This window comes from Paracoccus sp. L-17, from assembly GCF_056857655.1.
Map to the genome: position 1 here is coordinate 1 of NZ_JBSXNM010000040.1, position 55,041 is coordinate 55,041.

At 65.9% G+C, this 55,041-nt stretch carries 56 protein-coding genes and 2 pseudogenes; 35 read left to right on the top strand and 23 right to left on the bottom strand.

The annotated features are described in order from the left end of the window. From AC13CR_RS11375 to AC13CR_RS11385, 3 genes and pseudogenes are all read left to right on the top strand, one after another. Nucleotides 1-136, top strand: a pseudogene (locus AC13CR_RS11375) (IS110 family transposase); the annotation flags it as partial. 41 nt (nt 137-177) lie between these two features. Further along, a pseudogene (phnK, locus tag AC13CR_RS11380) lies at nt 178-276 on the top strand (phosphonate C-P lyase system protein PhnK); the annotation flags it as partial. A 326-nt stretch (nt 277-602) separates the two neighbouring features. After that, on the top strand, nt 603-1,736 hold the full coding sequence (locus AC13CR_RS11385) for an alpha-D-ribose 1-methylphosphonate 5-triphosphate diphosphatase (protein WP_292977985.1): 1,134 nt from the start codon (nt 603-605) through the stop codon (nt 1,734-1,736). A 3-nt stretch (nt 1,737-1,739) separates the two neighbouring features. Here the strand turns inward: AC13CR_RS11385 and AC13CR_RS11390 are convergent, their stop codons facing one another. The 3 genes from AC13CR_RS11390 to AC13CR_RS11400 are packed head-to-tail and all read right to left on the bottom strand — an operon-like array spanning nt 1,740 to nt 4,637. Next, nucleotides 1,740-2,657 (bottom strand): sugar kinase, encoded by a 918-nt coding sequence (locus AC13CR_RS11390; protein WP_292952245.1) that lies wholly within the window; start codon nt 2,655-2,657, stop codon nt 1,740-1,742. Further along, the gene (gene uxuA, locus AC13CR_RS11395) at nt 2,654-3,871 is read right to left on the bottom strand and encodes a mannonate dehydratase (protein ID WP_293014824.1); all 1,218 of its coding nucleotides are present in this window, start codon (nt 3,869-3,871) and stop codon (nt 2,654-2,656) included. The genes AC13CR_RS11390 and uxuA overlap by 4 nt, the downstream gene beginning before the upstream one ends. Nucleotides 3,872-3,929: 58 nt before the next feature. Then, nucleotides 3,930-4,637, bottom strand: a complete 708-nt coding sequence (locus tag AC13CR_RS11400; protein WP_292952249.1) for a GntR family transcriptional regulator — start codon at nt 4,635-4,637, stop codon at nt 3,930-3,932. Nucleotides 4,638-4,711: 74 nt separating this feature from the next. Here AC13CR_RS11400 and uxaC point away from each other — a divergent pair, with 74 nt between their 5' ends. The 9 genes from uxaC (at nt 4,712) to AC13CR_RS11445 (ending at nt 13,779) form a co-directional block, all read left to right on the top strand. Further along, on the top strand, nt 4,712-6,118 hold the full coding sequence (gene uxaC, locus AC13CR_RS11405) for a glucuronate isomerase (RefSeq protein WP_293767592.1): 1,407 nt from the start codon (nt 4,712-4,714) through the stop codon (nt 6,116-6,118). 23 nt (nt 6,119-6,141) lie between these two features. Continuing rightward, entirely contained in the window at nt 6,142-7,128 is a 987-nt protein-coding gene (locus AC13CR_RS11410) for a TRAP transporter substrate-binding protein (protein WP_292952251.1), read from the top strand. Nucleotides 7,129-7,196: 68 nt separating this feature from the next. Next, nucleotides 7,197-7,778 (top strand): TRAP transporter small permease, encoded by a 582-nt coding sequence (locus AC13CR_RS11415; RefSeq protein WP_446233593.1) that lies wholly within the window; start codon nt 7,197-7,199, stop codon nt 7,776-7,778. Then, entirely contained in the window at nt 7,778-9,058 is a 1,281-nt protein-coding gene (locus AC13CR_RS11420; RefSeq protein ID WP_292952257.1) for a TRAP transporter large permease, read from the top strand. The genes AC13CR_RS11415 and AC13CR_RS11420 overlap by 1 nt, the downstream gene beginning before the upstream one ends. After that, nucleotides 9,055-9,336 carry a cupin domain-containing protein gene (locus tag AC13CR_RS11425; RefSeq protein WP_292952260.1) on the top strand — a complete coding sequence of 94 codons (282 nt, stop codon included), beginning with the start codon at nt 9,055-9,057 and terminating at the stop codon, nt 9,334-9,336. The genes AC13CR_RS11420 and AC13CR_RS11425 overlap by 4 nt, the downstream gene beginning before the upstream one ends. A gap of 11 nt (nt 9,337-9,347) precedes the next feature. Continuing rightward, nucleotides 9,348-10,172, top strand: coding sequence for a 5-dehydro-4-deoxy-D-glucuronate isomerase (gene kduI, locus AC13CR_RS11430; RefSeq protein ID WP_292952262.1), 825 nt, complete (start codon nt 9,348-9,350; stop codon nt 10,170-10,172). After that, nucleotides 10,169-10,894 (top strand): 2-dehydro-3-deoxy-D-gluconate 5-dehydrogenase KduD, encoded by a 726-nt coding sequence (gene kduD, locus AC13CR_RS11435; protein WP_292952265.1) that lies wholly within the window; start codon nt 10,169-10,171, stop codon nt 10,892-10,894. Before kduI ends, kduD begins: the two co-directional genes overlap by 4 nt. After that, on the top strand, nt 10,884-12,308 hold the full coding sequence (locus AC13CR_RS11440) for a mannitol dehydrogenase family protein (RefSeq protein WP_335662210.1): 1,425 nt from the start codon (nt 10,884-10,886) through the stop codon (nt 12,306-12,308). Before kduD ends, AC13CR_RS11440 begins: the two co-directional genes overlap by 11 nt. Continuing rightward, the gene (locus AC13CR_RS11445; RefSeq protein WP_446236539.1) at nt 12,301-13,779 is read left to right on the top strand and encodes a UxaA family hydrolase; all 1,479 of its coding nucleotides are present in this window, start codon (nt 12,301-12,303) and stop codon (nt 13,777-13,779) included. The genes AC13CR_RS11440 and AC13CR_RS11445 overlap by 8 nt, the downstream gene beginning before the upstream one ends. Before the next feature lie 117 nt (nt 13,780-13,896). On the opposite strand, the gene AC13CR_RS11450 is transcribed toward AC13CR_RS11445, so the two are convergent. From AC13CR_RS11450 to AC13CR_RS11470, 5 genes are read right to left on the bottom strand one after another with little or no spacing between them, the layout of a single operon-like run. After that, a complete protein-coding gene (locus tag AC13CR_RS11450) occupies nt 13,897-15,219 on the bottom strand; it encodes an aspartate aminotransferase family protein (protein WP_292952274.1) in 1,323 nt (440 codons plus the stop codon). Then, a complete protein-coding gene (locus AC13CR_RS11455) occupies nt 15,216-16,310 on the bottom strand; it encodes a phosphotransferase (protein WP_292952277.1) in 1,095 nt (364 codons plus the stop codon). Before AC13CR_RS11455 ends, AC13CR_RS11450 begins: the two co-directional genes overlap by 4 nt. Next, the gene (locus AC13CR_RS11460) at nt 16,310-17,599 is read right to left on the bottom strand and encodes an ArgE/DapE family deacylase (protein ID WP_292952280.1); all 1,290 of its coding nucleotides are present in this window, start codon (nt 17,597-17,599) and stop codon (nt 16,310-16,312) included. Before AC13CR_RS11460 ends, AC13CR_RS11455 begins: the two co-directional genes overlap by 1 nt. A gap of 25 nt (nt 17,600-17,624) precedes the next feature. After that, nucleotides 17,625-19,187 carry an acetolactate synthase large subunit gene (locus tag AC13CR_RS11465; RefSeq protein WP_482900774.1) on the bottom strand — a complete coding sequence of 521 codons (1,563 nt, stop codon included), beginning with the start codon at nt 19,185-19,187 and terminating at the stop codon, nt 17,625-17,627. After that, on the bottom strand, nt 19,184-20,212 hold the full coding sequence (locus tag AC13CR_RS11470; RefSeq protein WP_293014814.1) for a histone deacetylase family protein: 1,029 nt from the start codon (nt 20,210-20,212) through the stop codon (nt 19,184-19,186). Before AC13CR_RS11470 ends, AC13CR_RS11465 begins: the two co-directional genes overlap by 4 nt. A gap of 170 nt (nt 20,213-20,382) precedes the next feature. Between AC13CR_RS11470 and AC13CR_RS11475 the strand changes: the two genes are divergently transcribed. The 21 genes from AC13CR_RS11475 to AC13CR_RS11575 all read left to right on the top strand — a co-directional run bounded on the left by AC13CR_RS11475 (nt 20,383) and on the right by AC13CR_RS11575 (nt 37,839). Next, nucleotides 20,383-21,039 (top strand): GntR family transcriptional regulator, encoded by a 657-nt coding sequence (locus AC13CR_RS11475; RefSeq protein WP_292952289.1) that lies wholly within the window; start codon nt 20,383-20,385, stop codon nt 21,037-21,039. A 110-nt stretch (nt 21,040-21,149) separates the two neighbouring features. Next, nucleotides 21,150-22,730, top strand: coding sequence for an ABC transporter substrate-binding protein (locus AC13CR_RS11480; RefSeq protein WP_292952292.1), 1,581 nt, complete (start codon nt 21,150-21,152; stop codon nt 22,728-22,730). A gap of 75 nt (nt 22,731-22,805) precedes the next feature. Then, nucleotides 22,806-23,777 carry an ABC transporter permease gene (locus AC13CR_RS11485; RefSeq protein ID WP_292952295.1) on the top strand — a complete coding sequence of 324 codons (972 nt, stop codon included), beginning with the start codon at nt 22,806-22,808 and terminating at the stop codon, nt 23,775-23,777. Then, complete coding sequence (locus AC13CR_RS11490) at nt 23,774-24,613, top strand: ABC transporter permease (protein WP_292952298.1); 840 nt, start codon at nt 23,774-23,776, stop codon at nt 24,611-24,613. Before AC13CR_RS11485 ends, AC13CR_RS11490 begins: the two co-directional genes overlap by 4 nt. After that, complete coding sequence (locus tag AC13CR_RS11495) at nt 24,610-26,238, top strand: ABC transporter ATP-binding protein (protein ID WP_292952301.1); 1,629 nt, start codon at nt 24,610-24,612, stop codon at nt 26,236-26,238. Before AC13CR_RS11490 ends, AC13CR_RS11495 begins: the two co-directional genes overlap by 4 nt. Nucleotides 26,239-26,658: 420 nt before the next feature. Beyond that, nucleotides 26,659-26,838, top strand: a complete 180-nt coding sequence (locus tag AC13CR_RS11500; RefSeq protein ID WP_292978771.1) for a hypothetical protein — start codon at nt 26,659-26,661, stop codon at nt 26,836-26,838. A gap of 15 nt (nt 26,839-26,853) precedes the next feature. Further along, a complete protein-coding gene (locus AC13CR_RS11505; RefSeq protein ID WP_482900775.1) occupies nt 26,854-29,406 on the top strand; it encodes an NAD-dependent epimerase/dehydratase family protein in 2,553 nt (850 codons plus the stop codon). A 460-nt stretch (nt 29,407-29,866) separates the two neighbouring features. After that, a complete protein-coding gene (locus AC13CR_RS11510; protein ID WP_292952310.1) occupies nt 29,867-30,211 on the top strand; it encodes a hypothetical protein in 345 nt (114 codons plus the stop codon). A gap of 136 nt (nt 30,212-30,347) precedes the next feature. Continuing rightward, nucleotides 30,348-31,331 carry a WD40/YVTN/BNR-like repeat-containing protein gene (locus tag AC13CR_RS11515; protein WP_292952313.1) on the top strand — a complete coding sequence of 328 codons (984 nt, stop codon included), beginning with the start codon at nt 30,348-30,350 and terminating at the stop codon, nt 31,329-31,331. Nucleotides 31,332-31,342: 11 nt separating this feature from the next. Continuing rightward, nucleotides 31,343-31,843 carry a DUF411 domain-containing protein gene (locus AC13CR_RS11520; RefSeq protein ID WP_292952316.1) on the top strand — a complete coding sequence of 167 codons (501 nt, stop codon included), beginning with the start codon at nt 31,343-31,345 and terminating at the stop codon, nt 31,841-31,843. Further along, nucleotides 31,836-31,979 carry a hypothetical protein gene (locus AC13CR_RS11525; RefSeq protein WP_292952319.1) on the top strand — a complete coding sequence of 48 codons (144 nt, stop codon included), beginning with the start codon at nt 31,836-31,838 and terminating at the stop codon, nt 31,977-31,979. Before AC13CR_RS11520 ends, AC13CR_RS11525 begins: the two co-directional genes overlap by 8 nt. Further along, nucleotides 31,976-32,458, top strand: a complete 483-nt coding sequence (locus AC13CR_RS11530; RefSeq protein ID WP_335662219.1) for a c-type cytochrome — start codon at nt 31,976-31,978, stop codon at nt 32,456-32,458. Before AC13CR_RS11525 ends, AC13CR_RS11530 begins: the two co-directional genes overlap by 4 nt. Further along, complete coding sequence (locus tag AC13CR_RS11535; protein WP_293014804.1) at nt 32,455-33,033, top strand: DsbE family thiol:disulfide interchange protein; 579 nt, start codon at nt 32,455-32,457, stop codon at nt 33,031-33,033. The genes AC13CR_RS11530 and AC13CR_RS11535 overlap by 4 nt, the downstream gene beginning before the upstream one ends. 157 nt (nt 33,034-33,190) lie before the next feature. Beyond that, complete coding sequence (locus tag AC13CR_RS11540) at nt 33,191-33,460, top strand: hypothetical protein (RefSeq protein WP_292952325.1); 270 nt, start codon at nt 33,191-33,193, stop codon at nt 33,458-33,460. A gap of 26 nt (nt 33,461-33,486) precedes the next feature. Beyond that, complete coding sequence (locus AC13CR_RS11545) at nt 33,487-33,810, top strand: hypothetical protein (protein ID WP_292952327.1); 324 nt, start codon at nt 33,487-33,489, stop codon at nt 33,808-33,810. Nucleotides 33,811-33,871: 61 nt separating this feature from the next. Beyond that, nucleotides 33,872-34,513: an SCO family protein gene (locus AC13CR_RS11550; RefSeq protein WP_482900776.1), complete on the top strand. Its 642-nt coding sequence runs from the start codon at nt 33,872-33,874 to the stop codon at nt 34,511-34,513. A 208-nt stretch (nt 34,514-34,721) separates the two neighbouring features. Further along, complete coding sequence (locus AC13CR_RS11555; protein WP_292978765.1) at nt 34,722-35,216, top strand: hypothetical protein; 495 nt, start codon at nt 34,722-34,724, stop codon at nt 35,214-35,216. After that, nucleotides 35,209-35,937 (top strand): cytochrome c biogenesis CcdA family protein, encoded by a 729-nt coding sequence (locus AC13CR_RS11560; protein WP_292952336.1) that lies wholly within the window; start codon nt 35,209-35,211, stop codon nt 35,935-35,937. Before AC13CR_RS11555 ends, AC13CR_RS11560 begins: the two co-directional genes overlap by 8 nt. A 211-nt stretch (nt 35,938-36,148) precedes the next feature. After that, nucleotides 36,149-36,448, top strand: a complete 300-nt coding sequence (locus tag AC13CR_RS11565) for a TFIIB-type zinc ribbon-containing protein (protein WP_292952444.1) — start codon at nt 36,149-36,151, stop codon at nt 36,446-36,448. 7 nt (nt 36,449-36,455) lie between these two features. Continuing rightward, the gene (locus AC13CR_RS11570) at nt 36,456-37,373 is read left to right on the top strand and encodes a cation diffusion facilitator family transporter (protein ID WP_292952339.1); all 918 of its coding nucleotides are present in this window, start codon (nt 36,456-36,458) and stop codon (nt 37,371-37,373) included. Nucleotides 37,374-37,386: 13 nt separating this feature from the next. After that, nucleotides 37,387-37,839, top strand: coding sequence for a hypothetical protein (locus AC13CR_RS11575; protein ID WP_292952342.1), 453 nt, complete (start codon nt 37,387-37,389; stop codon nt 37,837-37,839). Between the two features lie 79 nt (nt 37,840-37,918). Here the strand turns inward: AC13CR_RS11575 and AC13CR_RS11580 are convergent, their stop codons facing one another. From AC13CR_RS11580 to AC13CR_RS11590, 3 genes are all read right to left on the bottom strand, one after another. After that, entirely contained in the window at nt 37,919-38,956 is a 1,038-nt protein-coding gene (locus AC13CR_RS11580) for a cytochrome c oxidase assembly protein (RefSeq protein WP_446232243.1), read from the bottom strand. 87 nt (nt 38,957-39,043) lie between these two features. Then, on the bottom strand, nt 39,044-40,042 hold the full coding sequence (locus AC13CR_RS11585; RefSeq protein ID WP_292952348.1) for a cytochrome c oxidase assembly protein: 999 nt from the start codon (nt 40,040-40,042) through the stop codon (nt 39,044-39,046). 1,120 nt (nt 40,043-41,162) lie between these two features. After that, entirely contained in the window at nt 41,163-42,044 is an 882-nt protein-coding gene (locus AC13CR_RS11590; RefSeq protein ID WP_292952351.1) for a MurR/RpiR family transcriptional regulator, read from the bottom strand. An 86-nt stretch (nt 42,045-42,130) separates the two neighbouring features. Between AC13CR_RS11590 and AC13CR_RS11595 the strand changes: the two genes are divergently transcribed. Together AC13CR_RS11595 and AC13CR_RS11600 are read left to right on the top strand one after the other, a co-directional pair. Continuing rightward, on the top strand, nt 42,131-42,883 hold the full coding sequence (locus tag AC13CR_RS11595; protein WP_292952353.1) for a COG4280 domain-containing protein: 753 nt from the start codon (nt 42,131-42,133) through the stop codon (nt 42,881-42,883). Continuing rightward, a complete protein-coding gene (locus tag AC13CR_RS11600; RefSeq protein WP_292952356.1) occupies nt 42,880-43,092 on the top strand; it encodes a hypothetical protein in 213 nt (70 codons plus the stop codon). Before AC13CR_RS11595 ends, AC13CR_RS11600 begins: the two co-directional genes overlap by 4 nt. 104 nt (nt 43,093-43,196) lie before the next feature. Here AC13CR_RS11600 and AC13CR_RS11605 read toward each other — a convergent pair whose 3' ends face one another. The 12 genes from AC13CR_RS11605 to AC13CR_RS11660 form a co-directional block, all read right to left on the bottom strand. After that, entirely contained in the window at nt 43,197-44,663 is a 1,467-nt protein-coding gene (locus AC13CR_RS11605) for a mannitol dehydrogenase family protein (RefSeq protein ID WP_292952359.1), read from the bottom strand. A 72-nt stretch (nt 44,664-44,735) separates the two neighbouring features. Then, on the bottom strand, nt 44,736-45,509 hold the full coding sequence (locus AC13CR_RS11610; RefSeq protein WP_292952362.1) for an L-iditol 2-dehydrogenase: 774 nt from the start codon (nt 45,507-45,509) through the stop codon (nt 44,736-44,738). After that, complete coding sequence (locus AC13CR_RS11615) at nt 45,506-46,510, bottom strand: ABC transporter ATP-binding protein (RefSeq protein WP_292952365.1); 1,005 nt, start codon at nt 46,508-46,510, stop codon at nt 45,506-45,508. The genes AC13CR_RS11610 and AC13CR_RS11615 overlap by 4 nt, the downstream gene beginning before the upstream one ends. 9 nt (nt 46,511-46,519) lie before the next feature. Then, entirely contained in the window at nt 46,520-47,344 is an 825-nt protein-coding gene (locus AC13CR_RS11620; protein ID WP_482900777.1) for a carbohydrate ABC transporter permease, read from the bottom strand. Nucleotides 47,345-47,353: 9 nt separating this feature from the next. Further along, entirely contained in the window at nt 47,354-48,223 is an 870-nt protein-coding gene (locus tag AC13CR_RS11625; RefSeq protein ID WP_292952371.1) for a carbohydrate ABC transporter permease, read from the bottom strand. Between the two features lie 99 nt (nt 48,224-48,322). Continuing rightward, nucleotides 48,323-49,645 carry an ABC transporter substrate-binding protein gene (locus tag AC13CR_RS11630; protein ID WP_292952374.1) on the bottom strand — a complete coding sequence of 441 codons (1,323 nt, stop codon included), beginning with the start codon at nt 49,643-49,645 and terminating at the stop codon, nt 48,323-48,325. Nucleotides 49,646-49,788: 143 nt separating this feature from the next. Then, entirely contained in the window at nt 49,789-50,745 is a 957-nt protein-coding gene (locus AC13CR_RS11635) for a sugar-binding transcriptional regulator (RefSeq protein WP_292952377.1), read from the bottom strand. Next, entirely contained in the window at nt 50,742-51,443 is a 702-nt protein-coding gene (locus tag AC13CR_RS11640) for an HAD family hydrolase (RefSeq protein WP_482900778.1), read from the bottom strand. Before AC13CR_RS11640 ends, AC13CR_RS11635 begins: the two co-directional genes overlap by 4 nt. A 36-nt stretch (nt 51,444-51,479) precedes the next feature. Further along, the gene (gene recR / locus AC13CR_RS11645; RefSeq protein WP_292952383.1) at nt 51,480-52,079 is read right to left on the bottom strand and encodes a recombination mediator RecR; all 600 of its coding nucleotides are present in this window, start codon (nt 52,077-52,079) and stop codon (nt 51,480-51,482) included. A 13-nt stretch (nt 52,080-52,092) separates the two neighbouring features. Next, entirely contained in the window at nt 52,093-52,437 is a 345-nt protein-coding gene (locus tag AC13CR_RS11650) for a YbaB/EbfC family nucleoid-associated protein (protein WP_292952386.1), read from the bottom strand. 4 nt (nt 52,438-52,441) lie between these two features. Beyond that, nucleotides 52,442-54,226 (bottom strand): DNA polymerase III subunit gamma/tau, encoded by a 1,785-nt coding sequence (locus AC13CR_RS11655; RefSeq protein WP_292952389.1) that lies wholly within the window; start codon nt 54,224-54,226, stop codon nt 52,442-52,444. Nucleotides 54,227-54,283: 57 nt separating this feature from the next. Further along, the gene (locus tag AC13CR_RS11660; RefSeq protein WP_292952392.1) at nt 54,284-55,009 is read right to left on the bottom strand and encodes a molecular chaperone DjiA; all 726 of its coding nucleotides are present in this window, start codon (nt 55,007-55,009) and stop codon (nt 54,284-54,286) included. Nucleotides 55,010-55,041 lie beyond the last annotated feature (32 nt).

The following is a 55,041-nucleotide window of genomic DNA, read 5'->3' on the forward strand; positions in this document are numbered from 1 at the left end:
CGGCCAGACCTATCAGGCGCTCTGCAGCGCGGGAAAGCCGGCGAAAGTCGCGCTCACCGCCGTCATGCGCAAGCTCCTGATCCTCGCAAACGCCCTGATCAGGGATGACCGAAAATGGGCCGAAACCGCCCCTTGATCAAATCGGATAACCTGTCTGTTCGGATACCGATTATTGACAGCGTTCAGGCGCGGCTGCTGGATCTGCTGCGCGGGCTTGTGCGCGACATGGGATTGTCCGCGATCGTGGTGACGCATGATCTTGCCGTGGTGCGGCTGGCTTGGCAGGCGCATGGCCTGTGCTACGGTGTTTCCTGGCCGGAACCCGGTGGCGGGACGGTGCTGGTCGACCTGTCGCGGCGCTGCCTGGCCGATGCGGCGCGGGTCTTTCCGGGGCTGGGCGTGATCCATGTCGGCGCGGAACCGGCGCTTTGTGTCGCAAGGCTGGCTGCGCGCGGGCGCGAGGATCGGGCGCAGATCGCCGATCGCATCGCCCGCGAGGCGGTCTTCGATCCGGGGAACCTGCGCCTGATTCGTATCGACAATTCCGGCGATCCGGCGGTTTCGACGATCGCCTTTCTCGCTGCGCTGGACGAGGTTGTTCCATGATGATCCTTGCAAATGCCGAACTGATCCTGCCCGACCGCGTGATGCGCGGCGCCATCCATGTGGAGGACGGCGTGATCGTGGCCATCAGCGAGGGCGCCGCCGTTCCGCCCGGCGCGATGGATTGCGGCGGCGACCACGTCGCCCCCGGCCTGGTGGAGCTGCATACCGACAATCTGGAACGGCATATCCAGCCGCGTCCCGGCGTGGATTGGCCCCATGCTGCCGCGATCTTCGCCCATGACGGTGAACTGGCCTCGGCCGGGATCACCACGGTCCTCGACGCGGTAAGGGTCGGGTCGATCCCCGAAGACGGGGCGGGCTACGCGAAATATGCGCGCCCGCTGGTCAGCGAGATCAATGCTCTGCAGGCCGAGGGACGGACCCGGATCAGTCACTGGATCCATTTGCGGGCCGAGATTTGCAGCCGGACCCTGCTGGACGAACTGGCCGAATTCGGGCCGCAGGATCGCGTCCGGCTGGTCAGCCTGATGGATCACACGCCCGGCCAGCGTCAATTCCGTGACATCGCCAAGCTGGCCCGGTTTGTGCAGGGCAGGAAGGGGCTTACCGATGCGGCCTTCGCCGATCATGTCGCGCGCCTGACCGCGCTGCGCGACCGTTTCGGCGCCGCGCACGAGGCCGGCGCGGTCGCCGCCGCGCGCCGCCTGGGCGCGACGCTGGCCAGCCATGACGACACCACCGCCGATCAGGTCGCGACCAGCGCCGGCTATGGCATCCGCCTGGCCGAGTTCCCTACCACGGAAGAGGCCGCGCGCGCCTGCCACGACCACGGCATTGCGGTGATGATGGGCGGGCCGAACCTGATCCGGGGCGGATCCCATTCGGGCAATGTCGCGGCCGAGGCGATGGCGCGGGACGGATTGCTGGATATCATCTCGTCCGACTACGTGCCCTCCAGCCTGTTGCTGGGGGCGCAGCATCTGGCGCGTGTGTGGAAGGATCCGGCGCGCGCCTTCGCGACCGTCACCGACGCCCCGGCGCGCGCGACCGGCCTGACGGATCGCGGCCGGATCGGGACCGGCCTGCGCGCCGATCTGATCCGGCTGGCCGACATGGACCGGACGCTGCGGGTGGCCGGGGTCTGGGTCAAGGGCCGGCAGGTCGGCTGAGGATCAGTCCGGCGCCGCGACCGCCTCGCGGACCAGCGCGCCGGGATGGGCGATCACCTTGCGGCTCAGCGCGTGACCGGCGCGGATCGCATCCTCCGGACCCGCGCCGCCAAGGCTGGCGGCCAGATAGCCGGCGTTGAAGGCGTCGCCGGCCGAAGTCGTATCGATCGGCGTGGCGCGTTCCAGATCGCCGACCACGCCGACGCCCTGTGCGCCGCCGAACCGGATCGGCTCGCCGCCATTCTTGATGACCACCTCGCCCGCGCCCAGATCCAGATATCGCGCCAGAGTCGCCTTGTCATCCGTATCGCCGAAATGGGTCATCTCGTCCTCGAGGCTGGGCAGGACCAGATCGGCGCCCGAGGCCGCGGCCTCGATCCAGCGGCGCATCGCGGCGGCCCCGGTCCACAGCCGGGGTCGCAGGTTCGGGTCGAAGACGATCCGGCAGCCCGATGCCCGCGCCCGTTTCAGCGCCGCCAGCAGTCTGTCGCGCCCGGCGTCGGACAGGATCGCCAGCGTGATTCCCGACAGATAGGCGATGCGGCACCCTGCCAGCGCAGTGTCCAGCGTCTCCGGATCGTCGGCCAGATGCCGGGCGGCGGAATTGTCGCGCCAATAGGAAAAGCTGCGCTCGCCATCCTTCAGCGAAATCGCGTAAAGGCCGATCTCGCGGTCGGCGTCGCGGGTGACATGCGCGGTCTCGATCCCCTCGGCATCGAGGAAATCGACCATCTTCTGCGAGAACTCGCCCGTGCCGACGCGGCTGAGATAGCCCACGCGCCAGTCGGTCCCCAGGGTCCGGCGCAGATACCAGGCGGTATTCAGCGTATCGCCCGCGATCCCCAGACGCCACAATTCGCGCGTGTCCGACCGCGACAATTCCAGCATCGCCTCGCCGATGGACAGGATCAGGCCGCTCATGCCGGCACCTCCGTCAGCGGATGGCTCAGGGCCGCCTCGACCCCGCGCAGTTCGGCCAGACCCTTGAGGCGGCCGATGGCGGGATAGCCCGGCTGGCCGTCGCGTCCCAGATCATCGAGGATATCCTGACCGTGATCGGGCCGCATCGGAATCACCGCATCGGACCGCCCGGCCCGTCGCCGCCGCCTTTCCTCGCGCAGCACCGCGGCGATCAGCGCCACCATGTCGGTCTGGCCGGCCAGATGTTCGTCCTCGAAGAAAGAACCCCGGATCGCGTCGCCGTCGCGGCGCACATTGCGCAGGTGCAGGAAATGCACCCGGTCGCCCAGCCGGTCCATCATGCCGGGCAGGTCGTTGTCGGGCCGCGCGCCCAGCGATCCCGAACACAGGGTGATGCCATTGGCGGGAAGATCGACGGCGGCCATCCGTTCGGCATAATCGGCCTCGGTCGACATGATCCGGGGCAGACCCAGCAAGGCGAAAGGGGGATCGTCGGGATGGCAGCACAGCCGCATCCCGATCTCTTGCGCGACGGGGGCGACCTGTTCCAGGAAATCGTGGAAATTGCGGCGCAGGACCGCATCCGTCACCGGCGCATAGCTGTCAAGCAGGTCGCGGACATCCTGCAGGCTGAAACGTTCGGCTGCGCCCGGCAGGCCGAAGACGACGTTGCCCGCCAATTGCTGGCGTCGCGCCTCGTCCATGTCGGCAAAGCGGCGCGCGGCCTCGTCGCGGACATGCTCGGGGACATCGCGGGCCGCGCCCTGGCGTTGCAGGATGTGGATGTCGAAGACCGCGAAATCTGTGAAATCGAACCGCATGCAGCGCGCGCCCGAAGGCCGGGGCCAGGACAGGTCGGTCCGGGTCCAGTCCAGAACCGGCATGAAATTGTAGCACAGCACCTCGATTCCCGCGTCGCGGAGATGGCGCATCGAGGCGATCCAGTTCGTCACATGCGCCCGCCAGTCGCCGCTCTGGGTCTTGATGGCCTCGCTGACCGGCAGGCTTTCGACCACCTCCCAGGCCAGCCCCGACGGGGTGCCGTCGCGCATGGCGGCGATCTGGGCCTGGCGGCGCGCGATCTCGTCGGGCAACCATGTTTCGCCGGTGGGAATGTGGTGCAGGGCCGAGACCACGCCCCGCACCCCCGCCTGAAGCATGTCGTCGATGGAAACCCGGTCCTGCGGCCCGAACCAGCGCCATGTCTGTCGCATTCTGTCCCTCTTTTCCTTCAGCCGATCGCGGGCCGGTCGGTTGCGCCCTGTCTAGCTGTCATTGCCCCAGCATCTCGGGTTGTTCAATGCGCAGTCGCTCCAGCGTCTCGTTGATGCGTGACAGATGGTCGGTGACGGCGGCGGCGGCGGCATCGGGGTCGCGATCGCGCAGGGCGCGCAGGATCACGCGATGTTCCTGCATCGCGTTCTGCGCGTTGTAGGACAGCGACAGATAGCGGGCGCGGTCCATGTGGCCCTTGTTTTCCTTGATCAGGGTCCACACCACCTCGCGACCGATGAAGGCGCAGATGTCGTGGTGAAACCGGTCGTCCAGCGCATGAAAGCCGCTGCGGTCGTCGGCTGCGATGGCGGCGTCCTGCCGGGCGATCAGATCGTCCAGCGCCCGATGCTGATCCGGGGTCAGGCGCAACGCGGCCTCGCGCGCGGTGGCGATCTCCAGCGCGTTGCGGATGAAATGCGCCTGCCGGATGGCCTGCTCCGAGATCTGCGTGACCACCGTCGCGCGCTGCGGACGGATCAGGATGAAGCCCATCTGCGACAGCCGGTAGAAGGCATCGCGCACCGGTTGGCGCGACACCCCCATCTGCGTCGCTACCTCGGCCTCGGACAGCCGGGCGCCGGGCGGCAGGGTCAGGTCGATCACCCGCTCATAGAGGGCGTCATAAACCTGGTCGGTCACGCTGGGCGGTCTTGCCTCGTCCAGCGCCGGCAGGGCGACATTGGCGGGCGATGCGGGCGGGGTCATGGCGGCTCCGGTTGACATCTCATAATCTAGCATATTAGATGACTAGCACAGTGGCAAGGCGAATCGGGGGGATGATGGCGCTGCTTGACGACGACCGCCTGTTTCCGTCCGAACCGGTTCAGCGAGATCTGGCGCGCGATCTGTATGAAGGCGTGCGCGATCTGCCCATCATCAGTCCGCATGGCCATACCGACCCGCGCTGGTTCGCCGAGGATCAGCCCTTTCCCGATCCGGCGCAGCTTTTCGTGACGCCGGACCATTATGTCTTTCGCATGCTGGCCTCGCAGGGGGTGCCGCTGGCCGATCTGGGCGTGCCGCGGGTCGATGGCGGCCCGGTCGCATCCGACGGGCGCAGCATCTGGCGGATTTTCGCGCGCCACTACCATCTGTTTCGGGGCACGCCGTCACGGCTGTGGCTGGATCATTCCTTCCGGCATGTCTTCGGCATCGACCGCCGCCTGACGGCCGAAACGGCGGACTGGTATTACGATCACATCGCCGATTGCCTTGCGAAACCCGAATTCCGGCCCCGCGCCCTGTTCGACCGCTTCGGGATCGAGGCCATCGCCACGACCGAGGCCGCCACCGACGATCTTCGCTGGCACCGGATGATCCGCGAATCGGGTTGGCCGGGCCGCGTGGTGACGACCTATCGCCCCGATGGTGTGATCGACCCCGAGATGGCGGGCTTTGCCGATAATGTTGCGCTGATGGGTCAGCAGACGGGGTTCGACACGACGACCTGGGCGGGCTACCTGGACGCCCACCGCGCCCGCCGCGCGTATTTCAGGGATTTCGGCGCGACCGCGTCCGATCATGGCCATGCCAGCGCCCGGACCGAGGATCTGCCGCAGGCCGACGCGGCCGCGCTGTTCGGAAAGGCGCTGAACGGTCGGTGTTCCGCCGAGGAAGCCGATGCCTTCCGAGGCCACATGCTGACCGAGATGGCCCGAATGAGTCTTGATGACGGGCTGGTCCTGCAAATTCATCCCGGATCGCGGCGCAACCATTCGGACGCGGTCATGGCGACATTCGGCCGAGACAAGGGTTTCGACATTCCCGGCCCCACCGATTACGTCTCCGCCCTGCGCCCGCTGCTGAACGCGGTGGGGATGCGACCCGATCTGACGGTGATCCTGTTCACGCTGGACGAGGCGGCCTTTTCGCGCGAACTGGCGCCCCTGGCCGGGGCCTGGCCCTGCTTGCGGCTTGGTCCGGCCTGGTGGTTCCACGACAGCCCCGAGGGGATGCGCCGCTTTCGCGAGACGACGACCGAAACGGCAGGTTTCTACAACACGGTCGGTTTCAACGACGATACCCGTGCCTTCTGTTCGATCCCCGCCCGCCACGACGTCGCGCGGCGTGTGGATTGCGCCTATCTGGCCACGCTGGTCGCAACCGGCCGGCTGGACGGGGAGGAAGCGCCCGAAGTGGCGCGCGAGCTGGCCCACGGCCTCGCCAAACGGGCCTACAGACTTTGAGCTTCATCCAGGGAGGATTAAACATGAAGTTCCTGAATACGACACTGATCGGGCTGCTGGCTTCGGCCGCCTTCGCAACCGCGGGCGCGGCTGCGGAATGCGAAATCACGCTGCGGTCATCGGACACCCACCCCGACGGCTATCCGACCGTCGAGGGGGTCAAGTCGATGGCCAGCGAGGTCAAGGAGAAATCCGATGGCCGCATCTGCATCGAGGTCTTCCCGGCCGCGCAGTTGGGAGAGGAAAAGGACACGATCGAGCAGACCCAGTTCGGCGTGATCGACATGGTTCGTGCCAGCTTCGGCACGTTCAACGACATCGTGCCGGTCACTCAGCTTTTCTCGCTGCCCTACCTGTTCCGGTCGCAGGATCAGATGCACAACGTGCTTGATGGTCCGATCGGCGAAGAAATCGCGCAGAATTTCGCGGAAAAGGATCTGATCGTTCTTGGCTATTATGATGGCGGCGCGCGCAGCTTCTACAACAGCCAGAAACCCATCACCTCGATCGAGGATCTGAAGGGCATGAAGTTCCGCGTGATGCAGAACGACGTCTTCGTGGACATGATGTCGGCGCTTGGCGCGAACGCGACGCCGATGCCCTATGGCGAGGTCTATTCAGCCATCCAGACCGGCGTCATCGACGGGGCCGAGAACAACTTTCCCAGCTATGACAGTTCGGGCCATGCCGAGGTCGCCAAATACTATACCCTGGACGAACACCTGATGGTGCCGGAACTGGTGGCGATGTCGAAACTGTCCTGGGAAAAGCTGAGCCCCGAGGATCAGGAGATCATCAAGACCGCCGGCAAGAACTCGGTCGAGGTCGAGCGCAAGCTGTGGGCCGAGCAGGAAAAGGCGTCCGAGGAAAAGGTCGTCGCGGGCGGGGCGCAGATCATCAAGGATATCGACAAGACCGCCTTTCAGGAAGCGATGGCCCCGGTCTACGAGAAATACGTGACCACGCCCGAGGCCAGGGATCTGGTCCGGCGCATTCAGGAAACCAAGTGATCCCGTGACCTTCCGGCCGCCCGCGCATCCCGCGCGGGCGGCCCCTTGCCCTTGCAGGAGATCGCCCGATGCGCGGTGCAATCTTGAAACTGGCCGACGTGACCGGGCTGGTGGCCCGATTGGGATTGTGGCTGGCGGGGATCGGCCTGGTCCTGATGACGGCGGCGGTCTTCGCGCAGGTCTTCTATCGCTACATCATCGGCTACAGCCTTTTCTGGGCCGAGCCCGCCAGCGTCATGCTGATGGGATGGTTCATCTTCATCGGCGCGGCGGTCGGCGTGAAAGAGGGCTATCACCTGTCCTTCGACGTCGGCCTGATGGTCGTGCCGGAAGGCTGGCGGCCCTGGTTTCACAGCCTGTCGGACGTGGTCGTGGCAGCCTTCGGCTTCGGGATGTCGTGGTTCGGCTGGCAACTGGCCACAAAGGCCGCCAGCGGCGACATTCCGGGACTTGGCATTTCGCGCATCTGGGATTTCGCGCCGCTGATCGCGGGCGGGGTGCTGCTGCTGCTGTTCTCGGCCGAGCGTATCCTGCGCCGGCTGGTGGGGCTGCGCACCCGGCGCTTCGGCGACATGGATGACGCCGCCGATGGCGAGGTCGACGGCCATGCGGCGGGCGCGCGGGCCCGCGACATGCTGGAGACGAAGTGATGGAATACTGGATCCTGTTCGGAAGCTTCACGGGCCTGCTGCTGATCGGAACGCCGGTTGCCTTCTGCCTTGGCGCATCCAGCTTTTTCACCGTTCTCTATCTGGGACTGCCCCCGGTGGTGGTGTTCCAGAGGCTGAATTCCGGCATCTCGGTCTTTGCGCTGATGGCGATCCCCTTCTTCATCTATTCGGGCGATCTGATGGTGCGCGGCGACATCGCGCGGCGGCTGGTCGCACTGGCCGGGGCGATGGTCGGGCACCTGAAGGGCGGGTTGGGACAGGTCAACATCATGGCCTCGCTGATGTTCGGCGGCGTCTCTGGCTCGGCCGCGGCGGATGCCTCGGCGGTGGGCGGGCTGATGGTGCCGCAGATGAAGGCGCGGGGCTATGACGTGGATTATGCGGTCAACATAACCGTGGTCAGTTCGATCATCGCGCTGATGATCCCGCCCAGCCACAACATGATCATCTATTCCATTGCCGCCGGCGGCCGGCTGTCGATCGCGGATCTGTTCACTGCGGGGATCATTCCCGGCCTGCTGCTGGCGCTGATGCTGATGAGCGCGGCGTGGTACGTGGCCCGCAAGAAGGGCTATCCGACCGAGCCGTTTCCCGGGTTCCGGATGATGGGCGCGCTGTTCGTCTCGGCCGTGCCGGGGCTGATCCTGATCGCGATCATCTTCGGTGGCGTCCGGTCGGGCATCTTCACGGCCTCGGAATCCTCGAATGTCGCGGTGGTCTATGCACTGCTGATCACGGCGCTGGTCTATCGCAGCCTGCCATGGGGCGAATTCGTCGAAGCGACCAAGGGCGCGGTCCGCACCACTTCGATGGTGCTGCTGGTCATCGGCAGCGCGGCCTGTTTCGGCTGGCTTCTGGCCTATCTCCGCGTGCCGGCACAGCTGGTCCAGCTTTTGCAGAGCGTCTCCGACAACCCGCTGGTGATCCTGCTGCTGATGAACCTGATCCTGCTGATCCTGGGCACCTTCATGGACATGTCGCCGCTGATCGTGATCACCACACCGATCTTTCTGCCCGTTGCGCAGGCCTTCGGCGTGGACCCGGTGCATTTCGGGGTGATCCTGATCCTGAACCTGGGCATCGGATTGTGCACGCCGCCGGTCGGCGCGGTGCTGTTCGTGGGCTGCGCGGTGGGACGTATCAGCATCTGGCAGGCGATGCGCACCATCTGGCCGTTCTACGGCGCGGCCTTCCTGACGCTGATGCTGGTCACCTACATCCCGGCACTGTCGCTGTGGCTGCCCTCGGTGTTCAGATGAGCGATCCCGTCCGCACCGTGCTGGCCCACAGCCCCGAAATGATGGTCGTCCGCTTTGCCTTCGCGGCGGGCGACCGGGGGGCGCTGCACAGCCACCCGCATGTCCAGTCGACCTATGTCCGCTCGGGCCGCTACCGTTTCACGATGGAGGGCCGCGAATTCGAGATCGGGCCCGGCGACGCCTTCGTGATCCCCTCGGGGGCCGAACATGGCTGCCTGTGCCTGAAAGCGGGAGAGTTGATCGACAGCTTCACCCCGCGCCGCGACGATTTTCTGTGAAAGGATTCCTGATGACCCATGTCGAAACCCGCCACGCGATCCATCCCGACCACGCCAAGGGCATGGATACCGCCGAGCTGCGCCGTCACTTTCTGGCCGAGGGCGTGTTCGCGGACGGCCAGATCCGGCTGGTCTATGCCCATTACGACCGCTTCGTGATTGGCGGCGCGGTGCCTGCGGGCGGATCGCTGGTGCTGGACAGGATCGAGGAAACGAAGACCGACAGCTTTCTTGAGCGCCGCGAGATGGGGATCGTGAATATCGGCGAGACGGGCACGGTCGCCGCGGCCGGTCAGTCCTGGGACATGCAGAAGGGCGATGTGCTGTATCTGGGCATGGGTTCGGGCGCGGTGACCTTTTCGGGGCAGGGGCGGTTCTACCTCGCCTCGGCCCCCGCGCACCGCGGATTGCCCTGCCGGCTGGTCACGGTCGGCGAGGCGAAAGAGGTCAGGCTGGGCGCGGTCGAGACCAGCAACAAGCGCACCATCCGCCAGTTCATCCACCCGCTGGTGATGGAAAGCTGCCAGCTGGTCCTGGGCTATACGACGCTGGAGGACGGATCGGTCTGGAACACCATTCCCAGCCATGTTCACGACCGGCGGATGGAGGCCTATCTGTATCATGGCATGGCCCCCGAGGCCCGCGTCCTGCACCTGATGGGCGAGCCGCAGGAAACCCGGCACCTGTTCGTGGCCAATGAACAGGCGGTGATCTCGCCCACCTGGTCGATCCATTCCGGCGCGGGGATCGGCGGCTATACCTTCATCTGGGCGATGGCGGGCGACAATGTCGACTACACCGACATGGATTTCGTGCAGCCGGAGGATCTGCGGTGAACCCGTTTTCGCTGGAGGGCCGCACGGCGCTGGTGACCGGCGCGAATACGGGCATCGGGCAGGCGATCGCCGTGGCGATGGCGCAGGCCGGCGCGGAGGTGATCGCCGCAGCACGCCGCGATTGCGACGAGACGCTGGCGCTGATGGGGTCGGGTCGCGCGTTGCGCCTGGATTTCGCCGATCCGATGGCGGCGCGGGACCTCTTCGCATCGGAACGGATCGACATTCTGGTCAACAATGCGGGCATCATCCGCCGCGCCGATGCGGTGGATTTCACCGAGGCCGACTGGGATGCGGTGATGGATGTGAACATGAAGGCGCTGTTCTTCACCTGCCAGGCCTTCGCCCGCGCCGCGCTGCCGCGCGGGGCCGGCAAGATCGTCAACATCGCCTCGCTGCTGTCCTTTCAGGGCGGCATCCGGGTGCCGTCCTACACCGCCAGCAAGCATGGCGTGGCGGGTCTGACCAAGCTGATGGCCAATGAATGGGCCGCGCGTGGCCTGAACGTCAACGCCATCGCGCCCGGCTATATCGAGACCAACAACACCAGCGCCCTGCGCGCCGATCCCGACCGCTCGAAAGCCATTCTGGATCGCATCCCCGCGGGTCGTTGGGGCAAGCCGGAAGACATTGCGCAGACGGCGGTTTTCCTGTCGGCGCCGGCATCCGGTTACGTCAACGGCGCGGTCCTGAACGTGGACGGAGGCTGGCTTGCCCGATAGGCTTTTCCGGTCGCCGTCCGAGGCTCCGGCGGGCATCGTCCATCTGGGGCTCGGTGCGTTCTTCCGCGCCCATGGCGCGATCTATCTGGCCGAGGCGATGGCGGCCGGGGGCGGCGACTGGGGCGTCACCGGGGTTTCGCTGCAATCGCCGGGCACCCGCGACCGGCTGCGGCCGCAGGGCTGGGCCTATCAGGCGGTCGAACTGGGTCCGCAGGGCGAGGCGGCGCGGGTCGTGACGGTTCTGCGCGACGTGCTGGTCGCGCCCGAGGATCCTCAGGCGGTGCTGGATGCGATGGCGGCGGCCGCGATCCATATCGTCAGCCTGACGGTGACCGAAAAGGGCTATTGCCACGAACCTTCGACCGGGCGGCTGAACCGTGACCATCCCGACATCGCGCATGATCTGGCCCATCCGCTGCCGCGTTCCGCCCCCGGCTTTCTGGTCCGCGCCCTTCAGGCCCGCCGCAGGGCCGGCCTGCCGCCCTTCACCGTCCTGTGCTGCGACAACCTGCCCGAAAATGGCCGCGTCGTCCGCGGTGTCGTGCTGGAACTGGCGCGGCTGATCGACCCCGATCTGGCGACATGGATCGATGTCGAGGGCGCTTTCCCCTCGACCATGGTGGACCGCATCGTCCCTGCCACGACGGCGGCCGATCTGGACCGGCTGGAAGCCCGGACGGGCCAGCGCGACGAGGCCCCGGTCATGCACGAACCCTTTCGCCAATGGGTCGTCGAGGACCGTTTCTACGGCCCCCGTCCGGCGTTGGAACAGGTCGGCGTGCAGATCGTGGGCGACGTGACCGCGTTCGAACACATGAAGCTGCGGATGCTGAACGGCACCCATTCATCGCTGGCCTATCTGGGTTATCTGGCGGGACACGAGACGATTTCCGACACCGTGGCCGATCCGGTCTTCTCGGCATTCGTGCAGCGCCTTTGGCGCAACGAGATCATTCCTGCGCTGACCCCGCCTCCGGGCGAGGATCTGGCTGCCTATGCCGATGCCCTGCTGGATCGATACCGCAACCCGGCCATCCGGCACCGGACATGGCAGATCGCGATGGATGGCAGCCAGAAGCTGCCGCAGCGGATTCTGGGCACCATCGTCGAAGGCCGCGCAGCGGGGCGCGACGTGCCGGGGCTGATCCTCTCGGTGGCGGCGTGGATGCGCTATGCCTCCGGAACCGATGAGCAGGGCGGTCCGATCGAGGTCAAGGATCCGCTGGCGGCGAAGCTGGCCGCGCAATGGGCCCGTGACCCTGCCCGCACAGTCGCCAATTTCCTGTCGCTGGGCCAGGTTTTCCCGCCCGTCCTGCGCGAGGATGCGGCCTTTGTGCGCGATCTGACGGCGGCGCTGGCCGGGCTGGTGCAGAAGGGGGCGCGGGCCATGGCGGCAGAGCCGTCCGATGGCTGAGCCGATGATCCTGAACCCGTCCGACAATGTCGCGATCCTGACCGAGAGGGGGGTCGCGCCGGCGGGGCACAAGATCGCGCGCCGCGCCATCGCCACGGGCGAGCCTGTCTTCAAATATGGCCAGATCATCGGCTATGCGACCGCTGACATCAGCGCGGGCGATCACGTCCACAGCCATAATTGTGCATTCGGCGACCACGATCGCGCCCATCGCCCTGGCGCCGGCCTGCCTGCCGCGCGCGCCGCGCTGGACCGGTATCGTGGGCCGGCCCTGACGTTTCAGGGCTATCACCGCGAGGGCGGGCAGATCGGGACGCGGAACTTCATCGCGCTGGTCTCGACCGTGAATTGTTCGGCCACGGTGATCCGCCGCGCGGCCGAGGAATTGCGGATCGAGGGCGCGCTGGACGCCTTTCCGAATGTCGATGGCGTTGCGGCCTTCGCCCATGGCTCGGGTTGCGGCATGGCCGATGGCGGGCCGGGCTGGCGGGCGCTGCAACGGGTGCTGACCGGCCATGCGGGCCATCCCAATGTGGGCGCGGCGCTGTTCGTGGGGTTGGGCTGCGAGGTCATGCAGATCGCCCGGATGAAGCAGGAACTGGGCGCGGCCGCGCGCTTTCACGGCCTGACCATCCAGCAGAACGGCGGCACCCGCGCGACCATCGAGGCGATCAAGCTGCGCGTGCGCCAGATGCTGCCGCAGGTGAACGCCGCGCTGCGCGCGTCCGCCCCGGCCTCGGCGCTGAAGATCGGGCTGCAATGCGGCGGTTCGGACGGGTTTTCGGGCATCACAGCCAATCCCGCGCTTGGACTTGCCAGCGACATGCTGGCGGCGCAGGGGGCATCGGTGGTGCTGTCCGAGACGCCCGAAATCTATGGCGCGGAACGTCTGCTTCTGGACCGCGCCGCCTCGCCGGACATCGCGCAGCGGCTGCTGGACCGGATCGCCTGGTGGCAGGATTATACCGCCCGCAACGGCGCCTCGCTGGACAACAATCCAAGCCCCGGCAACAAGGCGGGCGGGCTGACGACGATCCTGGAAAAATCGCTGGGCGCCGTCGCCAAGGCGGGTGCTACGCCGCTGAACGCCGTTCTGGATTATGCCGAAACGATCACCCAGCCGGGGCTGAATTTCATGGATACGCCGGGCTATGACCCGGTATCTGCCACCGGCCAGATTGCGGGCGGGGCGCAGCTGATCGTCTTTACCACCGGGCGCGGCTCGGCCTTCGGGTCCAAGCCTGCGCCGACGATCAAGCTGGCCACGAATGACGCGCTGTTCCACGCGATGTGCGAAGACATGGACCTGAATTGCGGCGATATCCTGTCGGCGGCCGTGACGCTGGAGAACAAGGCCCACGAGATCGTCGCGCTGATCATCGCCAATGCCTCGGGCCAGCCCAGCAAGAGCGAGGAATTGGGCCTGGGCGACAACGAATTCGTCCCCTGGCAGATCGGCGCCGTGTTGTGAAAGTCCGGGCCCGGCGTGCCGGTCTTTCTTCACGCTACCGTCCTGCCCTGGAGATTGTCCCTGCGCCGACGGGCAAGCCCCGTTCCATGTCGCCTTCTGCCACGACCGCCGTGGCCATTACGGGACGGCCGCGGCGAAAGCGGTCTCCACGGCATCAAGCAGGATCTCTGCCTCGGGCTGCTGCAGCACCAGAGGCGGGCGGATCTTCAGGATATTCGCGCCGGGTCCGGTGGCGCTGATCAGCACCCCGTTCTGACGCAGATGGTTGACCACAAAGCCGGCCAGCGCCGCGTCGGGCGCGTTGGTTTCGCGCCGGGTCACGCATTCCACCGCCAGGAACAGCCCGGCGCCGCGCACATCGCCGATGGCCTCGTGCCGGGCGGCGATCCGGTCCAGCCCGGCCTTGAGAAAGGCACCTATTCGCAGCGCATTGTCCTGCAAGCCCTCGTCCCGGATCACGTCCAGCACCGCAAGGCCGGCGGCGGCCGCGACCGGGCTTCCGCCGAATGTATTGAAATAGCGGGATCGCGCGCCGAATTCCCGCACCAGTTCGGGGCGCATGGCGACCCCCGAAACCGGAAAGCCATTGCCCATCGGCTTGCCCATCGTGACCATGTCGGGCACCAGACCGTGCCGCGTGAAACCCCAGAACGCCTCGCCGGTGCGGGCGAAACCGGGCTGCACCTCGTCGGCGATGAAAACGCCGCCCTCGGCGCGGATCAGCTCGACGGCGGGGCGCAGGAAACCGGCCGGTTCCGGATGCAGACCGTCGCTGGAAAAGATCGTGTCGGCGATGAATGCCGCCGGTTCGATCCCCTCGGCGCGCATCCCGGCAATCGCGCGGGCCAGATCGGCGGCGAGCCTTGCGCCCTGATCCGCCGCAGGCACCCGCAGGCCGTCCGGCGCCTCGATCAGCCGGACGCGCGGGCCGCGCGGCACGAATTCGCCCAGCGACGGCGACAGTTCCGACACCGCTTCGGTCAGCCCGTGATAGGCCAGCCGGGTGACGACGACACCCTGCCGTCCGCCACGGCTGCGCGCGATGCGCAAGGCCAGGTCATTGGCTTCGGACCCGGTGCAGGTGAACATCACATGCCCCAATGCGTCAGGCATCGTGGCCAGCAGCCTTTCGGCATAGATGACCACATCCTCGTGCAGATAGCGGGTATGGGTGTTCAGCACCCCAAGCTGGGCCGAAACGGCCTCGATCACGCGCGGATGGCAATGGCCCAGCGAGGCGACGTTGTTATAGGCGTCCAGATATCTGCGGCCGCGCCTGTCCCACAGCCAGACGCCCTTGCCCCGCTGGATGTGCAGAGGCTCTTCGTAGAACAGCCGGTAGGCGGGCCCCAGAACGCTGGCGCGCCGGGCGATCAGCGCCTTGTCCTGGGGGTCGAGACGGGCCTCGCCGCTGCCGTCGAAGGCGTTGATCATGGTCATGGCATCCGCTCCGGCGGCAGGGCGCGTTTCAGAATGTCCAGGACGGCCGCGGTGCCGATCCGGTCCAGCACGGTCAGCCCGCGCAGCGATGCCGCGCCGTTGCGCCGCAGATAGGCCGCATTGGCGGGATAGCGCCGCGCCCGCCAGGCCCCGATCGTCAAGGTGGCGGCATGGCGCATGCGCATCAGGTCGGGCAGCAGATCCAGTTCGGCCCGTTCCAGCGGCAGGATCGGGGCATAGCCTGCCAGCAGCCGCCCGATCGCCTCGATCGGGCGCGGTCCGTCGCCGATCTGGTAGGAACAGGCCACCGCCAGATCGCAGACCAGAGGCGTGTGCACCATATCGCCGAAATCGATGATCCCGGTCAGGCGGGTGGCGCGGGGGGCATCGACCAGCAGGTTGTGCGGATTGAAATCGTTGTGCACGACCTGGGCGCGCAGGCCGCAAAGGCGCGGCGCGATTTCGGCGTCGAAGCGGTCGATCAGCCGCGTCAGCCGCCCTCGCAACCGGCCGTCCTCGACCGCCTCCAGCATCGGGCGCAGGTGGTGCGCGCGCTTGATGTCCCATTGCAGCATATGCCGGGCCGCGGGATGGTCGAACCCGCGCAACCCGATCGTCAGCCGGGCCAGCAGCGCGCCGATATCTTGGTGCAGGCCGGTGGCGGACAGGGCCTGCCCAAGCGTCGTCCCCTCCAGATAGGTCAGCAGGCGGACCATATGGCTTTGCCCGCCGGGGATCGACAGGATGTGGGCGGCCCGCCCGGTCAGGGTTGGCCGGATATGGGGCACGGGCAGCGTGGGATCGACCCTGCCCAGATGCATCAGGGCGGCGGTCTGCATCTCGGTCACGCCGCGGTCTTCGGCAGCGTTGGTGATTTTCAGCAGGACCGGCGGGCCTTTGGCGGGGGTGATGCGGAAATTGGCGTCCTTTTCGGCGCTGAGCCATTGCACATCGCCGCAGACACCAAAGATCTCCGCTGCCAGTTCCGCCGCCTGCGCGGACGTCACCGCAGGCGCCGCATGGTCCAGCAGGTCGGGCGCGACCGCCGTTCCGGACAGCCCGACCAAGGATCGGGGGCCCGTGTCACGCATCAGGTCTGCACCGGTTCGACGCCGCACCATTCGGCGACGAACAGCGCCATGGCCTGCGTGACCCGTCTGACCGAAGTCAGGCTGACGCATTCGTCGATGCCGTGGATATTGCGCGCGACCGGCCCATAGCAGAGCGCGGGGATCCGGTTGTAGAGTGCATGGACCCGCGTATCGAGGTAACCGGCCGTCATGAAGGATTGCAGCGGCGCGCCGATGGCGGTTTCATGCGCACGGCCCAGCACCGCCTCGGCCTCGCTGCCCGGTTCCAGCACGTAACCTTCGGCGTAGAAGCCGTTGAAAACCACTCGGGGCGGGTTGTTGGCCAGGAACCTGTCGGCTTTGGCGAAGGCCGCGACACGCGCGGTTATCTCGTCGGCGGCATCCCCGGCGCTGCGGCCGGGATAGATCGATACCCGGCAGTCGATCCTGCACCAGCTGGGCACGGACGAGGCCCAGTCGCCGCCTTCGATCTTGCCGATATTGAGATTGATCGGATGGGCTTCCTTTTCGAAATGGGGGTGCCTGTCCTTGTCGGCGTTCCAGTCCGCCTCCATCTCGCGCAGCGCGGCGATGATGCGGGTGGCGCCGTCGATGGCGTTGGCGCCTTCGCCCATCTCGCGCACGTGCACCGGCACGCCGCGGACCTGCACCTGAAACCACAGGACGCCGGTATTCGCACGCACCAGCATTTCGTCCTCGGGTTCGGGTATCAGCACTGCATCGGCGGTATAGCCCTGAAGAAGGGTTTGCAGCGCGCCGTTGCCGGTCGATTCCTCCTCGACGACCGATTGCACATAGACGCTGGCTGCGGGCTGAAATCCCGCGCGGCGCAGCGCGTCCAGCGCAAAGATGTTGGCCGCCGCGCCCGCCTTCATGTCGCCTGCGCCGCGGCCATACATCCAGTCGCCCCGGATCCGGGCCGAGAAGGGCGGTTCCGCCCACATGTCATGCGGCCCTTCCGGCACCACGTCGAGATGCGATTGCAGGATCAGCGAACGGCCCGTCTGCTGACGCGGGCGGTGGATGCCGACGACGATAGGCGCGTCCGAATGATCGTCCGAGAATTTCGACCCTCCCGGATGCGCCTCGATCGCCGTCCGGTCCATCCGGAACCGGTCCATCGCGTATCCGCGTTCGCGCAATTCCTTGAAGATCAGATCCTGGATCGGATGTTCGCGTCCGCGCAGCGACGGCATCCGCACCAGTCTTTGCGTGAAGGCGACCTGATCGTCGAACCCGTCGGAAACGGCCTGCAGGATACGGTCGCGCAGATTGGCGTCGAGAGGCATGGAATTCCCTTTTCCGGTTGCTGGCTCAGATCATCGCTTCGATCAGGAACGGGCCGGGCTCGGCCATGGCATTGCGCAGGGCCCGCCGGAATTCGCGAATGTCCTCGACCCGTCGGCCCGGCACGCCCATGCCGCGCGCCATGGCCACGAAATCCAGCCCCGGCCGGTCCAGGTTCAGCATCCCGAGCGCGTCGGGACCGGGCTGCGCGCCGACATTGTGCAATTCGCCCTTGAGGATCGCGTAGGCGCGGTTGGCCAGGATCACGGTGGTCACGTTCGCCCCCTCGCGCGCCTGGGTCCACAGCCCTTGCAGGGTGTACATCGCCGAGCCGTCCGCCTGCAATGTCAGCACCGGACGGTCGGGACAGGCGATCGCGGCGCCCGCCGACAGCGGGATGCCGATGCCGATCGAGCCGCCGGTCAGAGCCAGCCAGGAATGGGGCGCGGCGGCAGCGCCGCCGGGAAAGATGTCGCCGCTGCTGGACACGGCCTCGTCGATGACGATGGCACCTTCGGGCAGGGTCTCTGCCAGCACGGCGGCGATGGTGACGGGGGTGATGGCCCCGGCCTGCGGCACCGGCGCCGGCTCGATATCGCGCGCCGTGACGGGCCGGGCGCCGATGCGGTCGGCCAGCGCCGCAATGGCGGCCGGCCCATCGCCGTCGATCCCCGCCAGGGTAAGCGTGTCGCAGGTTTCGGGCAGCAGCAGGCTGGGCTTGCCCGGATAGGCGAAAAAGGCCACGGGCGGGCGGGTTTCCACCAGGATCGCCCGCGAATAGCCCGCAAGGCAGTGCAGCGCCGCGTCGATCGGATAGGGGATCTTGCCGATGGCGAACCGCCCGCGACCGCGTTCCATCCGCCGGTTCGAGGTGGGGGCAAGAACATCGGCCCCGGTCCTTTCGGCGATGCCCTGCAGTCGCGCCAGCGCCGAGACATCCTCCAGCACCGACAACCCCGCGATGATCACCGTTCTTTCGCCGCTTTCCAGCGCGGTCACGGCGGCATCCAGCGCCGTCTCGTCCAGCGGGGCAGGGCCGGCGGTCGCCACCGGGGCCGCCATATTGCCGCCCGCGTCCCAGCCGATATCGGCTGGCGCGATCAGCGTCGCGATGCGGCCGGGCTTGCCCTTGGCCACCGCCAGCCCAGCCATGGCGTCGGCGGCAAAGCTGCCGGCGTCCTGGCCCGTCCGCACCCAGTCGCTGAACGGCGCGCAGGCACCCTCCACATCGGCGGAAAGCGGCGAGTCATATTGCCGATGCCGCAGCGCGTGATCGCCCACCAGGTTCAGCATCGGCACCCGTGCCTTTCGCGCATTGTGCAGATTGGCGGCGGCATTGGCGAAACCCGGCGCCAGATGCAGAAGCGTCACCGCCGGCTTGCCGGCCATCCGGGCATAGCCGTCGGCGGCGGCGCTGACCACGCCCTCGAACAGGCCCAGCACGCATCGCATCAGCCTGGTTCGGTCCAGCGCATCGACGAACTGCATCTCGGAGGTGCCGGGATTGGCGAAACAGACCTCGACGCCATCGGCATGAAGGCTGCGCAGGACGCTTTCGGCGCCGTTCATCGGGGCAGGCCGTTCCGTCATCGTGTCGCCTCGCGGAACGTGGAAAGAAAGGCGCGGGCATTGTCGGCCAGGGACGGGCCAAGATAGCCACCTTCCTGGATCAGCGCGGTGGGCAGGTTCAGCGCCGCCAGACGGCGGGCCATTTCCGCGAAACCGCCCGGATAGACCGCAACCGCAGCCAGCGGATCGTCGGCGGCCATGTCGAAGCCCAGCGAGACCACCAGTGCCTCGGCCCCGAAATCGCGGATCGCGGACAGACCGCGGTCCAGCGCCGCAAGCACCTCGGCCTCGCCCGCGCCGTGTTCCAGCAGGATGTTCAGTGACCGGTTCCTGCCTTCGCCCGCGCCGGTCTCGTCGGGATGGCCAAGATAGAAGGTCGGGAAGGTTCCGGGATCGGGATGCAGCGAACAGAAGAAGATGTCGCCACGCTCGTACAGGATGTCGAGCGAACCATTGCCGGTATGCACATCCACGTCGATCAGCGCGACCTTGCGGAATTTTCGCGTCAGGTGGTTCGCGGCGATGCAGGCATTGTTGAAAAAGCAGAATCCGTTGGCACAATCACGCATGGCGTGGTGACCCGGCGGACGACACAGGGCATAGGCCGCGCGCGCACCCGCGATGATGTCCTCGGCGGTTGCGATGGCGGTCTGGGCTGACCAATAGGCCGCCTCCCATGTGCCTTCGGTCAGCGGTGTCGATGTATCGGTCATCCACCAGCCCAACTGGCCGTGGATGTCACGGGGCTCTCTGCCACGCCTGGCGCCCGGATGGGTGGTGGGGATGGCCAGCGCGTCCGGCCCGGCATCGGCCACGAAGCGGGCATGGGCGTCGGTCAGGAAATCGACGTAATCGGGATTGTGAACCGCCTTGATCGGCCCGGCTCCGTAATCGCGCGGTCCGGTGATGTCGAACCCTTCCCCGATCAGCATGTCGCGCAACAATTCCGCGCGTCGGGGCTGTTCCTGATGCGGCATGGCCGCCCCGCGCCGGAAATAGATTTCGGGCGCATGGCGCAGCTGGCGCGGGTCGAAGAAGGCTTTCATGATCGGTTCCTTCGCGAGAGTTCGTTCCTGTCGTGGTGGCGCGTCCGGCCCGCTTGGCGCGTGCCGGCATCATCGCAGGCATGATTTGCGGATTCAATGAACATGATGCATCATGCACCAAAATCGGCCCATCGGCGGAAAGCCTGCCGGGAATGGGGCTGGGGGAGAGGATGAAGGTAATCAGCAGGGATTCGCTTGGAGACGCCATCTACCAGCGCCTGTGCCGGGATCTGGTGCGCGGCAAGCTGCGACCGAACCAGAGGGTCACGATCCGCGGTCTGGCAGAGGCCCTGGGCACCAGTTCGACCCCGGTGCGCGATGCGGTGCAGCGATTGCTGCGGGACAACGCGCTGGTGCAACGCTCGGGTCGCGATGTGCGGGTTCCGGTGCTGACCATCAGCCAGTATCACGAGATCGCGCTGATCCGGATCGAGTTGGAGGGGCTGGCCGCCGCCCGCGCCGCGGAGCTGGCGCAGGACCGGGATGTGGCCCGGTTGCAGCGGATCGTGGCGCGCAACGAGGAGGCCATTGCCGCCGCGCGGTGGCAGCAGGCCAACCAGCTGAACCAGGAATTCCACTTTGCCCTGGCCGAGATCGCCGACATGCCGATCCTGCTGGATGTCCTGGACCGGCTGTGGTTGCGGATGGGGCCGCTGCTTTCGGAATATTATGCCTGCGCAAAGCAGGATATGGTCAGGCAGCATCACATCGTCATTTCCGCCTGCGGCAATCGTGACCCGGCGACGGCCCGCGAGGCCATGCAGACCGACATCGCAACGGCAAGGGAGGGGATCGTCGCCTATATCAGATCGCTCGAAACGGTCTGACGCTTGTGCCGCCCCGGATCGGGATCGTCGCAAGCAGCGGGCTGGTCGTCATGTTTCAGGCGGCCGAAGCAGAAAATGCCAAGAACCTATATCAACGTCAGGGAGACACCATGTTGAAGCACATCAAGATCACCGCCACCGCCACGGCCGCCGCCGCCATTCTTGCGCTGGCGGGTCCGCTGGCCGCGCAGGACGCAAAGCCGCAGACGGGCGGCACGCTGAATGTCGTCATCCAGCCCGAACCGCCCGGCCTGATGATCGGCCTTCTCCAGAACGGACCGACCCAGATGGTCGCGGGCGACATCTACGAAAGCCTGCTGCGCTATGATTCAGAACTCAAGCCCAGCGGACAGCTGGCCGAATCCTGGGAAATATCGGAAGACGGCAAGACCTACACATTCAAGCTGCGCAAGGGCGTGGTCTTTCATGATGGCGAGCCGTTCACCTCGGCGGACGTGAAATTCTCGATGGACAAGTTCCTGCGCGAAACGCATTCACGGATGCGGACCTATATGGAACATGTCGAAAGCATCGACACGCCCGACGATTATACCGTCGTGTTCAAGCTGAAGCAGCCGTTCGGTCCCTTCCTCGGCATATTCGAGCCGGGCACGGCGCCGGTCATTCCCAAGCACATCTATGAAGGCACCGATTTCGCCAACAATCCGGCGAATGCCAACCCCATCGGCACCGGCCCCTTCAAGTTCGCGGAATGGGTCAAGGGCAGCTATATCCGGCTGGTCAGGAACGAGGATTACTACATGGAGGGCAAGCCCTATGTGGACGAGATCTATTATCAGGTGATCCCGGATGCGGCCTCGCGTGCCGTGGCCTATGAAACCGGCCAGGTGGACGTGCTGCCCGGCGGCGCGATCGAGAATTTCGACGTGCCCCGCATCCGCGAGATGGACAATACCTGCATCACCGACAAGGGCTGGGAATATTTCGGGCCGCTGTCCTGGATCTGGATCAATCTGGACAACAAGCCTCTGGACGATCTGAAGGTCCGCAAGGCGATGATGTATGCGCTGGACCGCGAATTCGCGAGGGACGCCTTGTGGAGCGGTCTGGGCAAGGTCGCCACCGGTCCGCTGTCGTCCTCGACCCGGTTCTATTCCGCCGAGACCCCGGACATTTCCTATGACCCCGAGAAAGCCAGACAGCTTCTGGAGGAATCGAGCTATGACGGCGAGACCATCCGTCTGCTGGGTCTTCCCTATGGCGAGACCTGGCAACGCTGGGCCGAAGCGGTCAAGCAGAACCTGACAGAGATCGGCATGAACGTGGAAATCGTGCCCTCCGACGTGGCCGGATGGAACCAGAAGGTCAGCGATCGCGACTTCGACCTCGCCTTTACCTATCTCTATCAGTATGGCGATCCGGCCCTGGGCGTATCGCGGACCTACATGAGCACCAATGCCGAGCCCGGTTCGCCCTGGAACAACGTGGCCGATTACCAGAACCCGGAGGTCGACAAGCTGTTCGAGGAGGCGGCCCTGATGGCCGACCCCGAAGAACGGCGCGCAGCCTACAAGAAGGTCCAGGACATGATCGTCAGCGACGTTCCGAATCTGTGGCTGCTGGAACTGGGCTTCCCGACGATCTATCGCTGCAACATCAAGAACCCGGTCAACACCGCCCTGGGCGTGAATGACGGATTCCGCGATGTCTGGATCGACAAGGCGCAATAGGGACACCGGTCCCGCCGTCCGGGCCAAGGCGTTGGCCCGGACCGAACGCATCACACGGACGGCAAGGCAGACAGCGTGATAAGGTTCATCCTCGGCAGGCTGGTCAAGGCAGTGTTCATCCTGCTGGCCATCCTGATAGTCAACTTCCTTCTGATCCACGCCGCCCCCGGCGATCCCGCTGCGGTCATGGCCGGCGAGGCGGGCGCGGCGGACGAGAAATTCCTTGCCGATCTGCGGACGCGCTTCGGGCTGGATCAGCCACTTTATGTCCAGCTCTGGACCTATCTGAAGGGGGCGGCACAGCTTGATCTGGGCTTTTCCTATCGGCAGCAGATGCCGGTGGCCGACCTGATCGCCGACCGCCTGCCTGCGACCCTGCTGCTGACCGGCGTCGCCTTCGTGCTGTCGCTGGTGCTGGGGGTGATTGCGGGTGTCGCGGCCTCGGCCCGGCAGGGATCGTGGAGCGACACGATCATTTCCACGCTGGCGCTGCTTTTCTACGCCACGCCCCTGTTCTGGGTGGCGCTGATGGCGGTGCTGGTGTTTTCGGTCTGGCTGGAATGGCTGCCGGGCTTTGGCTATTCGACCATCGGCGCCGGCTATACCGGACTTGCGCATGTGCTGGATGTGGCCAGGCATCTGGTCCTGCCGGCCAGCACGCTGGGGCTGTTCTTCATGGCCATCTACATGCGCATGACCCGCGCCTCCATGCTGGAGGTCAGCCGGCTGGATTTCGTCAAGACCGCCCGTGCCAAGGGACTGAAACACCGGGTGATCCAGCGCCGGCATATCCTTCGCAACGCCCTTTTGCCGGTAATCACGCTGGCCGGGCTTCAGGCGGGACAGATCTTCGGCGGGGCGATCCTGACCGAAACGGTCTTCGCCTGGCCCGGCATCGGCCGGCTGATGTTCGAGGCCATCAACCAGCGCGACTATGCGGTGATCCTGGGCGTGTTCTACATTTCGGGCGCGATGGTGCTGTTGTTCAATCTGATCACCGATGTCGTCTATGTCATCGTTGACCCGCGCATAAAGCTGACAAGATGAAAGAGTTCTGGAAACGCTTCCGCTCCAACCGGGGCGCAGTGATCGGGCTGGTCATCCTGGCCGTGGTGATCGCCACCGCCGTGACCGCGCCCTTCCTGTTTCCCACCAGCCCGTGGAAAATGGTGCAGCGCCCGTTTTTGCCCCCCTTCACGCAGGACGGCCTGCCGCTGGGCACCGACGCCGTGGGGCGCAATGTGCTGGCGGGACTGGCGCATGGCGCCTATGTCAGCCTTCTGGTCGGTCTCGTCTCTACCATCGTGGCGCTGGCCATCGGGGTGCCCGTGGGCGCGCTGGCGGGTTACTTTGTCGGCCGGACCGATGACGTGCTGATGCGCTTTACCGAATTCTTCCAGACCATCCCCAGCTTTGCGCTGGCCATCGTGCTGCTGGCGATCTTTCAGCCCAGCCTGACCTTCGTGATCATCGCCATCGCCATCGTCTCATGGCCGCCGGTGGCACGACTGGTGCGGGGCGAGGTGCTGAGCCTGCGCACGCGCGAATTCGTCGAGGCGGCGACCCTGTCGGGGCTGGGCAACACGCAGATCATCCTGCGCCATATCCTGCCCAACGCGCTGCCGCCGATCATCGTGCTGGCCTCGCTGATGGTGGCGCAGGCCATCCTGCTGGAAAGTTCGCTGTCCTTTCTGGGGCTGGGCGATCCCAACATCATGTCCTGGGGCTACATGATCGGCGCCGCACGCACCGTGATCCGCACCGCCTGGTGGCTGTCCTTTCTGCCCGGCATGGCGATCCTGCTGACCGTGCTGGCGCTGAACCTGATCGGCGAGGGATTGAACGACGCCCTCAATCCGCGTCTGACAAGGAAATCGGAATGAGCCTGCTGAGCATCCGCGACCTCGACATCGCCTTGCCCGAGGGCGCCGACCGCGCCTACGCCGCGAAGGACATCAGCTTCGACCTGGCCGCCGGTGAAATCCTGTGCATCGTGGGCGAAAGCGGCTCGGGCAAGTCCATGTCCGCCAACGCGGTGATGGGGCTGTTGCCGCAGGAGGTCAAGCCGGTGCGCGGCGCCATCACCTTCGACGGCCAAAATATCCTGGCCCTGTCCGAAGCGCAGATGCTGGAACTGCGCGGGCGGCGGATTTCGATGATCTTCCAGGAACCGCTAAGCGCACTGAATCCGCTGATGCGTGTCGGCGCGCAGATCGCCGAGGTCTTCGAGGCGCATGGCCAACTGCGTCCCCAACAGCGGCACAGCCGGGCGCTGACCCTGCTGGAAGAGGTCGGGATCCCCGATCCCGAATCGGCCATCCGCGCCTATCCGTTCCAACTGTCCGGCGGGCAGCGTCAGCGGGTGATGATCGCCATGGCGCTGGCGCTGGAACCCGACATCCTGATCGCCGACGAACCCACGACCGCGCTGGACGTCACCACCCAGGCCCAGATCCTGGACCTGATCGAGGATTTGCGCCGGTCGCGCGGGATGGCGGTGATCTTCATCACCCATGATTTCGGTGTCGTGGCCGACATCGCCGATCGCGTGATCGTCATGCAGACCGGCGAGATCGTCGAAACCGGCGCGGCGGACGAGGTTCTGCTGCGACCCCGGCATCCCTATACTCGGGCCCTGATCGCCGCGATTCCGCGCCTGACCCTGCAGGCCGATGCCCCAGCCGGCGACCGCGTGCCGGTGCTGAGCGTCGAGGGGCTGAACAAGACCTTCGTCACGGGCGGCGGCGGGCTGTTCGGCAAGCCGCGCGTGGTCAGGGCGGTGCGGGATGTCAGTTTCGATCTTCACGCCGGTGAAACCATCGGCATCGTCGGCGAAAGCGGTTCTGGCAAATCCACGGTCGGGCGCTGCCTGACACGCCTGATCGACCCCGATGGCGGCCGCGTGATGATCGGGGGTGCCGATATCGCGCTGATGTCGGGGGCAGAACTGCGCGACAAGCGCCGCCAGCTTCAGATGATCTTCCAGGATCCGTTCTCATCGCTCAATCCGCGCGCGCGGGTATCGCGCATCCTGACCGAAGGGCTGATCGCCTATGGCACGGGCCGGGCGCAGGCGATGGAAAGGGCACGGGAATTGCTGGGTCTGGTCGGGCTGGACCCGTCGGCGATGCATCGTTTCCCGCATGAATTTTCCGGCGGCCAGCGTCAGCGGATCGGCATCGCCCGTGCGCTGGCGCTGGAACCGTCGATCATCATCGCGGACGAGGCGGTCTCGGCGCTGGATGTGTCGATACAGGCGCAGGTTCTGGATCTGCTGGCCGAATTGAAGGCGCGGCTGAACCTGTCGATGCTGTTCATCACCCACGACCTGCGCGTTGCCGCCCGCATCTGCGACCGGATCATCGTCATGCAGAAAGGTGCCATCGTCGAAGTGGGACCGACGGGCAAGGTGCTGCACGACCCCGACACGGCCTATACGCGCAGCCTGCTGGACGCGATTCCGGGCCAGGAATACGAACGCGCGCTGGCGGCGGGTGGCGACTTCTAGACGCGCGGCCGATGGCCTGTTGCACGGGTCAGGGCGCTGATCTTCAACTTGCGCATCCGGCCTCGCCTAGCGGCACTTGGGATTCAAGCTGAAATGGCAGACGTAGGCATCGTTTTTCCTGGCTGGGCCTGCCGCCCGTGACCTTGTTCCCCGGACGGCCTGCGCGCCGGCACGGGGGGCGGGCAGGCGCACGGTCAAGAAGGAAAATGACCTGCGGCGGGGCTTGACCTTCCGGCTGCCAGGACAAAGCCTTTTCAGAAGGCGACGGGCAAGGCGGGGTGATCCTTGGTCCCGGCGATGTCGCGAAACTCCGCCGGTCCGCGAACAGGCTTCACGGGCGGCCGGGGATCGGGCAGATTGAAGGGCAGGCGCAGGGTCGCATCAGGTCGATCCCGATCAAAATCACATCGCTTTCAGCCGTTGAAAGACGGCATCGCGATGATTGGCACGGCCCCAGACGACGAACGGGAAAGGGAGAATGGCGTGATGAACAACGGATTTGGCGGCGGCATGATGTTCGGGATGGGCCTTTTCTGGCTCATCGCATTGGTGGTGGCGGTCCTGGTCGTGGCCGCCTTGATCAAGTACCTGCGGAAATAGGGGGCGGAAGGCCGGATGGATGATCGCGAAAAACCTCTTGTCGTCGTAACCGGATCAAGCGGGTATCTGGGCGGCGCGGTGGTGCGGCGCCTGCACCGGCGCTATCGGGTCGTGGGACTGGACCGGCATTCGCCGCCGCATCCGCCGCATCAGGCCGAATGCATCTGTTTCGACATCACCGACCAGGATAGCGTGGACAAGGCGCTGTCCCGCCTGCGTCTCGCCTATGGCGACCGCATCGCCGCCTGCGTCCATCTTGCCGCCTATTTCGACCTGACGGGAAAGGAAAGCGGCGCCTATGACGCGGTGACGGTCGATGGGACGAAACGTCTTCTGACCGGCTTGCAGGAATTCGAGCTGGAGCAGTTCGTCTTCGCCTCGACCATGCTGGCCCACGCACCCACCGAACCGGGGCGGCCGATCGCCGAGGATGATCCCTTCGATCCGAAGCTGCCCTATCGCGCCTCCAAGATCCGCACCGAGGCCATGTTGCGCGAACAGCGGGGCCACGAGAAGCTTGTGCTGATGCGCCCTGCGGGCGTCTATGACGACAGCGGCCGTTCGACCTTCCTCGCCCATCAGATCGCCCGCGTCCACGAAAAGCGGTTCAGCGGCAAGGTCTATCCCGGCGATCTGGCACGCGGGCAGGCATTCCTGCATCTGGAGGATCTGCTCGACGCGGTGGAGCGGATCGTGGACAGGCGCGCCGATCTGCCGGACGTCTTCCCGGTGCTGCTGGGCGAGGAAGATCCCGTCCCCTTCGGCGAGTTGCAGCGTTTGATCGGCCGGGAACTGCATGGCGAGGACTGGATCACCTGGAACGTGCCGCCGCGCCTGGCCAAGGCAGGGGCGTGGATCGAGAACCGGGTCTTCGGCGAGGATGCCTTCATCCGCGCCTGGATGGTGGACATTTCAAGCGATCACTATGAACTGGATCTTTCGGCCGCCAAAAAGCATCTCGGATGGACGCCGCAGCACAGCCTGCGCGACGACATGCCGAAGATCCTTCAGGGGCTGAAGGACGATCCCTATGCCTGGTATCGCGGCAATGGCCTGAATGCCGCCCGCGTTTCGGCGGCAAAGGTCGAGAAAGCCGCCGCCGAGGAGGCGGCGGAATACGCGCCGCCCGCCGCCGAACAGGATACGGCCGAACGCGACCAAGCCGCCCAGATGCGGCAGATGCATTTCTCGATGCTCTGGGTTCACTGGCTGGTGATGGGGCTGGGCCTCTGGCTGGCAACCGCGCCGTCGGTCTTCGGCACGTTCGACCAGACCGAGTTCAGCGCCGCAGTCCAGCGCGTGACCGAGGATCGCGGACTTTTGGACGCTGCCACGCGCAGTTGGCTGACCGCCTGGAACGATGTTTTCACCGGACTGCTCATCATGGTCTTTGCCGGGCTGTCGCTTCGCCCCGGCATGGGCTGGGCGCAATGGGCGAATGCCGCGCTTGGCGTCTGGCTGCTGGCCGCCCCGCTGATCTTCTGGACGCCGGATGCGTCGGTCTATGCCAACGACACCCTGATCGGCGCGCTGGTGATCGCGCTGACCATCCTGATCCCGATGATGCCGGGCATGTCGCGCGAGGGGATGATGGACGATGGCGACATCCCCCCCGGATGGACCTATTGTCCCTCGACCTATGTCCAGCGCCTTCCGATCATCGCACTGGGCGCTGTGGGGTTCATCCTGTCGCGGATCCTCGCGGCCTATCAGCTTGGCCATGTCGATGGCGTCTGGGAGCCGTTCTTCTCCTCGCCCTCGGGCCTGAACGGCACCGAATACATCGTCACCTCGGATGTCTCGAAAGCCTGGCCCATCGCCGATGGCGGACTTGGCGCCATGAGCTACATGTTCGAGATCCTGATGGGAGTCATGGGTAGCCGCCTGCGCTGGCGGACGATGCCGTGGATGGTGGCGCTGTTCGGGATCGTGGTCGGGCCGCTCGGCATCGTGAGCATCTATTTCATCATCATCCAGCCGATCACCATCGGCACCTATTGTACCATCTGCCTGATGGCTGCGCTGGCGATGCTGATCATGATCCCCTTCTCGCTGGACGAGATCGTGGCCATGATCCAGTTCATGGTCTGGAACACCCGGCGCGGCCGCCCCTTCTGGCGTGCCTTCTTCCGCGGCGACGCGCTGCCCGGCAGCAGCAAGGGCGGAGACATGAGCTTCGACGCCGGCGTCCTGGCGGTCTTTCGGCAAGGCGCGCGCGGCGTCATCGTGCCCTGGACCCTCGCGCTCAGCGCCGGGATCGGTATCTTCCTGATGTTCTCTCGCGCGATATTCGGCAACGAGGCGGCGATGGCCAACAGCGATCACCTGATGGGAGCGCTGGTGCTGACCACCGCGGTCATCGCCTGGGCCGAAGTCGCGCGGCCGCTGAGATTTCTCAACATTCTCTTCGGCCTGTGGCTGATCGTCGCACCACTTTTCCTGGAGGGCGGAACCGTCGCGGGCAGCCTTGTCGGAATGATGCTGGGCGGTGCGCTGATCCTGCTGAGCCTGCCGCGCGGGCGCCGCAGCGACGAGCATTACGGAAGCTGGGACAGATTCATCGTCTGACGGCATTGTCGGAAGTGGATTGATCCGGCGCCGGCTGTCGGGCCTCCGCCGAAGGCGGTCGCGCGGCGATCCGGATCGCCGCGCGCCGATGGGTCCCGAGAACCGACCCCGCCGCGACGAGGATATGGCGGGCCTTTCCCGCCAAGGCGGAGCGATCCGCCGAGAAGCGGAAAAACCTTCTTCTGCTCGCTTGACCTTCCCCCTGGTGGAAGGATTAGTTTCGTCTCAGTCGAGAAGGATCGCTGCCATGACCATCGGACCTGTCGCGGATCAGACGGAAGGCTCGTCAGGACCATCCGCCATCGCGATCCCGCGCCTGGCCGTCATGGCTATGACCGGCCGGCCTTTTGTCGCGGTCGGGCCGAGGCCGGGCGGGGCCGGATGGGCTTTGGCGAGTCGATCACCAAATCGCGCATACGCCACACTGGCATTTCCGCCGGCCGGAGGCTAGATACCAGCCATGCAATTGTTCGCCCGCCTGATTCTGGTCGCCCTGCTTGCCGCTTTCGCGGTCGGCACGGTCGCGCAGGCCGCCGGGTCGGCGGGTATCGCCACCGAGATGGCTGCGGTCGATGTGGCAACCTCGGACATGGCGGATTGCGACGCTTGCGGCGATTCCGGCGCTGGCGGCATGGGACTTGCCTGCGAATTCTTCTGCGGGGCGGGCAGTTTTTCGGCCGTCCTGGCGCCGCAAACCGACAGGTTTGCCGAGGCGACGGGCAGTTCGCTCTGGCCCGCGGCAGCCCATGCCCCCAGTGGTGTCATCGGGACGCCCGCCAAGCAGCCTCCAAGAATCCTCGTCTGATCCGACGCCCGGTGCATGACTGCATCGGGGCGCCTTGTCGTGCCGGCCCGTGCGCCTGTTTCGATGCAAGGCCGAACCGTCGCCCGCTGCCCTCTGTCTTCCGGCGACCAACCCGATGATCAGCAAGAGATGAACGATGACTCGATTTCCCCATATGCCGCTTTCGGCCGCCTCACGATCGGCAGCGACAAGCCGGCATTGTTTTTCCGACCCGTCCAGACGCGGATTTCTGACCGCATCGCTGGCGGCAGCCGGCCTTCTTCTTCTGCCGACGTCGCTGCGCGCGGCCGATCCTGCGCGCTCGTCGCTTGCGGCGCTGGCATTCGACGGCGATGTGTTGCTGGCCGCGGGACAAGCCCTGGTTCGCAGCGATGACGGCGGCCAGTCCTGGTCGCCGCTATCCGGCCCCGCGCAGATCCTGACACTTGCGACGCATCCTGAACGACCGGGCCGGATCCTGGCAGGTCTGGCTGCCGACGGCATCGCGCTGTCGGAAGATGGCGGCAGGACATGGACAAGCCGCGCAAGCGGATTGCCCGCGGGCCCGACGGACGCCCTGGCGATCGCGGCCGGCCAGCCCGACATGATCTATGCCGCGATCCGCGGCGACGGGCTGTGGAAAAGCGAGGATGCCGGCGAAAGCTGGAGCCTTGCCATGGATCGTCCCTGGCTGGACGAGGCCGAGCGGGATCTTCTGACGCTCGCCTCGGTCGATCTTGCCACCGGCATGGGCGGGATCTGGATCTATGCCGGAACCGAGAAGGGGCTGACACGACTGCCCGATTGCTTCTGCCGCTGGCAGGATGTCCAGCCAGGCAACGCGATGGATGCCCTGGTTTCCGGCGATGCCCCGCCCTCCGAAGCCCCGCTTCCGGCGGGCCAGCCGATCCGGGCGCTGGTCAGCGCGGCTTCCGCACCCCAGACCCTCTATGCAGCCCTTTCATCAGGCGTCTGGACCTCGCGCGACGCCGGCGTGGTCTGGTCGCGCCTTGCGCCGGGTGACGCAGTCTCGGTGGCGGTTCACCCGACCAATCCCGACTACATCTTTGCCGCCGTGGACGGCGGTCTGAAACAGAGCCGCGACGGCGGCACCACCTGGTCCGCGCTGGCGGCCATCTGAAGGACATCAACATGAAAAACGTTTTTGCATTCGCCCCGATAGCAGCCCTTGCAGTTGCAGGCGGCATCGCCTTTGCCTTGCCGTCCTTCGCGCAGGAAACGGGTTCGGCGGCCAGCGCCGGCGCGCCGGCGGAACCGGCCGCGCAGAGCAAGCAGCTGACCATGTGGCGCAGTCCCGGCTGCGGATGTTGCGACGCCTGGGGCGCCTATATGGAAAAGGCCGGATACACGGTCGAGATCATCGACGACCGCAACTTCGACAAGACGTCGGTTTCGGTGGGCGTGCCGCAGCAGGGGCTCGGCTGCCATCTGGCGAAGGTCGGCGGCTATTTCATCGGCGGTCTGGTGCCGGCCGAGGTGGTCGACCGTCTGCTGGAGGAAAAGCCCGAGATCACCGGTATCACCCTGCCCGGAATGCCCCCCAACGCCCCCGGCATGGCGAAGCAGAAGTCCGGCACGCTGAGGGTCTATTCCTTCGGGCCCGAGGGCGTGGCAGTCTATTCCGATGAGTGAATGCATGGGCGGAATGATGAGCGGCCCGATGATGGGAACGATGATGGCGGGCGGCGTCCTGCTGCTGCTGCTCGTGCTTGCGATACTGGTGCTGACGGTCGCGGCGCTGGTAAAATATCTGCGGAGCCCGGCATGAAAGGCAGGGCGCTGACCTTCACCTGCGCCATCGCGGCGGGTCTTGCGACGACCATGCAGTTCGCGGCCGCGCAGCCACCTGCCGCGCCGGAAGCGATCACGTTCCTGGGTGAACCCGTCAGTGCCGACCGGATCGCGCAGGGGCAGGAGATCTATGCCAATACCTGCGCGTCCTGCCATGGCGCAAATCTGGAAGGTCAGCCGAACTGGAAGCGGCGGCTGCCTGACGGCCGGATGCCGGCGCCTCCGCATGACCAGACCGGGCACAGCTGGCAACACCCCGACCGGCAACTCTTCGACTTTACGAAGCTGGGCATCGGCGGTGTCGTGGCAGGCTATGAAAGCGACATGCCGGCTTTCGGGGACGTGCTGACCGACGCCGAGATCACGGCCGTGCTGGCCTATATCAAGAGCACATGGCCGGATCTTCAGCGTGACATGCAGGCCAAACTCACCGCGAAAGACGAGGAGGGATCATGAGCCCGGATCTTGAACAGGAACCCCGGCGGCGGGGCGGGCGGCTGGTCCTGCTTCTGCCGCTGGCGGTCTTCGGCCTGGTCGGCGCGGCCTTCTTCTGGGGGCTTTTGAACAACAACAGCCCGTTGCCATCACCGCTGATCGGAAAACCCGTGCCCGAATTCACGCTGCCGCCGATCGAGGGGCGCGATGACGGCCTGTCCTCGGCTGATCTGCGTGGACAGGTCTCGCTTGTGAACGTCTGGGCATCCTGGTGTGTGCCCTGCCGGGCCGAGAATCCGCTGATGGTCGAGCTTTCCAAGACGGGCGAAGTCCCGATCTACGGGATCAACTACAAGGACAAGGCCGGCGAGGCGCTGGCCTTTCTCGACGAACTGGGCGATCCCTTCACCCGCATCGGAGCAGACCTGTCCGGGCGCGTGGCCATCGACTGGGGTGTCTACGGCATTCCGGAAACCTTCGTGATCGATGCCGCCGGACGTGTTGCCTACAAGCATGTCGGCCCGTTCAATCGGCAAATTCTGGAAGAAGACATTCTGCCGGTGGTGCGAAAGCTGCAACGCGATGCCGGGCAATGATGTCGCGACCTTTCCTGTCCGGTGCAGGCGCGCCGCTGCGTGACGACCTGCGATGGATGCCTTCGCCCCGGCGGTCGGGATCATCGCGCGCGAGCCACCCCGGTGCCACGCCGCCGAGAGCCTTCAGACAACATCATTTTCGAGGAGAAACCGATCCATGTCCGAAACATCCACCCCACAGACCCGCCCCGCCCGGTTCAGGCTGCCGCTTGATCGCCGGGGCCTGGTGGTCGCTGCCATGGTCCTTGTCGGGGCCGGCCTCTGGCTGAACTGGGGCTGGGTCGCGGCGATCGGGGCCGCACCGCTGATCCTGGCGCTGGCCCCCTGTGCCGCCATGTGCGGCCTCGGATATTGCGCCACATGCAAAAGCAAGGGCGGTGACGCAGACAAGACCCCGGCCGACGCGCCGGGTGCAACGAGGGACTGAGACGAAACCCAACCAAGGAGACGACCATGAAGACGAATACCCGATTTGGCCTTGCCGCCGCGCTTGCGGCGATGATCGCAGCGCCGACGGCCTTTGCGCAGGATACCGCAGCCCCCGGAGATATGAAGCCGGGTGAATCCATGAATGGCGAGATGACCGGCGGCGACATGTCCGGCATGCAGGGTATGGAAGGCATGCAGGGAATGCAGGGGATGGAAGGCATGCAGGGGATGATGCCGATGATGCAGATGATGCAGCAGATGGGCCCGATGATGGCGGCCTGCACCGAGATGATGCAGACCATGACCGAGCAGATGAAATCCTCGGCGTCAGGCCAGAAGGAAGGTTGACCTCGATACCGCGCGGGCCCGAAGCCGGGCCCGCGCGGAACCTTCCTTCAATGAGATGACCATGACATCCACGACCCGTAACCTGCGCCATGTTCGGCTGGCGACCCTGGCTGCTGCGGCCGCGCTTCTGCTTTTGACAGGCGGCGCGCTGATCCTGCGCGCCTACACCCCGTCGCCGCCATCCCTGGCAACGACCGTCGGAGAGGCGGACGTTCGCTCTGAATTCTCGCTGATCGACCAGACCGGCACCGCCGTGACCGAGGCCGATTTCGCCGGCCGCTGGCAGCTTGTGTTCTTCGGCTTCACCAATTGTCCCGATATCTGTCCGACGACCCTAGCCTATATGGCAAGCGTGCTCGATCTTCTCGGACCCAGGGCCGAACAGGTTGCGCCGCTTTTCATCACCGTCGATCCGGCCCGCGACACCGTGCCCGTGATGGCGGAGTATGTCTCGAATTTCCATCCTCGCCTCGTCGGTCTGACAGGCAGCGACGCGCAGGTGGCAGACGCCGCGCAGAGTTTCCGGACCTGGTACACGCGGGTCGAAGAAAAAACGGTGCCCGATGGCTATCTGATGGCCCATGCCGGCTACATCTATCTGATGCGGCCCGACGGGCGTTTCGAGACCGTCGTCCAGGAGCGAGACCAGCCGCCCGAGGAACTGGCCCGTCGGATGTCGACCCTGATCGACGAAAGCATCTGATGCCGCCGTTGCCGCAACAATGGCCGGTCGCGGAGGCGACGCGGAGCCCGTCGCAGCTTGAAGCTCGGGACGCGCCGCGCACCGTGCCCGCGGGTCACGTGATTGCGCGCGGCGGACGCCCTTTCGGCGCAAGCCGTCGCGACAACGACCTGACCGTCGCGCCGCCACCCGGGCCGCCGCGGCACGACAACATTGTCCGACTGGTTCGATGATGACGACGATCTGTCCGACGGGAAGGCCCGACTGGCGGGTGGCGCTGCGGCGCTATCTTCTTTTTCTGGCCGCCGCGAACCTTCTGTGGGAATTCGCGCATCTGCCGCTTTATACCATCTGGCTGACCGCAAAGCCCCCGGAACTGGTCTTTGCGGTGCTGCATTGCACCGGCGGCGACGTGCTGATCGCGCTCAGCGCGATCGTGCTGGCGCTTTTGCTGTTTGGCAGTTCGGAATGGCCAAGGCTGGGTGCCGGACGCGTTCTTCTTGCCGTTCTGGCCTTCGGGATCGGCTACACCATCTTCAGCGAATGGCTGAACATCGTGGTCCGGCAGGCCTGGGCCTATCGCGACCTGATGCCGGTCATTCCGGTAATCGATACCGGTCTCAGTCCGTTCATGCAGTGGCTGGTCGTGCCGCTGGCCGCCTATTCCTACGCCACCGGCTGGCGACCATGGCGCCGCAAGAAAAGAGAGCCCGTACATGCCTGACCTTTCCCTGATCGGCCTGACCATCGTGCTGCTGGCGGGCGTGATTTCCTTTGCCTCGCCCTGCGTGTTGCCGTTGGTGCCGGGCTATGTCTCCTACATTGCCGGACGAACCGTCGGCGGCGCGGCGCGGCCCAGCCGTGGTCAATCCATCTGGCTCAGTCTGTTTTTCGTGCTGGGCTTCTCGACGATCTTCATGATCCTTGGCGCCTCGGCCACGGCTTTGGGCCAGTCGCTTCTGCGCTGGCGCTACGAGTTGAACATCATTGGCGGCGGCATCGTCGTCCTGTTCGGATTGTTCATGCTGGGCGCAGCGCGGATCCAGACGATGCAGCGGGATTTTCGCTTTCAGCTTGATCTGCCGGGCGGGCAGCCGGTGGCGTCCTATGTGCTCGGGCTTGCCTTCGGCTTCGGCTGGACCCCTTGCATCGGCCCGATCCTGGGCGCGATCCTGACCGCCAGCGCCGCCAGTGCCACGGTCGGGCAGGGGGTGGCGCTGCTGGGCGTGTATTCCATCGGGCTGGGCGTGCCGTTCCTGATCGTGGCCGCCTTCACAGACGGCCTTGCCGGCCGCCTGCGCGGCGCCCGCCGGCTTGGGCGCCGCCTGCATCAAATCGCGGGCGTGGTGATGATCGTGATGGGCGTTGCGATGATGACCGGCCAGCTGAGCGCGCTGTCCTACTGGATGCTGGATGCGTTTCCCGTGTTGGGCAGGATCGGCTGAGGCCGCGGAACCGGTATCACCGCGAAGCTCCGGCCTCGGGACGCGTCAGGAAATTTCTGCCGCGGCCCTTGAACCTCAAGCTACTGGAGATCCCATCTTGGGGAGACGAAAAGCGAAGGGGCGGCCGTGCCCCTGATCGGAACAGGAGGATCGACGGATGGTGGCTGACGTGAATGATGCCGGGCGCGGCCCGCAAGGGGGAGGCGGCAAGATGCGCTGCCCGGTCTGTGACGTGCCGCTGAGCATGGCCGACAGGCAGGGTGTCGAGATCGATTTCTGCCCCGATTGCCGGGGCGTCTGGCTGGACCGGGGCGAACTCGACAAGATCATCGAGCGCAGTGCGGCGGACGTGGCGCCACAGCGCGCGCCCGAACCGGCCGAACCGCGCGGCTATGCGGAAGAACGCGGCTATGGCGGCGGCTATGGCAAGCACGGTGGCGGGCACCATGGCAGCGGCTATGGCAAGCATGGCCGCCGCCGCAAATCCTGGCTCAGCGAAATCTTCGACTGAGACCGGCATGGGAGCGGGACATGATCACGGTGGCGGACAGGGCGGCGGAACCTCTGCCAGCCGCCACAAGGGCAGCCTTCGCTGGGCGCTGGCGCTGACCGGAACATTCCTCGTCGTCGAGGTGGTGGGCGGGCTGTGGACCGGCAGCCTGGCACTTCTGGCGGATGCCGCGCATATGGCGACCGACGTGGGCGGGCTGTTCATGGCCCTGGTCGCGGTGCGTTTTGCCGAACGGCCGGCGACGCCGCGGATGACCTTCGGCTATGTCCGCACCGAGGTGCTGTCGGCGTTGGTCAACGCCGTGGTGCTGCTGATCGTCACCGTTTTCGTGCTGCGCGAGGCCTGGGCGCGGCTTTTCGCGCCGCCCGAAATCCTCGGCGGCCCGATGCTGGCGGTGGCTGTGGCGGGGCTGATCGTCAACCTGATCTCGATGAAGATGCTTCATGCCGGGTCGCAGGAAAGCCTGAACCTCAAGGGCGCCTATTTCGAGGTGCTGGCCGACATGCTGGGTTCGGTCGGGGTGATCCTGGCCGCGCTGGTTGTGATGCTGACCGGCTGGACCATCGCCGATCCGATCATCGGCGCCGCCATCGGGCTGTTCATCGTGCCGCGCACCTGGATCTTGCTGAAAGGCGCGCTCAACATCCTGATGGAGGGAACGCCCGCCCATGTCGATACCGAGTTGCTGCGCCGGCGGCTGGCGGAAATTCCGGCCGTGACCGGGGTGCACGACCTGCATGTCTGGACCCTGACCTCGGGCCTCGACGCGATGAGTTGTCATCTGGTCGTGGACGACCCGGCCCGCGGCAGCGATGTGCTTGCCGCGGCCCGCAAGGCGATGAAAGAGGACTTCGCCATCACCCACACCACGATCCAGGTCGAGGACGCCGAGGCGGCCGAGACCGAGGATCCGAGCCATATGTGAGGACAGAGGCAGCATGGGAAACCATCTCTTTCGATCCGGGAAACACGGGCGCCGCGGGGACCGATATCGCGATGCCGGCAGGGGCGGCCACGGCGACGACCGCAGCGGCTTCGGCGACATCGCCCCGGCGCGCGGCCCGCGCATCGCTGGCGCGGTCCTTCTGGGCGGGCTGATCGTCTGGAGCCTTCTCGCGCTTGGCCTCTGGGCGCTGGTCGATCCGGTCCTGGCCTGGGCCGCGGGCATGACCGGCTCCGCCACCGATCTTGGCGTCGGTTTCGCGCGCTGGTTCGGCCTTGGCCGCGAGGCTTCGGCGTTGCGCGACGCGGCGAATGTCGATGGGCTGGTCGGCTGGGCGATAGGCCCGGTCCATGTCCTGGCCAAGGCTGGCCTGATCCTCATCTGGCTCGCCGGGGCGGCCGCGCTGGTCGTGCTGCCGGCGATCCTGCGTCGCCGATCCCGCTGGTGACATGCACTGAACGACGCTGATCCCCGCCGCCGATTGCGGCCCCGCGCGCGCGCCCGTCCGGCGTTTTTCGACCAGGCTGTCAGCCGACCGACAGGATGAAGATACCCGTGCCGAGGATCAGTCCGAATATCGTCAGCACCCCGAGGCCCAGAAGCAGACCCAGACGGTTGTTTGCCGCCGTCGCCGCGCGGGCCGGTCTTCTTCCATAGTCGCCGCCGGACGAAACCGAACCCCGGACCGGTCCGGCCATGTCCCGACCTCGCCGCAGCCGCTTTCCCTCCGTCCGGTTCCAGTCGAAGACGACAACCAGTATGGCGATCACCAGCATCATGCTGCCCGGCACCCAGAGGATAAAGCCGCCGGCGGTCTCGTCGGTCAAGGGCGCGATGCCGAAAAGCCGCCCCTCGATGTCGTAGGCGGTGTAGAGGATGCTGGTCTTGAAAACCGTGATCGCGCCGAGAAGAATGTTCGACACGATCGCCGCGAACAGCAGCACGACACGCAGAAAGTGCGACGGGTCAGAGGGCAGGTCGCGCCGGTCGAAGATCATCGCGAAGAACACCAGCCCGCCCGCCAGCATCGTCAGATGCATCGTCCAGTGGATCGCCGGATCAAGCAGGGCGGCGTTGTGGATCGGCGGAATCTGCCAGAAATAGAGCGATAGAAGAAAGATCACGAATGCCGTGACCGGGCCGGTCAGACGGCGGTAAAGTCCCGAGACCGCGCCGTCGGTCATCAGCGGCGCTACCAGCCACTTGCGCAGGAATTCCGGCAGGCCCGCGATCAGCAGGCCCTGAGGACGCGACAGAACGACCAGCATCGGCCCCACCATCCGAAGCAAAAGATGCTGGATCTGATGGGCGAGAAACAACCGTTCGCCCATCGGATCGACCGGCGATTGCAGCGACAGGAACAGCGCCAGGATTCCACCCCCGAAAAGGACATGCCGCAGGGCCGGGACCGGTCCTGTAACGGAACGGCGGCGCCACGCGCCGCGCAGGTAGACCGCCAGGATCAGCAGGATCGGACCGCTGATTTCGGGGGTGAGGTTCCAGGCCGTCCAGGCTTCGGCGGCCGAAAGGCCTTCGCCGCCATGAGCCAGCGCGACGGAAGGCATGGTCAGGGCCGCAACAGGCAGCAAGACGCGGGGCCGGATCGGACGAAGCCGGGCGGTTCGGGGTGCAGGGATCGGCATCTTGGTCTCTTAGAAGGCGTAGATGATTGTCGCGCCGGTAATGATCACGGTGGCGAACATCGCGACCGAAATCAGCGCCAGCGTGCGACCCATGCGGCGGTTTGACTCGGCCACCTTCAGTCGCAACTCATACGCGGTTTCGGGAAATTCGAGCGCGGCCGAGTTCGATCCGCTCCAGTTGTGCCGCGCGTTCCAGCGTCGGACCTCGGTCCGGTTCCAGCCGTTGAAGGCCAGGATGATGGCCGCCAGGATGACGAAGGACGAGGGAACCCAGATCGTGTAACCCCCGGTCGCCTCGTCGGCCATTGGCGCGAAATCCCACAGCCGTCCGGCGGCGTCATATGCGGGATAGAGCACCATCTCCTTCATCGTGGTGAGCGAGCCGAGCAGGATGTTCGAGACGATGACACCGACCAGCGCCAGAAGCCGCTTTCCGTGGGGTGCGCCCTCGGGCGGGCTGCGCCGGTCGAGCGTGACGGCAAAGAAGTTCAGACCCGCCAGCGTCATGCCGAGATGCGCCACAAGCGCCAGCGGCGGCATGGCGACCGCCGCGTTGTGCAGCACCGGCACCTGCCAGACATAGAGCGACGCGACCAGCAGGACGAAGCTTGTGCCGACGCGGGACAGGGCTCGCGCTGCGCTCTGTGCCGCGGGATGGTCTTTGCGCCGCCCGAGCCAGCGGCGAACCGGCCGGGGCAGACCCGCCCGCAGGACCGGCCAGGGATAGGCCAGGATGAACAGCAACGGCCCCAGCAGCCGGATGACCAGATGCTGAACCTGATGCGCCAGGAAAAGGCTTTGCCCCGCGCCCGCCAGCGGCCCTTCGAAGGCCAGGGCCAACAGCAGCATTCCGGCCGCGAACAGGCCGTGCCGGACCGGTCCGACCTGTTCGCCGACGATGCGGGGCCGGCCCATGCCGCGCAGATAGAGCCACGCGACGCCGCCAAGAACGGCAAGCGCGACCGGAGACAGGCTCGGTCCTAGCGGGTCGAGGATCGCGACGTTCATGCGGTGACCCGGTCCGGGCCGACCGCACCGGCGACGGATCGCCGAAAACCGCCAGCCGTCAGCGGCCGGGGGATTCGATGCGTGTCCCTGTCTCTGGGGTCCGACCGTCGGCGGCTTGCAGTTTCAAAGATCATTGCGCACGCGCGACCCGGATTGCAGGGATGGGAGGCACGGACCCGTGGGCTGCGGTCGAGCCCCGCCAGAACCATGCCGCCAGCATCGCGCCTTATGCATCAGTGGGCTCCAGCCGCCACAGCATCCGCAGGACGCTTGCGTCCGTATCTCGATGACCAGGCGCCTCATGGGCAAGGGCCCGGTTCGCTGTCCTGATCAGCAGGCCGCCCGCCGCAAATGCTTTTCATGCCCTGTCCCTTTTGCCTCTACGGAGGGATGGAAACCTCATTCGAGGGTCTGCCTACAACCTAAACCGGCTACAGGTTCAAGCAGAGAATGACCCGCGCGGCAATGTCGCGCCGCAATGTCGCACATGCTCCTGGAGGGGTCGCGCAGGCGGCGCTGCGGCGACCGGGTCGGAGAAAACAGCATCCGTTCTTCAGGCCGCCGGACGCAGCCGAGGTCATGCGGCCCGGCGGGCCCACGCACGGATCATGCCGCCAAAGCCGTGCCTTGCGCCTGGGGCCCTCGGTCATCTGCGTGCCGATGGCGTCGAAGAAGCCAGCGAACGCACCCGTTTGAACGGCCGATATCCGTTGCGGTTCATCAAGCAGACGGGCAAGGGGCCTTGCCCAGATCGGACAGGTCAGGTCTGCAATGGCCCGGTCGGTACGCCCGCCATCCCGCCTGGACGTTTCGCAGCCGCGGCGATGCGGTTCTGACCGGACATTCGTTGCCAGGCCAGCCCCCCAGCGGACCTGCTGCCGCCCCCCCCCACGCAGGCCGAGCCCCGACTGGCGTGCGTCCTGCCCGAGATGACGCTCGCGGACCTGCCGGTGTTCGTTCTCACGCACGAAAAATTCCGTGCCCTGTCTCGGATTCGCGCGGTCTTCGATGCGCTGGTCCAGAGAGCGGAAGACGTGACCGTGGGGCAGGGCGTCGCGCCCTGGGAAAGACGCGGCAGAGGTTCGGAAATGGCGGGCGAACGGCGCGAACCGGATCGCGGTCAAAGTCCCATGGCCGAACCTGCAAGCGCCTGCCGCGCGGCGTTCAATCGCTGAAGCGCCGATCTGGTCTTTTCGGGCTCGGATGCCGAAAGCGCGATCAGCAGCCCCTCCAGCAGGGCGAGGGTGCCCGCGTGAAGCCCGAAGCCGCCGGTCCGGCCGCGGGGAACCCGCACAAGGATGCCTGCGCGCAGATCGGGAATATGCGGTCCCATCGAGGTCACCAGAACCGAGCGCAGCTTCAGGCCGCTTGCCCTGTCGAACAGGGCCCGCACCTCGGGATAGGGGCGATCATAGGCCAGCGCGATCACCGCATCGCCCGGCCCGATGCCGATCAGATCATCGGCGAGTTGCAGTCCGGTGCGCAGGATGGCGCGTGCATCGAAACCCAGGCGCACCAGCTGCGCCGCGAAATAGCCGGCGATGAAGCCCGACGGACCGATGCCGAAGACATGAATCCGGCGCGCCGAACGCATCGTCATGACGAAATCCGAAACGAGCGCGGGCGCCATCGTCTCGATCGCCTCGAGAGCGTCACGAAACGCCTGTGCCGAAGACTCCAGTCCCGCCGCCCTGGCGGGCCGGGCCAGTTCATTGGCCATGCGATCGGCCAGGGTCAGGTCACGACGCAGATCCTCGGCAAGCGCGCGACGCAGTTCGGCAAGCCCGCCATAACCAAGCTTTCGCGCAGTTCGGATCACCGTCGCGTCACTGGTCTTCGCGGCCGTCGCGATTTCCGCCGCAGAGGCGCGCAGTCCATGCTCGCGATTGCGGGAAAGCCAGTCGATAACCCGCGCCTCGACCGCCGAAAGCCGCGACCCGACAGCCAGGATTCGCTGCGAGAAGGTTGCGTCCGTCGGGTCAGTCGTGTCGGTTTCGATCATGTTGAAAATGCTACCTCGATGATGTAGTAAACACAACAATAGAGTCGCGGCCGCACCGCAGCCAGGATCGATTGAGAGAAGGCTTCATGTCGCCGGATTTCTGGACCGCCCTTTTTCCCGCCGTCGCCGCGGCTTTCCTTGCATCCCTCGTCGAGGTGGTGGAGGCCTTCACGATCGTGTTGGCGGTGGGCACCACGCGCGGCTGGCGACCGGCCGTCGCCGGGGCCGCCGCGGCGATTGTCGTTCTGGGACTGATCGTTCTGACGCTGGGTCCGGCGCTTCGATTCATCCCGATCCGGACGCTGCAGCTTGTCGTGGGGATCCTGCTGCTGCTGTTCGGCACGGGCTGGCTGCGAAAGGCCGTTCTTCGCTGGGCCGGCGTGATCGCGCTGCATGACGAGAGCGCGGCTTACGCAAGGGAAGCCGCCGATCTGAGGTCACGGACGGGGGCGCCGCGGACATTGCGGTGGATTGCAGGCATCGCCGCGTTCAAGGCCGTTCTTCTCGAAGGCCTGGAGGTCGCTTTCATCGTCATCGCCATCGGTGCCGGCAAGGGCCTGCTGTGGGAGGCCTCGCTTGGCGCCCTTGCCGCCTGCGCCCTGGTGCTGGTCCTGGGCGCCGCTCTGCGCAAGCCCTTGGCCCAGGTTCCTGAAAATACGCTGAAGTTCGGGGTTGGCGTCATGCTGTCGGCCTTTGGCGTGTTCTGGACCGGCGAAGGGCTGGGCGTGCGGTGGCCTGGTGCGGATCTCGCACTCTTGCCCCTGGCGGCGCTTTTCCTGTTGGCGGGCATCGGCCTTGCCCATCTGGCGCGCGCCTTGGCCGCGGGGCGGCCGGCATGACAATCCTGGGCGATGTCTTCAGGGAGCTTTTCGGGATGTTCGTGGCCGACCTGCGGCTGACGCTGTCGGTTCTGGGTGGCGTTCTGCTTGTCGCCATCCTGATGAACAGCGCCGTGCTGGGGCCCGTCGCGGCAGGGTTCGTGCTGGCGCTTGGTTGCGTCCTGATCCTTGTCGAAACGGTCCTGCGCGAGACGCGCCGCGGCAAGTGATGCAGGGGCGCGGCCGGCTGGTCCGCCATTCCGGTGTCTGGGCGATCGCATGGCGGCGTGGGCCTTGCGGCGACAGCGGGCGTCAGGACGGCGGGGCCACCGCGTCAGCCCAGATAGGTCCTGATCGCGGCGCCGACACCCTGATCCTGCACCAGTCTCAGCTTGCGGGCGAAAGCGTCCTGAAAGCGCGGATTGTCGGCCAGTGCGCCAAAGACGGCACGGTTCGACAGGAAGGCCAAAGGATCGCGGCGCGCGGCCAGGGCATAGTCGCGCAATGCGTCGCTGTTCTCGTCATTGGGCGCGATCTCGTTTCCGGCCTCGTCGATACGTTCGCAATAGCGGCACCAGAAGGCGACCTCTTGCGCCAGCCCGTCGATGGCGGCATCCGATCGCAACGCGTCGGCCAAAGTCGGCAGGATGAATTTCGGCTGCCGGTTAGACCCGTCGAGGCACAGCCGCGGGATGGTGTCGCCGATTTCCGGATTTGCGAAACGGCCGAGGATGAGGTCGAGATAATCCTCGTAGCTGACGCCCTCGATCGGGGGCAGGGTCGGGATGATCTCGCGTTCCTCCAGCGCGCGCAGCCAGGCGGCGATCCGGGGATCGGCCATCGCATCATGGACGAAGTGGTGGCCCAGCAGCGCGGAAGGATAGGCGATGGCGGCGTGACCGCCATTCAGGATACGCAGCTTCATCAATTCGTGCCGGCTGACATCGGTCACGAATTCAGCGCCGACCTTTTCCAGCGGCGGGCGGCCCTGCGGGAAATTGTCTTCCAGCACCCATTGGCGGAAGGGTTCACAGACCACGGGCGCGGCGTCGATGATGCCGAATTTGTCCCGCACCAGCGCGCGTTCGCGGTCCGAGGTGGCGGGGGTGATGCAATCGACCATGGAATTCGGGAATGCCACATTCTGGCGGATCCATTCGGCCAGGCCGGGATCGGACAACTGCGCCAGTTCTGTCACGGTGCGCGCGCAGACATGACCGTTTTCGGGCAGGTTGTCGCAGGACATGACCGTGAAGGGCGCCTCACCCGCCGCGCGGCGCGCGCGCAACGCCGCCAGGATCATGCCGAAGACGGTGCGCGGCGCGTCCGGATTGTCGGCGTCGTGGGCGATATCGGGATGGGCCGCGTCGAAGCCGTCGGTCTTGGCATCGACGTAGTAGCCGCCCTCGGTGATGGTCAGCGACACGATCCGGATCGCGGGATCGGCCATCGCGGCGATGACCCTGGCCGGATCGACCTCGACGAAATCGACCATCGAGCCGATGACGCGGGCGCTCAGGCCCTTCGGGTCCAGTTCGACCACCGTCGTCAGCCAGTCCTGCGCCGCCAGTCGGTCGCGCATCGCCGCATCGCCCGGACGGACGCCCGCGCCGATCAACGCCCAGTCATGCCCCTCGCCGGTGTCGAACAGCCGGTCCAGGTAGAAAGCCATGTGCGCGCGGTGAAAATTGCCGATGCCCACATGCAGGATACCGGGTTTCAGCGCGCCGCGATCATAGCCGGGGCGCCCGACATGGTCGGGCAGATCGCTCAGCATGGATTGCGAAAGTGTGGCGGCCATGTCTGGACCTTTCTTCGAAAAACGCCCGCGGAGGACGCGGGCCTCGGGGCAGGGGGCAAGGCGTCGCGCGGATCAGCTCATCCATTGTCCGCCATCGACATTGTAGGTCTGGGCGAGGATGTAATCGGCCTCGTTCGAGGCGAGGAAGATGGCCATCCCGGTCAGGTCGGCAGCGGTTCCCATGCGGCCATGGGGAACGGCGGCGGCGACCTCGGCCTTTTTCTGGCCGGGCTCCTTGCCTTCGTATTTCGCGAAGAAGGCATCCACGCCGTCCCAGTGTTCGCCTTCCACGACGCCTGGCGCGATGGCGTTGACGTTGATGCCATGGCGGATCAGGTTCAGGCCCGCCGATTGCGTCAGGCTGATGACGGCAGCCTTGCTGGCGCAATAGACGGCGACCAGCGGTTCGCCGCGGCGCCCGGCCTGGCTGGCCATGTTGATGATGCGCCCGCCGCTGCCGCGACGGATCATGACACGCGCGACCGCCTGCATCATGAACAGGGTCCCCGAGACGTTGACGGCGAAGATGCGATCGTAATCGGCGCGCGTGATCTCGGTCAGGGGGGCGGCGGTGAACAGGGCCGCGTTGTTGACAAGGATGTCGATGCCACCAAAGGCCTCCTCGACCTCGGCCACGCAGGTGTCGATCGATTTCTGGTCGGTCACGTCCAGCCGCACCGCGATGGCGGCATCGCCAAGTGCCGCGGCGGCATCCGCCGCGGCCTGGGCATTGATGTCGCAGATCGCCACCCGCGCGCCCTCGGCCGCATAGGCGCGGGCGAATTCCAGCCCGATGCCGCGTGCCGCGCCGGTGATCAGTGCGGATTTGCCGTCCAGTCGCATCATGCGATCCGGTCTCCGGTCTTGTCGAACCGGTGAATGCGCTCTTCGTTCGGCGTCAGCCAGACGGTGTCGCCGTGCCGAAAGCCCAATTCACCGTCCGAGCGAACGGTGATGGTTTCGGTCAGCCCGGTTTCCTCGACATAGAAGAAGCTGTCCGAGCCCAGATGTTCGCTGACGCCGATCCGTCCCTTCCATTTCCCGCCCTCGGCCGAGATGGCGATGTGTTCGGGACGCACGCCGATGGTCTCGGCCCCGTATTCGGCGGCGGTCGGACCCGAAAAGAGGTTCATCCTCGGGCTGCCGATGAAACCTGCAACGAAGACGTTCCTGGGGCGCAGATACAGATCCAGCGGGCTGCCGACCTGTTCGATCCGCCCGGCCTGCAGCACCACGATCTTGTCGGCCATGGTCATCGCCTCGACCTGGTCGTGGGTGACATAGATCATCGTGGTCTTCAGCCGGTTGTGCAATTCGCTGATTTCCAGCCGCATTCCCACGCGCAGCGCGGCATCCAGGTTTGACAGCGGTTCGTCGAACAGGAAGGCCGAGGGTTCGCGCACGATCGCGCGGCCGATGGCGACGCGCTGGCGCTGGCCGCCCGACAACTGGCCGGGCCGGCGGTCCAGGTAATTGGTCAGGTTCAGCGCCTTGGCCGCGGCCTCGATCCGGCGGTCCTGTTCGTCCTTGGACAAGCCGGCCATCCGCATCGGGAAGGCGATGTTCTTCCTGACCGACATGTGCGGGTAAAGCGCATAGGACTGGAACACCATCGCCAGCCCGCGTTTCGCCGGCGAGGCATCCGTGGCATCGGTGCCGTCGATCAGGATGCGCCCGCCGCTGACATCTTCCAGCCCCGCGATCAGGCGCAGCAGGGTGGACTTGCCGCAGCCCGAGGGCCCCACGAAGACCACGAATTCGCCGTCCTCGATGGTCAGGTCCAGCGGCGGGATAACCTCGACCTCGCCGAACCGCTTGGCCACCTCTTCCAGGGTGATCTGTCCCATCGTGGTCTCCTATTTCACCGCGCCGAAGGTCAGGCCGCGGACAAGTTGTTTCTGGCTGAACCAGCCCAGGATCAGGATCGGGGCGATCGCCATGGTCGATGCCGCCGAAAGTTTCGCCCAGAACAGCCCCTGCGGGCTGGAGAACGAGGCAATGAAGGCCGAGAGCGGCGCGGCATTGGTGGTGGTCAGCTGGATCGTCCAGAACGCCTCGTTCCAGGCCAGGATGATGTTCAAAAGCAGGGTCGAGGCGATGCCCGGCACCGCCATCGGCGTCAGCACATACAGGATCTCGTCCCGCAGGCTGGCGCCGTCCATCCGCGCGGCTTCCAGGATCTCGCCCGGAATCTCGCGGAAATAGGTATAGAGCATCCAGACCACGATCGGCAGGTTCATCAGCATCAGCACGACGACCAGCCCGGTCCGGGTGTCCATCAGCCCGGTGCGCAGGAAGATCAGATAGATCGGCACCAGCACCGCGACGGCCGGCATCATCTTGGTGGACAGCATCCACATCAGGATGTCCTTGGTGCGCTTGGTGGGCGAGAAGGCCATTGCCCAGGCCGCCGGAATCGCCACGATCAGCGCCAGCAGCGTCGAGCCGACCGCGATCACGACCGAGTTGGAAAACGGCCGCCAGTAGTTGTTCTGGCTCTGCACCGCCTCGTAACTGGACAGGCTGAAGGAGGGGATCAGGTTGAAGCCGGAAATCGCCTCCTGCTCGGTCTTCAGGCTGGTGATGATCGTGTAGAGGATCGGAAAGAAGATGATCAGCGCCACCGACCAGGCGGCGATGGTCCAACCGATCTTCGCGTTTCTGGAAACCGCGCGTGCCATGATGTCCCCTCAGTCCAGGTTCCGGCCGACGGCGCGCATCAGGAAGATGGCGACGATATTGGCCAGGATGACGGCGATGATCCCGCCCGCCGCGGCGCCGCCGATATCGAAGTTCAGCCGGGCGGCGCGGTAGATCAGGAAGGTCAGGTTGGTCGAGGCGAAACCCGGTCCGCCATTGGTGGTCACCAGGATTTCCGCGTAGATCCCCAGCAGGAAGATGGTCTGGATCAGGATGACCACGGTGATTGCGCGGGCCATATGCGGCAGCACCAGATGGATGAAGCGGCTGATTGCGGGCGCTCCGTCCATTTCCGCGGCCTCCATCTGCTCGCCATCCAGCGATTGCAGCGCGGTCAGCAGGATCAGCGTTGCGAAGGGCAGCCATTGCCAGGCGACGATGATGATGATCGACAGCAAAGGAAATTGCGCGAACCAGTCCACCGGGCTTGCGCCAAAGAACTTGGCGATGTCGGCGAACACCCCGTAGCTGGGATGCATGATCATGTTTTTCCAGATCAGGGCCGCGACCGGCGGCATGACGAAGAAAGGGCTGATCACCAGGATCCGCACGATACCCTGTCCGAAGATCGGCTTGTCGATCAGCATGGCGATGCCGATGCCGCCGCAGACGGTGATCAGCAGGACGCCCAGGACCAGCACGATCGTGTTCCAGATCGATTCAAGGAAGGCCGGATCGGTGTAGAAATATTGATAGTTGAACCAGCCCGCCCAGCTTGTGACACTGGGATTGAGCAGGTTGTAGTTCAGGAACGAATAGTAAAGCGTCATTCCCAGCGGGATTACCATCCAGATCAGCAAAAGGATGATCGCTGGTGCGCGCATCAGCCGCGCGAGGCTGGCGGTCTGGCGTGTTGCCATGATCTTGCTCCTCCTCGGGCGGCGGGGCCACGCGGCCCGCGCCTTCCCCCCATTCCTTGTCGCGCCGCCCGGACGGGCCGGACGGCGCTATTTCAAAGCCTACTTGATGTAGCCCGACCGCGTCATCTCGCGGGTGGTATTGGACTGCGCAGCGGCCAGGGCGTCCTCGGCCGACATCTGCCCGGCCAGTGCGGCCGAGAATTGCTGGCCCACCGCCGTGCCGATCCCCTGGAATTCCGGGATCGCGACAAATTGCCCCCCCGTATAGGGAATATCCTGAACCGAGGATTTCTGCGTATTCGCCGAATCGATGGATTTCAGCGTCATCGCGGCGAAAGGCGCCTCTTTCTGGTATTCGGGATTCTCATAAAGCGAGGTCCGCGTGCCCGGAGGTGCGGCGCGCCAGCCATCCTTGCTGGCAACCAACTCGGTATAGCCCTTCGATGTTGCCCAGGCGATGAACTGCTTCGCCGCATCCTGTTGCTTCGACGAGGCCGGGATCGCCAGGCTCCATGCCCACAGCCAGTTGCCGTGATTGTCCACGCCTTCCTTGTTGGGGAATTGCGCGAAGCCCACGCTGTCGGCCACTTTAGAGTTTTCCGGGTCGGTCACGAAGCTGGCGGCGACGGTCGCGTCGATCCACATGCCGCATTTTCCCTGCTGGAACAGCGACAGGTTCTCGTTGAAGCCGTTGGACGAGGCACCCGGCGGACCGTAATTGGTCATCAGGTCCAGATAATCGGTCAATGCCGCCTTCCATTCCGCGCTGTCGAATTGCGGTTTCCAGTCCATGTCGAACCAGCGCGCGCCATAGCTGTTGGCCATTGCGGTCAGGAAGGCCATGTTCTCGCCCCAGCCGGGCTTGCCGCGCAGGCAGATGCCGTAGGTTTCATTGGCCTTGTCGGTCATCTTTTCGGCGGCGGTCTTGATATCGGCCCAGGTCGGGCTGTCGGGAATGGTGACACCGGCCTTTTCGGCCAGGTCGGTGCGATACATCACCATCGCGGATTCGCCATAGAAGGGGGCCGCATAAAGCGTGCCATCGACCGACAGCGCCTCGCGGACGGCGGGCAGCAGGTCGCCGGCGTCGTAATCGGCGCCCAGATCGTCCAGCGGCACCAGCCATTGTTGCTTGGCCCAGATCGGAACCTCGTAGGTGCCGATGGTCAGCACGTCATACTGGCCGCCCTGCGTGGCGATGTCGGTGGTTACGCGCTCGCGCAGGATGTTCTCTTCCAGTGTCACCCATTCAAGCTTGATGTCGGGGTTCTTCTCGGTGAAGTCGCTGGTCAGACCCTGCATCCGGATCATGTCGCCGTTATTGACGGTGGCGATGGTCAGCGTGGTTTCCTGCGCCGCGGCAATGCCGCCCACGGCGCAAAGCGCGGAAGCGCCCAGCAGGGCGCGGATGGTCGTCTTCATGTAGTTCCTCCCTTGGCGGTTGGGCATTTGCTCTACCGGTGGGCAAATATTCATCTTCCTGCCCGATTCTGTCAATACATTTGCAGGCAAGGTCCGGTCTTCCCGTGCAAATGGCCGATATGAATGGATTTTCTCGGTTCCGATCATGTCAGTAGTCGCTCTGCAGTGGCTTCCGAGGTGATCAGACCGTTGATCAGATGCCCGGTCAGGGCGGCGCGAATCGCGGGCAGCTTGGCCTCGCCTGTGGCCACCGCGATCACCGGGCGATCGGCGGCGCGTGGCAGCGGGGCCGAGGCCACGCGGGCGTTGAAATCGCAATCGATCACCTTGCCTGCCCGGTCATAGACCCAACTGGTGATCTCGCCCACGGCACCGGCGGATTTCAGATCCTCCATTTCGGCGGCACTGGCGAATCCATCCACAAACAGCGGTGCGCTGGTGTCCATCTGTCCGATCCCGACCAGAGACAGGTCCGCCTCTTCGCATTGACGCAGGGTGTTGCGGACTGCCTCTTGTTCGCGCATCGCAGCCAGTTCCGTGGCGCTGCGGGCCAGAACCGGCAGCGGATAGGGGTAATGGGCTGCGCCGATCCTTTCGGCCAGACGGATCGTCGCGTTATAGGGCGAGGCGGATCCGTCCTGCATCATGTTGCCCAGACGCGAGACGACGACGTGCTGCGGGCAGGACATGCGCGGCAATTGCTCGACCGTCGCTTTCAGCGCCCGCCCGGTCCCGAGGCTGACAACCCGGCGTTCGGACGATTTCAGCACCCGCTCAAGCTCGGCCGCCGCCGAGATGGCTATGCCGGTCAGCAGATCGGGCGCTTCGGGGTCCGAGGGCACCACCTCGCAGCTTTTCAGCCCGAAACGGTGTTTCATCTCATAGGCAAGGTCCATGCAGCGACCGATCGGATGATCCAGGCGCACCTTGACCAGCCGTTCGGCCACCGCCATTGCCACAAGGCGTTGCGCCGATTGGCGGCTGACGCCCAGCTTGCGCGCGATCTCGTCCTGCGTGTTGCCGGCCACGTAATACAGCCAGCCGGCGCGTGCCGCATCGTCCAGGCGCGTCGCCTCGGGGGTGAAGCGTCCATGGGTCATGGCCTGGCCTGTCCCTCCTCCAGCCTCATCAAGAGGTGCGCGAAATCGGCCCAGTTGTCAAAGCTTTCGGTCGGGCCATCGCCGGGGCCGGCGCCCGACAGATGGCTTCCGCCGGTATAATGCAGATGCGGCATCCCCGCCGCAGCCGCCGCCTGAAGGCCCGGCGCGCTGTCCTCGACCACCAGGCAGGCCGGGGGCGGGACGCCCATTCGGCGGGCCGCGAACAGGAACAGATCAGGCGCCGGCTTGCCGCGTTCGACCTGGCTTGCGGTAAAGACATCGGCGTTGAAAAACGCTGTCAAACCAAGGATTTCAAGTGTCTTATTCACCCGCGGCCTGCTTGAGGAGGTGGCCACGCAGACCGGCCGGTCCAGGGCCTCGATCATGCGCGCGAACCCCGGCGTCGGGCGTAGCTCGGTCTCGAACCGGGACAGCAGGCGGCTGCGGTAGTCGGCCTCGAAACCGGGCGGCAAGGCGCGGTCATGGCGGCGGCGTATGGTTTCGGCCACGGTGGGAAAGCTGCGCCCCAGGAAATCGCGGCGCACATCCTCGGCGCTCAGCGCAAGCCCTTCGGCGGCGAGTTGTTGGATGAGCACCTCGGCCGAAAGGATTTCGCTGTCGGCAATGACACCGTCGCAATCGAAGATGACCAGATCGACCTTCACCACGCACCCCTTGTTCGATGAGGGCGGCAGCATAGCGCCCGCCCGCCCTGCCGCAAGGGATTGCGAATTCTAAAGCCTTCGTCTTGCCCGCAGCGCAGCGCTGATCGTGCCGTCGTCCAGATAATCCAGCTCTCCGCCGATGGGAACGCCCTGGGCAAGGCCGGTCACGACGACACCGCTGCCCGCCAGCGCCTCGGCGATGTAATGGGCGGTGGTCTGGCCATCGACGGTGGCGTTCAGCGCCAGGATCACCTCGGTCACGCCATCGCGGCAGACACGATCCACCAGGGTGGGGATCCCCAGATCCTCGGGGCCAACCTCGTCCAGCGCCGACATCGTGCCGCCCAGGACATGATAGCGGCCGCCAAAGACGCGCCCCCGTTCCAGCGCCCACAGATCGGCCACGTCCTCGACGACGCAGATTTCGCCATTGGCGCGGCGCGGATCGGCACAGATCGCGCATTCGTCGCGATCGGTGATGTTGCCGCAGGTCAGACATTCGCGCGAATTGACCGCGACCCTGTCCAGAAGCTGGGAAAGCTGCACCATCTGGCCGCTGCGCTTGCGGATCAGCGCCAGAACGATGCGCCGCGCAGAACGCGGACCCAGCCCCGGCAGCCGCGCCATCAGCGCCACCAGAGCCTGAATGTCGTCGCTGCCCTCGGCCATTTCTGACAGGGGCCTAGAACGGAAGCTTCATGTCCGGCGGCAAGCCCAGTTCCGAGGTCATGCGCGACATTTCCGACTGCATCCTGTCCTGCGCCCGCTTCTGCGCATCCTTGATCGCGGCGAGGATCAGATCCTCGACCACCTCTTTCTCGCTGGGCTGGAAGATCGAGGGATCGATCTCCAGCGCGGTCAATTCGCCCCTGGCGGTGGCGGTCGCCCTGACCAGCCCGGCGCCGGATTCGCCGGTCACCGTCACCGATGCAAGATCATCCTGCATCTTCTGCATCCTGTCCTGCATCTCCTTGGCGGCCTTCATCATCTTGGACATGTCGCCCAAACCGCCCAGACCTTTCATCATCGTCTCAATCCTCATCCTCGAACGGGTCCCATTCATCGACTTCGGCGACGGGACCATCTGTGATTTCATGCGGGTTCGCCGCACCCTCGGCCGCGATTTCCGCCGCGTCCTCGGGCGGCCGAGCGATCTTCGTGACCGTTTTCAGTCTGGCGCCGGGAAAGGTTGCCATCACTTGCTGCACGATCGGCAATTCCAACGCCCGCTTGCGTGCCGCCTCCAATTCGGCCGCGCGGGTTTCTGCGATGGTGGGCGCACCGCCACTGCCGACGACGCTGACTGCCCAACGCTGCCCGCCGCACCAGCCGCGCAGGCGTTCGCCAAGCCTTTGCGCCAGATCGGCGGGGCCGTTGCCACGCGGCTCGAATTCGATCCGGCCGGGGCTGTAACGGACCAGCCCGACGTGATTTTCAACCTGCACCAGCAGCAGCATGTCACCCATGCGGCGGATCAGATCAAGCACCGAGGCAAAATCGGGAAAGGCGGCAAAGGCCTGGGGCGAAACCGCAAGAGCCGCCGCAGTCCCGCCGGCCCCGACGCCGATGGCAGGGGCCGGGCGGGCCGCCGCGCGCGGCGCCTGCTGATCGGTCCCGGCGGGCGCGGCCTGGCGCGCGAAATCGCCCGCCGCCGCCGATTGCTGGACCTTGCGGATCAGCGCCTCGGGGTCGGGCAGATCGGCCACATGGGTCAACCGGATGATCGCCATTTCGGCCGCCATCATCGCATTGGGCGCCGCCGAGACCTCGTCCAGCGATTTCAACAACATCTGCCACAGCCGCGTCAGGACCCGCATCGCCAACCGGTCGGCCAGATCCTTGCCGCGCGTGCGTTCATCCGGGGAAATGGTCGGATCCTCGATCGCTTCGGGCGTGATCTTGACGACCGAAATCCAATGCGTGATCTCGGCCAGATCGCGCAGAACCGCCACCGGATCGGCGCCGCCCGCATATTGCGACTGCAATTCGGTCAGGGCGGCGGCCGCATCGCCGCGCAGGATCATCTCGAACAGGTCGATGACCCGGCCCCGATCGGCCAGGCCCAGCATGGCACGGACCTGATCCGCCCCCGTCTCGCCGGCGCCGTGGCTGATCGCCTGGTCCAGCAGGCTGGTCGCATCGCGCGCGCTGCCCTCGGCCGCCCGCGTGATCAGCGCCAGCGCCTCATCGGTGATCTGGGCGTTTTCGGATCCCGCGATCCGGCGCAGGAGACCGATCATCACCTCGGGTTCGATGCGACGCAGATCGAACCGCTGGCAGCGCGACAGAACCGTGACGGGCACCTTGCGGATTTCGGTGGTGGCGAAGATGAACTTCACATGCGGGGGCGGTTCCTCCAGCGTCTTCAGCAGCGCATTGAACGCGCTGGTCGACAGCATGTGCACCTCGTCGATGATATAGATCTTGTAGCGCGCCGAGGCCGCGCGATAGTGAACGGATTCGATGATCTCGCGGATGTCGCCCACGCCCGTCCGCGATGCCGCATCCATTTCCATGACATCGACATGGCGCCCCTCGCTGATCGCCACGCAATGTTCGCAGACGCCACAAGGCTCGGTCGTCGGGCCGCCTGCGCTGTCGGGGCCGATGCAGTTCATGCCCTTGGCGATGATCCGGGCGGTGGTGGTCTTGCCGGTCCCGCGAATGCCCGTCATGATGAAGGCCTGCGCGATCCGGTCGGCGGCAAAGGCGTTCCTCAGCGTGCGCACCATCGCGTCCTGACCGACCAGATCCGCGAAGGTTTCCGGCCGGTATTTCCGGGCCAGAACCTGATATGCCTGCTTCGTCTCGGTCATCCGCCACCCGCTTCTGGAGCGCCACTCTAGCCTCGGTGCAGGGGGGCTACAACCGCCTCACGCGGCGTTGGGCGGCGGCGCATCATGCATGGCGCGGAACTTTTCCCAGGCCTCGTTCAGCCGCCGGGTCCGGGCCTCGGCCATGCGCACGGCCTCGGGGGGCAGGCCGCGGGCGATGGCACGGTCGGGATGAGCCTCGCGGATCAGGCTGCGCCAGCGTTTGCGGGCTTCGGGCAGCGGGGTATCCGGGGTCACGCCCAGGATTTCGCAGGGCGGACAGCCAGCCTTCGGATCGTGGCTTGCGCGGATCGTGGCGATGCGGGCGGGCGTCAGGCCGAAGATGCGGCCGACCTCGTCGATGAAGGCGATCTCGGATTCGTGCATCTCGCCATCGGCGACGGCGATGATGCACAATCCCTCGATCACGTCGGCCAGGACCGGATCGCCGGGCGCGAACATCGCGGCGATGCGCCGCGCCCAGGCGTCGAAGCCGGCCACGTCCTGCCGCGCCAGGTCGAAGACGCGGGCGGCGTTCTTTTCCTCGGCGCGCGGTATGATGAAGACACGGCGGAAGGCCGTCACCTCGGATCGGGCGACGGTGCCGTCGGCCTTGGCCAGCTTGGCGCCGAGTGCGATCACGCCGATGGTAAAGGCGACCGATCGTTCCGGCGCCACGGCGCGCGGGCTGCCCAGCAATGCCGCCAGCCGGTCGCCTATGCGCTGCCAGAAGCTGCGCGGCTTCGGCAGGTCGGGACAGGTCGGGTGATCGGCGCGAGTATCCATGCCACTCAGATTATCCGGGATCGCGCCGCGAG

Excerpts from the sequence above, each read along its gene's own strand:
- AC13CR_RS11490 (WP_292952298.1), top strand. The coding sequence starts at position 23,774 with ATGAAAGAGTTCTGGAAACGCTTCCGCTCCAACCGGGGCGCAGTGATC.
- AC13CR_RS11480 (WP_292952292.1), top strand. The coding sequence starts at position 21,150 with ATGTTGAAGCACATCAAGATCACCGCCACCGCCACGGCCGCCGCCGCC.
- AC13CR_RS11605 (WP_292952359.1), bottom strand. The coding sequence starts at position 44,663 with ATGGCCGCCACACTTTCGCAATCCATGCTGAGCGATCTGCCCGACCAT.
- kduI (WP_292952262.1), top strand. The coding sequence starts at position 9,348 with ATGACCCATGTCGAAACCCGCCACGCGATCCATCCCGACCACGCCAAG.
- AC13CR_RS11450 (WP_292952274.1), bottom strand. The coding sequence starts at position 15,219 with ATGACCATGATCAACGCCTTCGACGGCAGCGGCGAGGCCCGTCTCGAC.
- AC13CR_RS11635 (WP_292952377.1), bottom strand. The coding sequence starts at position 50,745 with ATGACCCATGGACGCTTCACCCCCGAGGCGACGCGCCTGGACGATGCG.
- AC13CR_RS11390 (WP_292952245.1), bottom strand. The coding sequence starts at position 2,657 with ATGAGCGGCCTGATCCTGTCCATCGGCGAGGCGATGCTGGAATTGTCG.
- AC13CR_RS11410 (WP_292952251.1), top strand. The coding sequence starts at position 6,142 with ATGAAGTTCCTGAATACGACACTGATCGGGCTGCTGGCTTCGGCCGCC.
- AC13CR_RS11445 (WP_446236539.1), top strand. The coding sequence starts at position 12,301 with ATGGCTGAGCCGATGATCCTGAACCCGTCCGACAATGTCGCGATCCTG.
- AC13CR_RS11550 (WP_482900776.1), top strand. The coding sequence starts at position 33,872 with ATGACATCCACGACCCGTAACCTGCGCCATGTTCGGCTGGCGACCCTG.
- AC13CR_RS11595 (WP_292952353.1), top strand. The coding sequence starts at position 42,131 with ATGTCGCCGGATTTCTGGACCGCCCTTTTTCCCGCCGTCGCCGCGGCT.
- AC13CR_RS11460 (WP_292952280.1), bottom strand. The coding sequence starts at position 17,599 with ATGCCTCTCGACGCCAATCTGCGCGACCGTATCCTGCAGGCCGTTTCC.
- AC13CR_RS11600 (WP_292952356.1), top strand. The coding sequence starts at position 42,880 with ATGACAATCCTGGGCGATGTCTTCAGGGAGCTTTTCGGGATGTTCGTG.
- AC13CR_RS11660 (WP_292952392.1), bottom strand. The coding sequence starts at position 55,009 with ATGGATACTCGCGCCGATCACCCGACCTGTCCCGACCTGCCGAAGCCG.
- AC13CR_RS11655 (WP_292952389.1), bottom strand. The coding sequence starts at position 54,226 with ATGACCGAGACGAAGCAGGCATATCAGGTTCTGGCCCGGAAATACCGG.
- AC13CR_RS11545 (WP_292952327.1), top strand. The coding sequence starts at position 33,487 with ATGAAGACGAATACCCGATTTGGCCTTGCCGCCGCGCTTGCGGCGATG.
- AC13CR_RS11560 (WP_292952336.1), top strand. The coding sequence starts at position 35,209 with ATGCCTGACCTTTCCCTGATCGGCCTGACCATCGTGCTGCTGGCGGGC.
- uxaC (WP_293767592.1), top strand. The coding sequence starts at position 4,712 with ATGGCGCTGCTTGACGACGACCGCCTGTTTCCGTCCGAACCGGTTCAG.
- AC13CR_RS11535 (WP_293014804.1), top strand. The coding sequence starts at position 32,455 with ATGAGCCCGGATCTTGAACAGGAACCCCGGCGGCGGGGCGGGCGGCTG.
- AC13CR_RS11540 (WP_292952325.1), top strand. The coding sequence starts at position 33,191 with ATGTCCGAAACATCCACCCCACAGACCCGCCCCGCCCGGTTCAGGCTG.
- AC13CR_RS11570 (WP_292952339.1), top strand. The coding sequence starts at position 36,456 with ATGGGAGCGGGACATGATCACGGTGGCGGACAGGGCGGCGGAACCTCT.
- AC13CR_RS11575 (WP_292952342.1), top strand. The coding sequence starts at position 37,387 with ATGGGAAACCATCTCTTTCGATCCGGGAAACACGGGCGCCGCGGGGAC.
- AC13CR_RS11420 (WP_292952257.1), top strand. The coding sequence starts at position 7,778 with ATGGAATACTGGATCCTGTTCGGAAGCTTCACGGGCCTGCTGCTGATC.
- AC13CR_RS11385 (WP_292977985.1), top strand. The coding sequence starts at position 603 with ATGATGATCCTTGCAAATGCCGAACTGATCCTGCCCGACCGCGTGATG.
- AC13CR_RS11640 (WP_482900778.1), bottom strand. The coding sequence starts at position 51,443 with ATGCTGCCGCCCTCATCGAACAAGGGGTGCGTGGTGAAGGTCGATCTG.
- AC13CR_RS11455 (WP_292952277.1), bottom strand. The coding sequence starts at position 16,310 with ATGCGTGACACGGGCCCCCGATCCTTGGTCGGGCTGTCCGGAACGGCG.
- AC13CR_RS11475 (WP_292952289.1), top strand. The coding sequence starts at position 20,383 with ATGAAGGTAATCAGCAGGGATTCGCTTGGAGACGCCATCTACCAGCGC.
- AC13CR_RS11520 (WP_292952316.1), top strand. The coding sequence starts at position 31,343 with ATGAAAAACGTTTTTGCATTCGCCCCGATAGCAGCCCTTGCAGTTGCA.
- AC13CR_RS11625 (WP_292952371.1), bottom strand. The coding sequence starts at position 48,223 with ATGGCAACACGCCAGACCGCCAGCCTCGCGCGGCTGATGCGCGCACCA.
- AC13CR_RS11425 (WP_292952260.1), top strand. The coding sequence starts at position 9,055 with ATGAGCGATCCCGTCCGCACCGTGCTGGCCCACAGCCCCGAAATGATG.
- AC13CR_RS11630 (WP_292952374.1), bottom strand. The coding sequence starts at position 49,645 with ATGAAGACGACCATCCGCGCCCTGCTGGGCGCTTCCGCGCTTTGCGCC.
- AC13CR_RS11415 (WP_446233593.1), top strand. The coding sequence starts at position 7,197 with ATGCGCGGTGCAATCTTGAAACTGGCCGACGTGACCGGGCTGGTGGCC.
- AC13CR_RS11610 (WP_292952362.1), bottom strand. The coding sequence starts at position 45,509 with ATGATGCGACTGGACGGCAAATCCGCACTGATCACCGGCGCGGCACGC.
- uxuA (WP_293014824.1), bottom strand. The coding sequence starts at position 3,871 with ATGCGACAGACATGGCGCTGGTTCGGGCCGCAGGACCGGGTTTCCATC.
- AC13CR_RS11555 (WP_292978765.1), top strand. The coding sequence starts at position 34,722 with ATGATGACGACGATCTGTCCGACGGGAAGGCCCGACTGGCGGGTGGCG.
- AC13CR_RS11590 (WP_292952351.1), bottom strand. The coding sequence starts at position 42,044 with ATGATCGAAACCGACACGACTGACCCGACGGACGCAACCTTCTCGCAG.
- AC13CR_RS11495 (WP_292952301.1), top strand. The coding sequence starts at position 24,610 with ATGAGCCTGCTGAGCATCCGCGACCTCGACATCGCCTTGCCCGAGGGC.
- AC13CR_RS11565 (WP_292952444.1), top strand. The coding sequence starts at position 36,149 with ATGCGCTGCCCGGTCTGTGACGTGCCGCTGAGCATGGCCGACAGGCAG.
- AC13CR_RS11470 (WP_293014814.1), bottom strand. The coding sequence starts at position 20,212 with ATGAAAGCCTTCTTCGACCCGCGCCAGCTGCGCCATGCGCCCGAAATC.
- AC13CR_RS11400 (WP_292952249.1), bottom strand. The coding sequence starts at position 4,637 with ATGACCCCGCCCGCATCGCCCGCCAATGTCGCCCTGCCGGCGCTGGAC.
- AC13CR_RS11615 (WP_292952365.1), bottom strand. The coding sequence starts at position 46,510 with ATGGGACAGATCACCCTGGAAGAGGTGGCCAAGCGGTTCGGCGAGGTC.
- AC13CR_RS11585 (WP_292952348.1), bottom strand. The coding sequence starts at position 40,042 with ATGAACGTCGCGATCCTCGACCCGCTAGGACCGAGCCTGTCTCCGGTC.
- AC13CR_RS11530 (WP_335662219.1), top strand. The coding sequence starts at position 31,976 with ATGAAAGGCAGGGCGCTGACCTTCACCTGCGCCATCGCGGCGGGTCTT.
- AC13CR_RS11580 (WP_446232243.1), bottom strand. The coding sequence starts at position 38,956 with ATGCCTTCCGTCGCGCTGGCTCATGGCGGCGAAGGCCTTTCGGCCGCC.
- AC13CR_RS11620 (WP_482900777.1), bottom strand. The coding sequence starts at position 47,344 with ATGGCACGCGCGGTTTCCAGAAACGCGAAGATCGGTTGGACCATCGCC.
- AC13CR_RS11525 (WP_292952319.1), top strand. The coding sequence starts at position 31,836 with ATGAGTGAATGCATGGGCGGAATGATGAGCGGCCCGATGATGGGAACG.
- AC13CR_RS11510 (WP_292952310.1), top strand. The coding sequence starts at position 29,867 with ATGCAATTGTTCGCCCGCCTGATTCTGGTCGCCCTGCTTGCCGCTTTC.
- AC13CR_RS11505 (WP_482900775.1), top strand. The coding sequence starts at position 26,854 with ATGGATGATCGCGAAAAACCTCTTGTCGTCGTAACCGGATCAAGCGGG.
- AC13CR_RS11650 (WP_292952386.1), bottom strand. The coding sequence starts at position 52,437 with ATGATGAAAGGTCTGGGCGGTTTGGGCGACATGTCCAAGATGATGAAG.
- AC13CR_RS11465 (WP_482900774.1), bottom strand. The coding sequence starts at position 19,187 with ATGACGGAACGGCCTGCCCCGATGAACGGCGCCGAAAGCGTCCTGCGC.
- AC13CR_RS11515 (WP_292952313.1), top strand. The coding sequence starts at position 30,348 with ATGACTCGATTTCCCCATATGCCGCTTTCGGCCGCCTCACGATCGGCA.
- recR (WP_292952383.1), bottom strand. The coding sequence starts at position 52,079 with ATGGCCGAGGGCAGCGACGACATTCAGGCTCTGGTGGCGCTGATGGCG.